Source organism: Nostoc sp. ChiQUE01b (genome assembly GCF_034531255.1).
In the GTDB taxonomy this organism is placed as follows: domain Bacteria; phylum Cyanobacteriota; class Cyanobacteriia; order Cyanobacteriales; family Nostocaceae; genus Nostoc.
The window spans coordinates 57,672-115,342 of the sequence record NZ_JAVRBM010000021.1; the positions used below are offsets into that span (position 1 = coordinate 57,672).

The window sequence follows — 57,671 nt, forward strand, 5'->3', positions numbered from 1 at the left end:
TTCTGGCCCCAATCCAATGGAATTAACCAATGTCTTGGCACTTAATTACAGTCTGACTCAAAAACTCTCAATAACTGATGAGATTTTTCAAACTGTGCTCAGAAGGGTATATCGAAAAGGATACATTAGGGAAACTCTCAAAAGTGCCATTCAAAATGGCAATCTCTTTGTTGCCGATTATGCGTTACTTGATAGTGATACTGTTACCCCAAAACAGAATCGATTTCTCACCGCCCCAATCGCACTCTATTATGCTGATGGCAACCGTAGGGATTCGCGTTTAATGCCTATCGCTATCCAGCTAGGACAAGTGCCTGGAATAAGTCTGCTTTTGACACCGATGGATGGAGTGGACTGGACTTTAGCTAAACTGATTACTCAGATGGCTGATTTTTATACCCATGAGTTAGTACGTCACTTAGGTCAGACCCATCTTGTTTTAGAACCAATTGCTTTAGCTACTGTTCGTGAACTAGCCGCTCGGCATCCTGTGAATGTGCTTCTAAAACCCCATTTTGAGTTCACAATGGCAATCAATGCTTTGGGAGATCAAGTACTGATCAATCCTGGGGGATTTGTGGATATCATTCTGGGAGGTACGCTGGAAAGCTCACTCAAACTAGCCAATCAAGGTGTAAGCCAAGTTTTTCACAACTTTAGTGACTTTGCACTACCAACGAATCTACGCCAGCGTGGTGTGAATGAGCGTTCTGTATTACGAGATTTTCCCTATCGTGATGATGGATTGCTAGTTTGGAAAGCTTTAGAAGAATATGTTAGTCAATATGTGGGAATTTATTATAAATCTAACCGAGATGTCCGGGAAGATTTTGAACTGCAAAATTGGATACAAGCTTTACAAAGACCCATTAGTGAGCAAGGTTTTGGTGTTGTTTCTCTGCCACGCTATTTGACCAAGCGCGATCAGTTGATTGATTTATTAACACAAATCATTTTTACTGCTGGCCCACAGCACTCAGCTATTGGTTGGATTCAATACCAATATATGGCTTTTATTCCTAATATGCCTGGAGCAATTTATCAGCCTATTCCCACAAGTAAAGGAATCATAGGGGAAGAGAACTTAACTAGTTTCCTCCCTGGTGTTCAGGCAACTTTTGCTCAGACCAACCTCATGGCATCAATTGGTACTAAGCAAGATCCCAAAGCATTTACAGATTTTGGCGTGAATAGTTTTCAAGATTGGCGAGCTATTAATGTTCTTAAAGGCTTGCAAGACCGTCTCCAAGGTTTAGAAACAGTTATCGAACAACGCAATAAACGTCGAATTGAATGTTACCCTGCTTTTCTACCCTCCCGGATGGCTAACAGCACAAGTGGTTAACGTTCTACCTGGCTACTTTTGGGGATAATCTGCTGCGCTAATAAGGAATCTCTGATTAAGAGCGATCTATCGCCATTACACGAATGGCACGCTTGATAACGGCAAACCCTCCAGGGCAAACGCACGGGATTTCTAAAACCCCTGCTGGATAAGGATATTGACCAAAAAATCGGCTCAATTAAAAAACGCCGAAACCCTTGCTATTAAAAGATTCTTATACTTTAGATGCGCATGATTATCTAAAAAGATTATTTGAGCTAATGAAATTAACAAAGCGATTAATCATTAGAACCTCTGGAGCTAAATTGATATTTATCTTAGACTACATACGGCACAATCTGTTTTCCAGAAATACACTGGAAGTAGAGCAACTTGCTAGTGCCCAATCTGTCCTTTATTAGCTCACCATCAGCCACGCCGACAGCTTTACCGACCAGAGACAGATTAGCTCTTGGTCGAACGGCAGTAATGTTTTTCAGTTGTTGCGGCAACTGATGAAGCGCAATCACCCCGCTTTGGTAACGAACGCCCCCTTACAACCCGAACAGCGTCGCCAACTAATAGACCTCTTGCAGAATTATTTTATGGTAAACAATACCTCTGCCAATTTACGAGGTTACAGCGTGGGTAGAAGAAGGATGAATACGTCCTAAAGAAGTAAGCTTGGCAAAAATTTTGGCTAATAAAATAGGCTCAGGGATTTCTGGAAGCATTTTTAACATTTCACTGACATATCGAAAGCCGCGATAATAGGCTTTAACGTCAATAATGCCGGAGCCGGGATTGAGTTGACGAAAATCAGCGAGAAGATGGTGGGATAAATTGACCATAAAGAATGCTAAATTAGCAGCATTAGTTACCGCAGTTTGATTAAGGTTCATAAAGTCTTCCAATCCCCAAAATTGCTTGGCATCACGGAAGTTAAACTCGATTTGAAAACGGAGTTTGTAGTAATCAATTATTTTGTCGAATGATAATTCTAAGTCGCTAGAAAACAGAATTACATGGCTGCAAGCATTAGTTTTAAGATCGGTTTTGACCAAAAGCACTACATTGAGAGCCTGGGCAAATTCTTTGTGGAGAAGAGTGGCTTGATAAATATTAGTTTGAATCTCATCCTCAATAGCACTTTTACATAAGTATTGGTCAGGTATATTAAGATAGTCTAGTTTGTCACCGTATTTACGACGGGAGCGTTTATTGGAGTCTGGTTGTTCATAAGGGACGTATAATGCTGAATCATGGCGCAACTTGGAAATTATGTGCAAGTTAACTTGCCGCGTCATTTGCAAAGCATTATTGTTACCAAAATGACCATCTACTACCAAGTAGGTTAGGGGGATAAAGTTAGCTAATAACTTGAATAGTGAACTAATCATTTTCTGAATTAATATTAATTCAGATGTTAATATGACTTCCTTTTTGTTTTTATTTTTACTTCCTTTCGGTCGCCCACGCCCACGTTTTTCTTTTTTGTTTGGTTTCTCGACTGCTGGGGTACTATTTGTTTGACTATCTTTTTTTATTACCTGTTCTATCTGAATCGGAAATGAGTGCCTCTGTTCAACACTTACTAATGATAATACAAAGAAAGATAATCCTGATATCGGTTTACTGACTAGGCTGGAAAAGAACCTATCTAATCCATAAGTCTGTTTACCTGATTTGCTGACTACAACTTCATCTCCTGCCAGCAAATATACTTCATTCTTTCGCCACAAATGTTTACGAAAAAACAGCCAAAACAATGTTGCCCAAGGTATTACTGTTCCAAAGAATCTCAACATTGTTCGATAACTACCACCAATCCCTGCAAGGGCGAGACATTCCCAACATGGTGACTCGGCCGCTCATTGCTAACATTGCCAGAATTATCTGGTTCATTCGGCGCATCGTCGTAGCGTTGATCTGCGGTAGCAAGCATTGTAACAGTGATAAAATGTCGAGCATGGGCTGTTTGTGGGTTTTGAGTTGTCGTTGTGAGAGACAATAACTCTACTACGGCAGCCCTCTCTCTTCAAAGTTTGCGATCGCACCCAAGCTTGGAAATTTATGCGAAGACAATAACTCTATTACATCATCCTTCTCTTTTCATCCTCTTATTTTGGCTAAGGTATTGGGTAAAGTAGAGGGTTTTGAGATGAATTGGCTTCACCAATGCGATACGAACAAACAAAGCGACTGTCCAATCGAGAATTTAAACGTCTGGTTGGGGTACAAAGACGGACATTTGATGAGATAGTCAAAAGACCTCTTGCAAAAGTCCTAAATGCGTGGGACAAGTAGGTTAGAGTTGGGTAGCATCAATGACTTACGAACAGGTAAAGAGTCTAAAGTCAGAAGACTTTAAACGCTTGTGTGGTGTGAGGCCAGATACTTTTAACCAGATACTGGAGGTACTGCGATCGCACAGTCAGCCAAAACAGAAAACAGGAAGACCAGGTAAATTAAGCTTAGAAGACCAATTGTTGATGACATTGGAATATTGGAGAGAGTACCGTACCTACTTTCATATAGGTCAATCCTGGGGAATAAATGAGTCTACAGCTTACCGAATTATCCGAAAAATAGAAGATACGCTCATGAAATCTCGGATATTTACTCTTCCAGGCAAGAAAAAACTCACTACTTCTAATTATCAGTTAGAAGTAGTAGTAGTTGATGTAACAGAAAGTCCGATTGAACGCCCTAAAAAAACAAAAAAAGTTCTATAGTGGGAAAAAGAAACAGCATACATTGAAGTCACAGGTAGTGGTAGACCAAGCGAATGGTCAAATCATCTGTACCGCTCATGGTAAGGGTAGAGAGCATGATTTTCGTATATTTAAAAACAGTAAAGTTAGGTTGAGAGAAAACATAGAATACTTGGGAGATAAGGGTTATCAAGGGATTCAAAAACTACATGCAAATAGTCGGATTTCCAAGAAAAAACCTAGAGGAGGTACGTTAACTTGTGAAGATAAAAAGAGTAATCAAGAATTAGCTAGTATCAGAGTTTTAGGTGAGCATGTCAATCGCAAGCTGAAGATATTTAAAATTTTATCCCTGACTTACAGAAATCGCCGAAAAAGATTTAGTTTGAGGTTTAATCTGATTGCTGCTCTTTACAACTACGAGCTTCACCTCCCCCAAAACGAATTTGTCTGAGCGACTTTTGCAAGAGGTCTAATGAGCCACATCAGTTCGTTCTAAATCTTTAGCTATACTAGCGAGGCAATGGTTGTGAGTCTACAGCGATTTGATTTTTTCCCCGATGAAATATCCCTTTTGTCGCCAGTCGCTTCCCCTACATCGGTGGTACAGCGAATCGCAGCCCGGCCATCGCGTCAGCGCGGTATTGTGTTGACCGAACACGGCTGGAAGAAGCTCGTGGGGATGAAAGTGCTGCAAAACCAGCACGGAGAATGGCATACTTATGAGCTACTCGGCGATCGCACGCTGCTGAGTCCGCGCACTGTTTCCAAGATTGTTGGGCGTGAGGTCGGTGTCGATCGTCACACGCTCAAGCAATTCTTTGATGCCTTTGACTTATTCTTGGAAAGCGATGACTACTGCTTGAAGAGTTGTGGTGCAAAAAAGTCCTCAAATCCTGGCTACAAAGCTGTAGCATTTGTATTTCATTTCCAACTATAGATTGAGATTGGCGATTCCCCGTTGGAAGGCTGTAACGACTGCTTGAGTGCGATCGCTCACGCCGAGTTTTTGTAAAATGTTAGTGATGTGAAACTTAACGGTTCCCTCGGTAACGCTTAACGTTAAACTGATCGCTTGAGTGTTTTTGCCTTTGGCTAACAGCTTAAGCACATCATTTTCATGATCGCTCAGTTGCGGTCTACTCATGCGATCAACCAATTTTGCACCTACAATCACCGGAATATACTTTTGTCCAGCGTGTACGGCCCGAATTGCCGCTAATAACTCACTGCGATCGGCATCTTTGAGGAGATAGCCTTTGGCTCCAGTTTGCAGTCCGCGATAGATGTCTTCGTCGCCATCGTAGGTTGTGAGAATGATGATGCGAGCGTCGGGGTAGTCTTTGAGAATCGCGGTAATGGCTTCAACTCCGGTCAATTCTGGCATCCGTAAATCCATCAGGGTAACATCAGGACGTAGCGCCCGGAATTGCGCGATCGCTTCGACACCCGTTTTGGCTTCGCCGATGGGTTCTAGACCTGGTTCAGAATGCAGCATGGTGGTTAAGCCAGTTTGCACAACCGGATGGTCATCGACTACTAAAACGCGGATGTTGTCAGATAAAGTCATAACAATGAGCAAGTGAGTGGAATCTGAATAAGAATGCAAGTCCCTTGTCCGGGTTGACTGTGGAGGGTGAACTTTCCACCCAGACGATCACAGCGTTGTTGCATTCCCAGCAATCCAAAGCCCCCGCGATCATGAGCCGACGGTAGATGGAATCCTATCCCATTATCTCGAATACAAAGCGCGATCGCATCTACTCCAAAGGTGAGTTCGATCTGTAACGTTTGCGCTTGAGCGTGACGCAGAGTGTTGGTGGTGGCTTCTTGTCCAATTCGTAACAGATTCATGCCGATATCGGGTGGCACAAGCACAGGTGTTCCCACGATCGCCACATCGATTTCCACAGAAGTATGCAGCGTCAGTTGAATCAGCGATCGCTGTAACGACCCCGCTAAATCCCGGTATTCTTCAGCGTCGGGGTGCAGTGACCAAACTAAACGCCGGGATTCGCCCAGTCCAGCCCGTGCCAGGGTTTTGACTTGCTCAATGATATCCCAGGCGATCGCAGCATCAAGATTTGCGTAATACTGAGCGTTGTTGAGTTGCAGCGTAATTCCGGTAAAGGTTTGAGCCAGTGTATCGTGAATTTCCCGTGCTAACCGATTTTGTTCTTCAACGATCGCAACTTGTTTCGCCTCTTGAGCCAACCGCGTCAGTTGCAGGGCTAACACGACTTGCTGCGCCAGGGCAGTAACTAGACGTAAGGCTTCAGGGGAATAAGAATGACTTTGCATGTGACAGATCACAAACACACCCAGAAAGTCTTTCCCAAACATCAGAGGAACCACCAGCATGGTTTGCACACCGTCGCGCACAGTTGACAAGCCTCGAAAGATTTCCGCGTCTGGATGGTTGAGGAAATCTAAGTAGACAAACGGTTGGTTGTGATCCTCTATCTCCCGAGCCATGATAGTCAGGGCAGACAAAGGAATGGGATCTGGGTTAAAAGGAACGAGCGGCTCAGGCGCAAGCTGAAGGTTCCAGTGGCTTAAGTGCAGCGTTGTCGTAGTGTGATCGGCATCTTCTAACCAGATATCTGCAACAGATGCCTGAAGCTGCTCGACGATCGTGGCAAGGACTTGTCCCAAAAATTTGTCGAGTTCTGGCTCGGTGGAGAGAAGAGCGAGGGTGCGCTGGAGTGCCATCTGCTGCCCTTGGGCGATTAATTCGGCTTCTTTACGCTGGCCGATGTCTTGTATAACGGAAATCAGGTAAGCTGGGTTTCCCTTGGCATCGCGGACGAGTGAAGTGGTTAGGCTTGCCCAGAGCCAGGAGCCATCTTTGCGAAGGTAGGGCTTCTCGGTTTGGTAGGCAGACAGTTCGCCGATGACTAAGCGTTGCACCGAAGCGTAGATCGTCCGCCAGTGTGTCGGGGTGGGTGAGGTCGGCACAGGTGAGCGATCGCAGTTCAGAGTTTGTATAGCCCAGCATATCGCAAGAACACTGGTTGATTTGCACCCAGCGACCCTCTAAATCAGTAATCGTCATGCCGATGGCGGCTTGCTCAAAGGCACGACGGAAGCAATGATCACTCTCGATCAGGGCGTTTTTAGTCTGTTGCAGGAGCAGGATTTTGGCTCGCAGCGCTGCGTTGAGGGTTGTTAATTCTGCGGCACGGTCTTGCGCGCCTGTTACTTGGTCTTGCAGAGCCAATTCTCGTTGCCGTAAAGCAGCCACTTCCGCCTGAAAAGCGGCGTTCTCCTGCTCTAGTTGAGCGATGCACTCTTGTAATTGCTGCAACTCATTCGGCTGCATTTGCATATTGACCTCTTATCCTCGTCTGCAACAAACCCCCTCGATATTGTTTTTCCCTGTATTAAAACTGCTTGTATGGTGTTTTAAATAGTATATTTTTTTACATATAAAAAATATTTAAAATCAATTTTAGCATAGCTTATGCTGCAATTGATACTTAAAAATTTGCTTGCTCCCACAAGGGTAAAATTAACAGTTATTAGCTGGTCGCTCATTCTTGTAGTAAGCTTTGGTATATTTTTGCCAGCAAATAATCAAGGATAGATTTATTGTTTTATTAGTATATTTACGGTGATTAATTAGCAAATATTTATGCATATCGAGAGTGAGTGAATCGCAGCATCCGCTTGTGGATGGAGTTTTTCATTGAGGTGTATAATCCGGCGAAAGGAAATTCTGAGGAGGTGAAACAACAATGTTTTCCCACTGCTTAGCCCTGTTCTGTCACTCTCCGAAAACATTTGCCATTTCTGAATTCTAGAGCTTTTATCTACCAAAGGTTCACACAATTTTTTTCTAATAATAAATACAACACCCATTTTTTTTCTAATAGGATAGCTTGTATTAATTGCCTGATGAGGCTTCTAGCGATTACCCTCCCGGAGAGTGACAAAAGCGTCTGAGGAAGCGATCGCATTCCCAATGGATGTAAAGAAACATTTCTGTTTCTTGAAAGCGCCCCACCGGCAGCGATCGCCACCCGTTACTGATGTAGAGAAACTTTTATAATGAAAAGTACCCTGACAGCTAAAACCGAATCCTCAGTAGTGCTTTTAAGCCTGCTTGAAAGCGTGGTTCTGGGCTTTTATGGTTACTATATTGGTGAAGTGGCCAAAGCCACTATCCCGTTCAGAAGATTATCTAATAAAACCAGCCCAGGTCAGGGATCTCATTATGATTTAACCCTAGAGTTCAGATTAATTCTAGGCAATTTTGATGTGTGAAAATTTATGCAATATAGAAATTTTCACCATTTTTAGCGTTTCTAACCTGTAAGTGTGGAGCAAAGAGTTTCTCAGAAGAGGGTTAGGTGATTTCTGACAAAGAATATACCCTCCTTTGACGAGTTTCGACACAACGACCGACTCAGTGCATCGCTTCGCTCAACTCTCGAACCCGAAAGTTGGTTAAGCGAAGTCGAAACCAACGGCGGCGGTAGATTTATTAACGGAAATTGCCTTAACTTGCGCTTTAACTGTGCAAACGTGACTACTTAGCAAGATTGGTAGTGAGATCGTAGAAATAGATTTCAAACATCAATTCAATCGGGAGAATCAACATGAGACTGACTGATCCTGAAACGAGCGAACAAACCATTAGACATCTGGTGAAATTAAATATGCGTAATCTGAAACCCTTGTAGAGACGTAGCACTGCTACGTCTCTACATTCATTGTCGAAGATGTCTATTAACTCTGGATGGCTAACTGCGATCGCGGTTCTCATAATTGTGTTGGGAATAATTGACGATTCGCGTTTCCTTTCTTTGCTATTGTTGCCTCAACAGTAGCGTTTGGCTGGGTGTTGATCATTGCTGGAATCAGTTTAGTCAGAGGGTAAATTGATGGACGAAAAAAGATTCAACAGCATTCTCTTCCCGAAGTTGAGCGATGCCCAAATTGCCCAGATTGAAAAGTTTGCTCAACTGAAATTATACAGAGACGGGGAAGTTATCTGTGAAGTCGGCGATCGCGACTTCTGTTTCTCTGTGATCAAGTCGGGCAAAATGGCGATCGTCGATCGCTCTGGTGGCGAAGAAAAGATAATGGCTGTTGCCCAGGAAAAACAGTTTACGGGTGACGTTTCCCTGTTGACAGGCGATCTTGCCGTTTTGAGCGCGATCGCCCAGGGAGATTGCGAAGTCTACGAAGTTGCCGCCGCCGATCTCAGACAAATCCTGCAGGAAAGCTCTAGCTTGAGCGACATCATTCTGCAAGCGTTTATTGCCCCAATACCTGGAAGAGTTGGAAGACTTTACAGGTCTTAGAGTAATTGGGTCTAGATTTTCGCGTGACACCTTTCGCATTCGGGATTTTCTGGCTAAAAACCGTGTCATGTTCACCTGGCTCGATCTGGAGAATCATCAGCAGGTTGATATGTTGCTCAGGCAGCTTCAGATTAGCGAAGCCGATACGCCTGTTGTCGCTTACAGAACCCAGTGGATCTTAAAAAACCCAACCACAACCGAATTAGTCGAACGGCTGGGCATCAAAAAACCAATTCAGGAGACGCTTTACGACTTAGCTGTTGTGGGTGCGGATCAATGGCAGTACAGTTTATTCATCAGTATTTAGTGAAAATTTGACTTCTATTCCTTTTGACTTGTATTCGTTAAGTTGCGGCTTAACAAGTCAAACATGTCAGTAGAACTGACAGCAATCAGTAAAAATGAGGGCAGAAATTTATCATTTTACTGAACGGAAGACCGAAATGACACAAATAGAAGCAACACCAAAGATTGCCCTCGTTGGTGGCGGTCCTGCCGCACTGACTGCCGCGATCGCCCTCGCCCGTCGCGGCATTCGGACGACGTTTTTCGAGCGTGATGCTCATCCAGAGGTTGCACCCCGCTTCAACCCGGATCGCTCCTACGCCATAGACATCACTGGGCACGGACTCAACGCACTGCGCCACATTGATGCTTGTACTTACTTTGATGAAAAGATGATTCGATTTCAGGGAATCAAGCTGGGGAGAGAGGCGGGGGAGTGGAACTTACCGGGTTGGATTGGATCGCGTGGCGATATTGTGCGATCGCTGATAAGCTAATCGGCACTTAAGTTGCATAATAATAAGATGAAGCAATTGAAAAGCAACTATGCCGCCACCAGCCAATAACTTTTGAACGCTAAAACAAGTTAGCAGGTTACAGCAAGCTCTAAAAGAGAGCGAGCAACCCCACGTCAGAGAAAGAATTCTAATTATTCTGCTACAGAATGATGGGAAACCACAACACGAGATTGCTAAATTTTTAGGTTGTTCACCCAGAACAGTAGCATACTGGTGTATGCATGGGGAGCCAGATGATTTAGAAACTTTACGTAATAAAAGAGAATACGAACATTATCGAAAAGCTACTCCAGAATATGTTGAACTTTTATTAAAAACTGTTGATATAGAACCATCGACTTTAGGATATGAATTTGGCAAATGGACAGCAGAGCGACTAGCTACATATTTAACCGAGAAAACAGGTATTGACTTAAGTAGTTCTCAGGTGAGGAGGATATTAAAGCGAAAAAAGTATAGTTATATTTGGGCTAAATATGATCTAGAAGATAAACAAGACGCGATAGAAAGAGCAAAGTTTAAAGAGAAACTGACGCAATATTTATCAATAGCACGAGAACAGCCAGAACGATTACAGGTATGGTTTTGGGACGAAAGCGGTTTTAGTTTACGTGTGATTCGACGTAAGAATTGGGGTAAAAAAGGAAAGCGTAAAAATGTTCCAGGGCAACGGCGTTGTGGTCGTGTTAATGTGATGGGAGCAATCAGAGAATTTGACCGAAAACGCGTATGCTTTTTTGTGAAAAAAGGTAATGCAGAGATTTTTTATAAGCAATTACAACAATTAAATGAATTAATCAAACAAGAATCGGTAAATCAAGGAAATCATTCAGAAGAATTTGCCAAGTATGGGCCGAAGATTATTTTAATTTTAGATAATGCTAGTTTTCATAAACGCAAAGATATTCTCGCTAAAATATCTCAAGAGTTTCCGAATTTTGTTTTAGAGTTTTTGCCTGCTTACAGCCCTGATTACAACATTATCGAGTTAGTTTGGCACTCATGTAAAGAATATATTGCTCATCGCTTATTTAAATCAGTAGATGAATTACAATCACTACTAGATAAGCTGTTGAATCAAGGCGAGTTAGTGATTAAGTGGTATCGGCACATCAAATATAAAGGTAATTTTAGCTATATTGCAGCTTAAATGCTGATTAGCTTATTGAAGTTGTAATTATAATTCGGTTGGGATTGGCTTGAATTTCTATAAAACTTCGCCCAGTATTTGATTCATCAAGAGCATCAATCGCATTGGCTAGAATATTCATAAATACCTGATTTAACTGCCCAGCCTTAACTTGCCAAGTATTATCTTGGGGAAGAATTAGAATAGATATATGAGTTAAGGCGATCGCGTGATTCATATTTCTATTCTGCAATGCCCTTTCGCTTTTCCAATTTTTTGATTAAATCTGTTTTAAGTTGCGGCTTAACAGGACAAACATAGCAGTAGAACTGACAGCAATTAGTAAAAATAAATGCAGGAATTTATCACTGCACTGCTACGGAGGATCGAAATTACAAAAATACAGGAGTTCGTTCGACACGGAGAAATTCAAGGTGATCACGCCGATCGCCTCAGCTCCGGTACCGCCTCTGGGATGAACTTCAAAGGCAACTGGTCAAAAGCTGGTATCGAGGTCGATATCACTGCCCAGCAAACCGGACCCTTGTTGCCCAATCTCGGTAACGGTCTGTTCGCGGCTCTCGGTGGCATGACCTACCACTATGCGCTCCCGACGATGAGCGCCACTGGAACGGTGTCCATCGGCGGCGAGCGGTACAAAGTTACCGGGGATGCCTGGCTCGATCGCCAGTGGGGTGTAGTGCCGCGCTTCTTCAGCACCGAATTGAAAAAGTGGGTCTGGTTTGGCATCATCCTCGACAATGGCGATCACATCAGCGTGTGGGAGTTCATCGAGGCTGGTCGCCCCGTACACTCTTGGGCAACGGTAGTGCGACCTAATGGCGCTGTTGAAGTTGTCTCCTGTGAACCATTGACGGCGAATGCATCGAAGCCGTGGAAAAGTCTGGAGACTGAACACGTCTATCCCATCGACTGGGACATTCGGATTCCTCAGTTGGATGGGCATCTGATCATTAGACCAGACGTTGTTGAGCAGGAGTTCGTCTCCCCGGCTGGAATGCACAAGTACGAAGGGTTTAGTGCCATCACCGGGACGCTTCGTGGAAAAACGGTCACTGGTCGAGTCGTCATTGAGATGGTTGCTGACTGGTTATGAGGAGTCGGTCTGCATCTACCCAATAGGCTGGAGCGTCTCGATTCCGGCACTGAAGGCGCATCTCGAATAGCGCGTGTATAGTCAGCATTTACCCAAATTTGAAATCTTAGATTGTTTACTAATAGTGGAGTTTGATGTTAATTGAATGCCATTTTGTATAAAACCGAATGCCCTTTGCTTTCCAGACTCAGAGGATGAAGTGAGTGATTCAAATCAGCTAACTGTAATTTTGGGTGGTGGTTTCACAGGATTGTTCACTGCTCTTTACCTCAGCCAGCACCGATATTCTGGTCGAGTCCTCCTCATTGATAAATCGGAGCGATTTATCTTTAAGCCGTTGCTGTATGAGTTTCTCAACGGACAGATGGATGGTAATCAGGTCTGGCCCAGATACCAAAAACTGCTGCAAGGCACTGACGTTACTTTTTTGCAAGACACGCTGTGTCAAATCGACTTGACAGAGCGAAAGGTGGAATTAGTCTCTGGATTGCATTACACCTACACCCATTTGGTGTTGGCAGTGGGAGGCGCAGTTGGCTACTTTGGCACACCGGGAGCGGCTGAATATGCTTTGACATTTTGCACAGGAGAGGATGCATTAGCGCTACGGCAGCGCATTGTCCAGTGCTTTCAACGCGCCAGCCAAACTAAAGACCCCCAACTGCGTCGAAAATTGCTGACGATCGCCGTAATTGGGGCAGGCCCAGCAGGTGTTGAACTCGTAGCCACTTTGGCGGATAGCTTACCTGTTTTCTATACCCAATTTGGCGGCGATCCTCAAGAAATTCGGATTGTGCTGATGAATCGCAGTGCAGATATTCTCGCGGGTGATATCAATGTTCGCCTACGCGAAACAGCCCGATCTGCCCTGCAAGAGCGGGTGATTCCGGTTGAGTTGCTGATGGGGGCTACGGTAACAATGCTGCATCCAGGTCAGATTGAGTATACCCATGACGGTCAGCTTGCTGTTTTAGAAGCTGAAACGATAGTTTGGACGGCAGGAACAGCACTACATCCGCTGATTAAAAATCTTCCCATTCCGGAAACAGACCGCGATCGCCACGGTCGTCCTTTTGTTACCCCGACTCTCCAGTTAATCAATTATCCAGAGGTTTTTGCCGGCGGTGATTATATGACGCAACATCTGCCACAACCCGCCTTAGCGCAAGTGGCTTATCAGCAGGGAAAGGCGATCGCTCAGAACTTGATTGCTCTCTCCAAGGGTGAAGCCCTGAAAGACAGTCAAGTGTCTTTGCGAGGCACCTTAATGAAGCTAGGCATGGAAGAGGGGGCAGCGGAGATTTTCGATCGGTATGAAGTCAAGGGCAGACCGGGATACGCCATCCGGCAACTGGCATATCTGGAGATGCTGCCATTGCCTTCCCATAATCTGAAAGTGACGGCTGAATGGCTGAGTGATGGAATTCTCCATCATGCTAGGTACAAGCTCTGACCGTACAGATGAAGCGGTAACTATGCGGGTGCGATCGCGTTACATAAATTTGGGAATGGATGATCTCAGGAGGTTCCATGTCCGATGCTATTTTCGACGTACATACCCATCCCCTGCTCCCTGCTTATGTCCAGGCGCTTACTGAGGAGTCGGGGAGTGCCGATGGCGTGACGCTCTCACCTTGGTCTGGCGAGCAGCATATCGAGGTGATGGATCAACATGGCATTGATGTCGGTATCCTGTCCCAGCCAGCTTTGGCAGAGCATCTCGTCGGGAGCGAGGGTCAGGCGATCGCACCCGCGATCAAGGCGTTCTTTGCCTATTCCGGTTTTAACGAAGACGAAAAACACAAGATTGCGCGGGGAAATGCAGCTTGCCTCTTTCCTCGCCTGGGGTAATCTTCAGCAGTATTTAACCTGAGTTTGGGTTAAACCAGAAGCTAAAAAGCTTATTCTGTAAGAATTGAGCAAAACTCTAAGTGATGAAAGAAGCGATTAAAGTGGAATCATTTTGTCAATAAGATTCACAAATGAGACTAATCTTAACAATATGTCTTATTGAGAATAAATTAAAACAGAGCTTTAAACCGAACAATGAGAAATCAAGGGTTTTGAGGATTTATTATCCCGAACTCAGGTTATTTAAGTTTTTCAAAATTTTGCCCAAAGTTAGCGTGTTCGCTCAACAAGTTCGGATCAAAGATGAAAAGAAAATCTGATATGGACAGAAAGATTATCAACAAGATCATCAACGCTAACTGGAATCGTCACATGCTAAAGGGGCGTCTGCTGCCGAAGCTGGTGGGGATATTGGTAGCCGTTATGGTCATGCTGCTCGCACCGATGCCCGCGAGCCCAGGCTGGGGGCAAGCCGATGCCCTCGCCAGCGGCTCAGAGCGTAGCAGCGTTGGGTGTCGGCACTGGTGTCCCATTCGCCAGTCGATGGATTGAGCAGCACTGGTGGTTTGGAGCTTTACATTCAAAATCGAGCCGCCCTGCCGATGGCATCCCTGATAACTAGCGCTCAACAATTCATGGGGGCGGCTCGCCAGCGCCCAGAAGTGGCAGGTGTGTTTACCCAATTCACAACCGCCGCCCCAATTATGCAAGTGTCGATCGATCGCAACCAAGCTAAAGCCCAAAATATTAATATTGATGACATTTTCGGAACCATGCAGACATATCTGGGTGGGAATTATGTCAACCAGTATGTGTTGGGAGGACGACTTTACCGAGTCTATGCTCAAGCCGAAGGCAGCTTCCGCTCCAACCCAGGGGATATTAGTCGGCTGTACGTGCGTAGGCGCAGCCCGCCGCAGGCATCGCAAAATGGCAATCTTGTGCAAATGAGTACGTTAGTTCGCACCGAACAGATATCTTATCCGCCGATTGTCACCGACTACAATGTTTACCCGGCGATCAAGATTAATGTTGTACCTGCACCAGGTTATAGTACAGGACAGGCGATCGCGGCGATGGAGGAGGTTGCTGAACAAGCATTGCAGCCTGGATTTGAGTACGAGTGGACGGGAACGGCGTTTCAGGAAAAATCCTCCGGGGGTGCAGCACCGATTATCTTCGGTTTAGCGTTTGTCATTGTGTTCCTGGTGTTAGCCGCGCAATACGAAAGCTATATCGATCCCCTGATCATTTTGATGACAGTACCCCTAGCGATTTTGGGTGCCCTCGGTGCGATCGTTTTTCGGGCTAATGTCTTTCAAGCAGGGGGTGTATGGCCAGTAATTAATAACAATATTTACGCCCAGGTAGCGCTGGTCATGCTGATTGGTCTTGCCAGTAAAAACGCGATTTTGATTGTAGAATTCGCCAATCAATCTCGTGAAATTGGCATGAGCATCACCCAAGCTGCTATTCGGGCGGCTGAAGAGCGGTTACGCCCCATTTTGATGACGGCACTGGCAGGGATACTGGGGTTCTATCCTCTGGTGGTGGCTTCAGGTGCAGGAGCCATGAGCCGTTGGTCACTCGGTACAGCGCTTTTAGGCCCAAACCAATCACTGAACCGATCAGTGCCGTTATCACTCCAGAGAAGCAAATCAGTCGAATATTCATAATTTTCCTCTAAATATAACATTCGATGAATCCGTAGCCAATTAGTCCTCCGAACACTCTGCGTACCTTTGCGCTAACCTTTGCGTACCTACCCTACGGGAAGGCGTTCGCGTAGCGTCTCGTAGAGAAGCGCCTATGCGTTTAAAAAAGTTACAAAGTTATGCAAAACAATACTTACTTGAAACTTTGCCTTACTATACACAAAAACGATTCAAGATGTTTATATTCAAGCACAATTTACTGCTTCTGTTAATACTTATCCCTCCCGTATTGATCACAATAGACAAGACAATGGGAGCGATAGGAATGATCGCCTTTGTATTGATTTATTTCTCGAAAGGTATCAGACACCATTAGTTCAATCAATTGAGGCGTTAGGCGATCACACTAGCTCAACCTCTTGTTTAACGTCTCCGTAAGCATCGGACACCATAAATCAAATTACTCATGCACACGATACTATGAAACTTAAAATTCCTGCTTGGGTTGGTACTATTATCGGAATGTTGAGCATGGGAATGATGCCCGCTCTCGGTGCTGAACAAATAAAATTTTCTTACAGTATTTTAGAATTTTCTCTTTCTGTTACTGATTTAAAAACTTATGCTCAAGAAGGTAAAATTAGCAGCCAATTAGCACTCACAAACTACTATGATAGCGCTTATATCGAAGGGAGTTGAGCTTCAATGTTTTGAGAAAGAATTAAAAGCTGCTTTGAAGCAAGCGAAATAACTAAATCATTTATATTTTTATTCATGTAACGAGAGAGATGGAATTGATTTGAGGCTGTCTAGATTCCATACGTAGTTTTTCATATCGCTTGGCCATGATATTTCATCGGGTGTGGCAACTTCTAGAGTGTTGGAATTGAGTTTGTTATATAAGCTGATAAAATCACCAACTTCAATTTGATTTTTCTTAAAAGTTTGGCGAAGAAGTTCGATTGTAAACATCATGTTATGGGCTTCAAAGTTGCCTTCAGTAAACAAACGCTGAAATACCAAAAATTTTATATCGTCTCGTTTTTGTTCAATAGCTCTTTGGGGTGTTATTCCAAATTTTTGTGGTAATACATCGCCTTCAATGAAAACCATAATATAATTTGGGCCTGATACCCATTTTCGATAGCCGTTTCCGAAGGTGAAAACATTGATGAGTTGACTAGTGTGCTGCTGCCACTTTTGTTCTTGAATTTGTCGTTCTCTAAAGTCAAACACCCTAGCGTGTTCATTGACAAAGATTGTTTTAGCAAGCTTAATAGCTCTAGCCAAGTAGATTGTTCCAAGACTATCACCCGATAAATTAAGAGGTATCGAGTTCTTTACAGCATAATTAATCAAAATCGCTGCATTTTTAATGACTGGACTACCAGATAAATTTAGATAGTCAAGGGCTCCATTTATCCAATCAAGGTATCGATTAATGAAAGCAATAATTGGACGTTGTTTCAGAAAAGAAGAGTTGTTCATATTGACGATGCCAGTTAAAAGAGTATTAGCATACCTACGGCTCCTTTTTGAAGACTCAGACTCACGTTGTCCCAGCCCAGAAACAAATATTGTAAAAAGTTCGCGCTTATCGTTTTCTGGATAATAGGCAATATCAGATGCAATCAGAGTGATGGGATCAACAGATGATATCATCGAGTCAAAATCAAAAACCTCTTCGCTACCTGGATTTTGGAATTGTCCATCAAATTTTTTATCTGGGAATAGAGCTTCAAGAGGCCAACGCCACCAGGGAGATACAATTTGTGTTGTCTTGTCTAATTTATTCATAAAAAGCTTTCCTAAAATATTGTCCCTGTCGTTTCTTTCTTGAATACGAGCTTGGGGAGAATGGTGATAATGAATACATTATCATTGGTCGTTATCTGCACCGCAATGTTGATGACAAAGGCAAAAATAAGTCAGGGTAAGCGCATCTAATTTTGTAGTGAAGAATACAGATTATTTTGCACAATTATAGGTTGTTAGAGACGATTTAAGTATTAAAGAAGTTAAGTAGTACGCTAATAAGCAAAGTGTCTATATTACCTGACGGGGCAGTTTCATGGCATCTGGTTTCAAATCTCTAAATCTGACTACTAAAACCTCAAAGACTTTAAGTATAGCGAATGTGACTGCACTTACAGAAAAAATGGAATTAGTTTTTAGCGATATAAAAGACCCCCGTGTAGAAAGAACTCGTGTCCATTTGTTAACATTTAAAGGTATTACTAATAGTAAAGTAGAATCGCCCCCATCAGCGAGTGATGCCAGTGATAACTCGATAGAAGTGTATTCGGTCTACTAAATATAGGAGAGAGTACAAAAATTTTTACCCCCTCCAGGATGCCCCTGCGATGGGTTTTTGGTATGTGGGGGTGAACTGTACCTTGTCCACAAATTAACAAAGTGGGCGTTTTCTTTGATAAATTGCATTTTCTTCCCTAGTTATTCTCGATCGCTCTCTAAGGTTAAAAACATCGGATACCTGGAGACGAAAATCGAGATGTATACGAACCAAGTAAAAACACAGGGAGAAGCAAAATGCACCTAAGACGTACCCATACCCCACTGTTCCGTCAAGAAGCACTCGATCGCCTGTCATCTCCAGAACAGCTGGATCAACTCATGCAAGCGATCAAACCCAAAGCTTGGATATCCTTAACTACTATGGGTTTTTTGGTTGCTACGGCTGGAGTCTGGAGTGTGTACGGACGCATTCCTTTAACTGTCACAGGTCAGGGTGTATTGATTCGACCTAGCCATGTAGTACAGTTGCAATCCCCAAGTTCTGGAGCATTATTAACCCTGAATATCAAACCAGGAGATATTGTCAAGAAAGGCGATGTACTGGGGATTATTGAGCAATCTACCCTGAAGCAGCAACTTCAGCAAGAGCAAACGAAGCTACTTCAACTACAAACGCAGAATCAAGATACTGAGAGATTGTCAAAGCAAGTCATAGATCAACAAATTAGGATGCTTGAGCAGCAACGCATAGATATGGAAAGCAGCCTGAAGCGAGAGCAAATATCACCACAACTGCGAGATCAAGATTTAGCAGCGATCGCTCAAAAACGCCAAACCTTGCAATTACGCCAGCAACAAATCAAAGGTTTAGAGCAAATTTTCCTACAACGGGTAAAGCAGCGACAACAACTATTTCAGGAGCATGTAATCAGCCAGGATTTGCTAGTACAAGCCAAGCAAGAATATATCAACACTCAAACGCAATTATCAGAAATTGATTTACAAATCAAGGATTTACAAATCCAAGCAACTAATACTCAACGACAATCTCTTGATCATCTTAACAAAATAGACGAGATTAAAACTAAAATTAAAGACCTTGATACTCAACAGACAAAATTACACGAACAAGACCTGAAACAGGCTATCAATAAAATCAATCAAATTCAAGAAGTAAAACTGCGGATTGCTCAATTGCAATTGCAACTGGCTAAAGACAGCAAAATCATCAGTAAATACAATGCTCAAATTCTCCAAGTCAGTGTTGTACCTGGTCAGATGATCAATTCTGGTGTGCGTCTGGGGTCGCTCGAAGTTGCAGATCCCAAAGCCAAACTTGTGAGTGTTATTTACTTTGATAACAAAGATGGCAAACAAATTAAACCGGGGATGAGTGTACAAGTTACACCCAGTTTTGCCAAACGTGAACGCTACGGCGGAATGGTGGGAGTTTTAACAAATATTTCTCCTTTTCCGGTCACTACCCAAGATATCACTGCGATCGTTGGCAATGAAGATATCGCCACCAGCCTAGCAAAAAATGGCGAAGTTCGTGTACAGGCTTTTGCCCAGCTACAAGAAGCGCCGACTAGTATCAGTGGCTACAAATGGTCATCTGGAGATGAACCACCGCTGAAAATATCACCCGGTACTACTACTTCTGTGCAAGTCAAAATCGGAGAAAAAGCACCTATTTCTTATATTATTCCTATCCTCCGTTCCTGGACTGGCATTTATTAAATTCAAAATTCCACCTTCAAAATGGTTTTTTATCATGTTTTTGCCCTTCAGTTTAAATTTTTTAGCCTTATTTAAAAATCGTCGCGTTCACACTCCCACAGTTTTACAAATGGAAGCGGTGGAATGTGGTGCTGCTGCTCTGGGAATTATTTTAAGTTATTACGGTCGGATTGTACCCTTGGCTCGACTGAGAGAAGAATGTGGTGTTTCACGAGATGGCAGCAAAGCTTTTAATATTCTGAAAGCTGCGAAAAATTTTGGCTTAGATGCCAAAGGTTTAAAGCAGTCACTTGAACAATTAAAAACCCTCCGTCCACCCTATATTATCTTTTGGAATTTTAACCACTTTCTTGTAGTAGAAGGATTTCGCAAAGGGGTTGTCTATCTTAACGACCCAAGCACAGGTCGTAGAACTATTTCTCTAGAAGAATTTAATCCCGGATACACAGGTATAGTCTTGGTTATGGAACCAGGGCAAAACTTTCAGAAGGGAGGCAAAAAAATTAACATTGTCTCCGCCTTATCTAAACGCTTAAAAAATTCTCGCGCTACTATTTTATTTTGCTTATTAGCAGGGTTGTTATTGACAATACCGCGATTAGCAGTGCCAGCATTTTCACAAGTATTTGTTGATGAAATTTTAGTCCAAGACCGCCAACAATGGCTGCGCCCTTTGCTAATTGGGATGGCTTTGACTGGAGGATGTCGGATATTACTAGCTACATTACGGTTTACATATCTACGACGACTGATGGTTAAACTTTCTGTGAGTATGTCAGGACAGTTTCTTTGGCATATCTTGCGCTTACCAATTAACTTTTATGCCCAGCGCTATGCAGGAGAAATCAGCAGTCGGGTTGCACTGAATGACAAAGTTGCCGAAGCACTTTCAGGACGTTTGGCAACAACAATCATTGATGCATTGATGATGGTTTTTTACTTTCTGATTATGATGCAGTATAACCATTTGTTGAGTGCGATCGCTTGTGGTTTTGCTGTCATCAATATACTCGCTCTGCAATTTTTATCGCAAACTCGCATCAATACAAATCTGCGGTTGGCGCAGGAACATGGTAAAGTCTCTGGAGTTACAATCGGCGGTCTGCAAACTATAGAAACTGTGAAAGCTTCTGGACTGGAGTCCGATTTATTTTCTCGCTTTGCTGGACATTATGCTAAAGCCCTCAACGCCCAACAGCAATTAAACTTACAAACTCAAATTTTAACGACATTACCCACAATTTTGACAGCCTTAACAACAGCTTCTATTTTGGTTGTCGGTGGTTTAGAAGTGATGAATGGCAAACTCAGTATTGGGATGCTAGTAGCTTACCAAAGTTTAACCCAAAGCTTTTTAGAGCCAGTTAATAATCTGGTAAATTTTGGCAGTACGCTGCAAGATTTAGAGTCTGATTTAAACCGCCTTGATGATGTTTTGCAAAACCCAGTTGATCTGGGGACTGGGGACTGGGGACTGGGGGCTGGGGACTGGGGACAAGGGGACAAGGGGACAAGGGGACAAGGGGACAAGGGGACAAGGGAAAGAACTTCTTTTGATCTCTCTATCTCCCCATCCTCCGATCTCTTTCAATTACAGGGTTACGTTGAGTTACGCAATCTCACTTTTGGCTACAGTCGCGTCGATCCTGCTTTTATTGAGAACCTAAACCTGACTATCAAACCAGGACAACGGATAGCAATTGTGGGGGGAAGTGGTTCTGGTAAATCTACAGTTGCTAAATTAATCTGCGGTCTTTATCAGCCTTGGGATGGGGAAATCTGCTTTGATGGTATACCTCGGACGCAAATTGATCGCTATGTTCTGGCTAACTCTTTAGCAATGGTGGAACAAGATATTTTCTTATTTGCTGGAACGGTGCGCGAAAACATTACTCTTTGGGATTCAACTGTCACAGATATAGATTTGCTCCGGGCTTGTGAAGATGCAGCTATTCAGGATCTAATTTTATCTCTGCCAGGAAAATATGATGCCGAGCTGATTGAGGGGGGTATGAATCTGAGTGGTGGACAACGCCAGCGCTTAGAAATTGCTCGTGCTTTGGTAAAAAACCCAGCAGTATTAGTCTTGGATGAAGCAACTAGCGCCCTTGATGCCGAAACAGAAATGATCATTGACCGTAACCTCCGACAACGTGGTTGCTCTTGTATTGCGATCGCTCACCGCCTCAGCACAATTCGGGATGCTGATGAAATTATTGTACTGGAAGCAGGTAAGGTCGTACAGCGCGGTACCCATGAAGAATTATGGCAGCAAGGAGGCACTTATACACATTTACTCCGCTCAGAAGAGGTATAAAAATGACTTACACTCAGATGAATTATTCTCCAGAACTGTACAACGTTAAAGCAAATGAATTAATATTACTTGATGACCCAAACACAGGCTGGGTAGTGCAATCTGGAACACTGGCGGTATTTGCAACTAGGATTAAGGATGGTTCACCAGTAGCTCGTCGCCATTATTTATTTAATGTTAGTGCCAATGCAGCGTTGTTTGGTGCAGCTTTGTCAAAATGGGGATTTGTCGCGGTAGCAATTGAAGCCACAATTTTATCTCCGCTACCAATGGCTGATTTTGCCCTGGAAATCAAATCAATTGACAATCAAGCAATTGCTCTTGTAGAAGGTTGGATACACAATTTAAGTCAGACAATTATTGCTCAGGAAATAGTTTTAACAACACCTCTAAATGTTGTACAGCCTGATGCAGAGGGCAACTTATCATTATGTGACAGTGAAACATTACAACTATTAGAAAAAGCAGTTTTCTGGGTGAAGTTCCAGCAAGGTAATGCGCTCTGGATGGGAATTAACAATCTTAAGCTGGATTCGGAATCACCTGCTTTTCCTGTTACCAATGCTTTCTGGTTGGAGGCAGAAAATTTAGTTACTGGGCAACTTTTATCAACAGCAGAGTTAGCAAATATTGAGAATTTACCTGTAAGTTTGGCGAACTTGCATACTTATTTTTTATCCTATCTAAGTTTTGTGTTCGCTCAGGAAGCAGAGGCAAATCGTCGGCGGTTTGAGGAACGAAAACAACTGAATCGCCAAGTTGCTAAAGGGGCATTATCTCAATTAGCCACAGTATTAGAACCAGAAACAGAAACCGGATTTTTTCAGTCAGGTACACCCCTGCTGGTGGCGTTGGGAGCAGTGGCGAGGGTACAGGGAATACAACTTCGCTCTCCCATAAGTGAGGATATCACTCATATCAAAGATCCAGTAGAAGCGATCGCCCGCTCATCGCAAATTCGTACCCGTCGCGTGCAGTTAACTAAGGGCTGGTGGCGCAAGGATCAAGGGCCGTTGTTGGGTTATATTGATTCAGAACAGCATCCGGTGGCTTTATTACCAACTGAAGGCAAGGGTTATATCGTCTTTGACCCCTTTACCCAAATTCGCACACCTGTAAATCAAGTAGTAGCTCAAACACTATTAACCTCAGCCTATATTCTGTATAAACCCTTACCCAAGATTGCTCACCATGCCATTGGATTGCTGCGGTTTGCCACTAATGGTTATCAGAAAGACATTGCCAGTATTTTTGGCCTGGGGATACTGGGAACTTTATTAGGAATGATTGCACCACAGGCGACAGCTATTGTCGTAAATCATGCAATTCCTGATCGCGATCGCGTGTTACTTTGGCAGATAGGCTTGATTTTAGTGGCAGTTGCTTTTGGACAGTTAGCCTTTCAAATTGTCCAAAGTTTTATGACTCTGCGAGTTGAAAGTGTTACAGATAGTGCATTGCAACCTGCATTGTGGGATCGGTTACTCAGATTGAGTCCCAAGTTTTTCCGTCAATATACTACCGGAGATTTGGTCAACCGCGTTATGTCGGTGCGGCACATCCATCAAAAACTCAGCGATACTACCCAAAGAGCGTTATTGAGTGGTGTATTTGCTTTACTTAACTTGGGGCTGATGTTTGCTTATAGTCCACAACTGGCTCTGGTGGCAGCTAGTTTAGCAATATTGGCTGCGATCGTTACAGCTGTTTCTAGCGTTTTTTTGGTGAAGAAATCCCAAAAACAGCAACAACTCGATGGCGAACTTCAGGGATTGATAGTACAGCTAATTAATGGTGTTGCCAAACTCAGAGTTGCAATGGCAGAAGAACGGGCCTTTGCAGCTTGGGCGAAAAAGTACAGCCAGCAAGTCAGACTTAAAACAAGTGTGCAGGTAATTAACGATCGCATCGCTGTGTTTAACGAAACACTGCCAATGGTCAGTTCTATCTTGATTTTTGCAACTTCTAGCTTGTTGCTGAAGACACATCTATCAACTGGAGTATTTTTAGCTTTTAACTCAGCTTTAGTGATTTTTATCAAAGGGGTAATTGACCTGAGCAATACCACAACTGACATTTGGGGCATTATACCAATGTGGCAACGAATGCAGCCGATTTTGCGATCGCAACCAGAATTTGACTCGATCAAACAAAACCCCGGTCAGTTAACTGGTCGCATCGCCCTAGAAAATGTCAACTTTCGCTATACGGAAAATGGCCCTTTAATTCTCAATGATGTTAGCCTTCATGTAGAACCTGGAGAATTTGTAGCGATCGTGGGCCCTTCCGGCAGTGGAAAATCAACAGTATTCCGTTTGCTGTTAGGCTTTGAGAGTCCATTGAGTGGAAATATTTCCTACGATGGTCAAGACTTGGCAGGGTTGGATCTCCAAACCCTACGCCGAAAATTGGGGGTTGTACTGCAAAACGGCAGAATTGGCTCAGGCTCCATTTTTGAAAATATCACTGCTGGAGCCATAGTTTCACGAGATGAAGCTTGGGAAGCTGCACAGATGGCAGGTTTTGCTGATGACATCCGACAAATGCCGATGCAAATGCATACAGTGATTAGTGAAGGTGGTAGCAACCTTTCTGGCGGACAACGCCAGCGATTATTGATTGCCCGCGCCCTAATTTCAAAACCGAAAATTATCCTCATGGATGAAGCAACCAGTGCTTTGGATAATAATACTCAAGCGATCGTTACTGAAAGTCTAGATAGGTTAAATGCTACCAGAGTAGTAATTGCCCATCGCCTCAGCACTATTCGCAACGCCGATCGGATCTATGTAATGGACGCTGGGTATGTCGTGCAGGTAGGTAGTTTTTCAGAATTGATCGAGCAAGAGGGTCTGTTTGCCCGTCTGGTGGCTCGACAGATGGAGTAAAATGCCAGTTTAGGGGGTTTTAATACTTTTGACTTTTGACTTTTAACTTTTGACTTCCCCCTCGTGGGGCGCTCCTAACTTTTTTTGTATGCCAGAACAACAGCAGTGGACTATAACAGCAACTGAACAACCACCAGAGTGGTTTATCCAAGCAGTGAAACAGTACACACCTGTATCAAGTGGACTGTATGCAGCGCAGTTGTTGTGGCAACGGGGTATTAAAGATCGTCAACAATTAACAGCTTTTATCAACTATAAAGCTTATCAACCAGCAAGTCCCTTTGAGTTTGGGCAAGAAATGCATCTAGCGATCGCACGCCTGCAACAAGCATATAATACTAAAGAAAAAATCGCCATTTGGGGAGACTTCGATGCCGATGGGATTACAGCCACATCGGTACTTTGGGATGGATTGGGGCAGTTTTTCGCTCAAAATACTCAGTTAATTTACTATATTCCCAATCGCCTGAAAGAATCCCACGGACTTAATAATCAAGGCATTGATAACTTAGCAAAACAAGATTGCAAATTAATAGTTACTTGCGATACAGGTAGCACAAACATTGAGGAAATTATCTATGCTAAACAGCTAGGTATAGATGTAATAGTTACAGACCATCACACTTTACCAGCCGAACGCCCACCCGTTGCAGCGATTATCAATCCCCGTTATTTACCAAAGGAACATCAGTTATTTAATCTTTCTGGGGTGGCGGTAGCTTATAAGTTGGTGGAAGCACTATATCAAAGCCTGCCCAATGTTGCCAAATATCCCTTAGAAGATTTATTAGATTTAGTTGCAGTCGGATTAATTGCCGACTTAGTGCAGTTAAGTGGAGATTGTCGCTACTTGGCACAGATGGGAATTCAACGACTGCAAGAAGATTTTAAACAGCCAGCAGCAGCGCGACGGCGGCCAGGGGTAGGGCGATTATTAGAATTATGTCAGAAAAGTGGCGATCGCCCCACAGATATTTCCTTTGGTTTGGGGCCAAGAATTAATGCCGTTAGTCGCATCCAAGGTGATGCCAGTTTCTGCGTGGAATTATTAACTAGTCGGGATGTCAAACGTTGTAACGAACTCGCCGAAATTACAGAACTCGCCAACGCCCGCCGCAAATCTTTACAAAAAGATGTGCAGGCACAAGTAGCGCAAAAGCTCACCCAATTAGACTTATCAACCACCAGCGTCATTGTCCTAGAAGATGCCCAATGGCCTGCGGGTGTATTGGGCTTAGTCGCCGGACAGGTAGCACAAGAAACTGGACGCCCGACTATTTTGTTGAGTACAGAGGGGAGTGGGGAATCGGGAGTGGGGAGTGGGAAAGATTCCGCTCCTACTCCCTACTCCCTACTCCCTACTCCCTTAGCAAGGGGTTCTGCTCGTTCGGTGAATTCTGTCGATTTATACCAACTGGTGAAAGAGCAAGCACATTTGTTACACCGCTTTGGGGGACATCCTTTTGCAGCAGGTTTGAGTTTGTTGGTAGAGAACATTCCTTTATTTACAGCTGCAATTAATCAACAGTTGCGGCAATCTTTAGGTAGTACAACTCTAACGCCAACCGTACAAGCAGACTTGACGGTAACAGTTGCAGACTTGGGGAAAGAGTTATTTTTGGAACTGAAACTGCTAGAACCTTGTGGAATGGGTAATCCTGTTCCGAAATTGCTAATTCAAAACTGCTGGTTTGAAAATTCTTGGCATCGCAATCAGCAGGATTGGCAAGGGAAAAAGGTACAGTACATTAAAACTGAGTTTGATATTCGGGATGATTCCACCAGAAGTGCTTTTCCTGGCTTATGGTGGGGACACTATAAAGATGAATTGCCTATAGGAAGATGTGATTGCATAGCAGAACTAGACTACAACACCTTCAAAAAACGTTATGAAATCAGATTAATTGCCGTGCGTTCTTCTGTTAACTCAGCACTCAACACTCAGCAGAGGCTCAACGCCCCGCTATCGCTAACACCCTTCATCCTAGACTTACGGAATCAGGAACACTCACCACTCACCACTCAGCATTCAGCACTAATTATTGAAGATTGTCCCACGAATTGGGATGATTTACGCACTTGGTTGCGGCGATGTTTGGCAACAAGCCGCTCTACGTCTGGGCTTGACAATCAGCAACAATTAGCGATCGCTTGGTCTAAACCTAAGCACCAACCACCCAATCAAATTTGGCTGACTCTTGTCGGAATTGCCAAATATCTCAGTCGCACAAATCAACTAGTTACCCGCAGACAACTTTTAGAGAAAATCGGCATCAGCGACCAAACCTTACTTGTCGGCATCAAAGCTTTAAAATATTTAGGGTTCACAGTTCAACGACAAGACCGTTCTTTACAAATTACCTGGCATCCAAGCGATAGTGCCGAAAACCTTGCTGATGAAGCAGTTGCAAGATTTTTAGCTGCTGTCCGCGAAGAACAATTTCAGCAACAGTATTTTGCCCAAGTGCCTTTATCTACGATTGTAGCGATCGCCAGCTACGACAGTAAATAATGTGACGTACCTACATCTCCCTATCGGGTGCAATCCCTGAGTTACAGAGGTGATCCAGAAGGCTGTTGCACTCTATTGTTAACAGTTTTTGTTTCTACAAAACTTTCTCGACCTGTAATCAATCTAGAGCGACGATTACGAGTGATATAATTCCATCCCCACTGAATTGCTACTACTATTTTAGTGTCAAACTCGATTAAGAAGTAGATGTGAATTACTAGCCAAAAGAGCCAAGCAATGAAACCTTTGAGTTTGATTAAACCTAAATCTACAACAGCTAAATTTTGCCCAATCATCGCCAAAGTACCCACATCATTGTAACGAAATTGTGGCAAAGTATCACCTTGAAGCCTGCGTTGAATGAGTCTAGCTACATACTCTCCTTGTTGTTTGGCTACAGGTGCAACACCAGGTAAGGGTTTACCATTTTGATGAGAAAAATTGCCTAAATCTCCCACTACAAAAATGTTTTTATAACCCTTGATAGACAAGTCTGGTTCTACAATCACCCGTCCAGAGCGATCGCACTCTACACCTGTAGTTTTTGCTAGGGCTTTCCCCATAGGCGAACCTTGAACACCTGCTGCCCACAATATAGTTTTTGAGGTAATTTCTATCAATTCATCGCCTTGCTTGAAAGTAACGATGTTATTCTCAATATTTGTGACTCTGGTGTTAGTGTAGACAGCCACACCCAACTTTTGCAAAGATTCTGCTGCTACTTTCGATAATTCTGGCGCAATGTGTGGGAGGATGCGATCGCCCCCTTGCAATAGTAAAATTCTCGCTTCTGAGGTGTCGATGCTGCGGAAATCTTCTGTAAGAGTTTGGTATGCCAATTCCGCGATCGCTCCCGATAATTCTACACCGGTGGGCCCACCCCCCACAATCACAAAAGTCAACAAAGCACGGCGAATTTCTGGATCGGCTTCTTTTTCTGCTGCTTCAAATGCTGAAAATATCTGGCGACGCATTTCTATAGCATCTTCAACAGTTTTCAACCCAGGAGCAAATTCTTTCCAGTTATCTTTACCAAAATAGGAATGGTTAGCACCTGTGGCAACAATTAATGTGTCATAAGGTACTACTTCATCACCCAAAATAACTTGTTGCGCTTTTGGATCGATATCATTTACTTCTCCCAACAACACTTTTGTATTTTTGCTTTTGCTGAATACAGATCGCAATGGTGCAGAAATATCAGCAGGTGATAGCGTACCTGTGGCAACTTGATATAAAAGCGGCTGAAATAGGTGAAAGTTACGTTTATCAATGAGAGTAACATTTACATTTGCTGTCTTCAAAGCTTTTGCTGTATACAGTCCACCAAAGCCACCACCAACAATTACAACCCGATGCGGTGCATTCTTTTCAAGTGAGACTACCATAATAAATATTTCCTTGTGTTAAGAAGCTGTAACTATTCTTAACAAAGATGTAACAGCATTATGATATCGGTTGCTGTTTATTTAGAACAATTGAAAAAATGATGAAAGTAATCAAAGTTAGTCTATATCAAGTCGGCTCTATGCCAATTACGTTCTCGTCAGGTCGCTGGGTGTACAAAAGTATGTGAATCCCTGCACCACCAGCTTTTGCAAGCAACTTCATCAGCGCAGTCTCAATGCGATCGCAATTCCTGCACCACTCACAACTATCCCAGTTAGTAGCAACAGAGGATGCAGGGCACAGCGCGCCGCCGTGGATGTCGATATAGGCGCGCTTGCCGGCATCGGTGGGTAGCGTGGCGGGGGTGCCGATATGGACGGTCACACCGGCGATCTCGACTGTCTCCACGCCTGCGGTGACGTGGGCAAGGCGATCGCCCCCGACCATCCTCTTCAAAAGGCTTGTAGTATGATCTAGGCTGCAAGTTCTACTTTTGTTCGCGCTTTAGCAGACTTAAGGACTCGGCTAACTGGGAAGGAACATCCTTGGGAGCCAGCATCACCTCAATCAACACACATCTTCCCTCAGTCTGAGCCTGAGCCGCCTGCGTCAGGGCTGTCTCTAACTCTGACTCAGTTGTTACCTTTAGACCCAATAGCTTCTGTGTCTGTCCGAAGACCATCGCCAGCTGATGATAGTTCCAGGATTGAACTTCGTTATAGTACATCTGCTTCCCATCTACCCGCATCGCGTTCTCAATCAGATAGTTGTTATTGTGGAGCAAGAAGATGATGGGGTTGAGTTCATGGCGTAAGATAGTCGAGAGTTCCTGTGCAGTAAGTTGGAAGGCACCATCTCCAACTACAAGCAGGTGGCGGCGGCTCTGATCTGCCACGTTCGCCCCAAAGACAGCCGGCAGTGTATAGCCAATCGCCTCCCACGTGTGTTGAGTTATGATCCTGGCGCGGGCTGGCATCGTCACCCCCGTAGCCCCAACAGTACACGTACCCAGCTCGACGACGACGACATCATCTTCTTGAAGGAAATCACCGAAGCGCTGCCATAAGCGATCTTGCTTGATGGGGGTATCGTGTTGTGGCTCAAAGGGCACAGAGGTGGTGCGAGCCTGTTGGGAACTAAAGGTGAACTCACGGTGGGGAACCTGCTCGCTTAACTTGATCAGCACGTCACGCAGAGTCACATTCGGATAGTCAGATCCTGCGATCGCCACGCTTTTTATTTGGAGATCCACTACGTCAGGCGATCGCAAATCGAAGGCGGCACATCCATGATTCGTTTCGTCGTGCTGAATACCCAGGCGCAGCAATAGATCGGCTGCTTCGATCAGTTGATTGACAGGATTACCTTCCATCCCTGCCTGGTACGTCCCAATATACTGCGGGTGGGTTTGGTCTAGGAAAGCCGACTTGGCTGTAAAGGTTGCTGCGAAGGGAATGCCACTCTTGTTGGCGAAAGACTCAACCAGCTCTGTCAAATGAAAAGAACCCACCGGAGAATCAATGAGCATCGCGGGGCACTGTGCAGCACTCAGCAATGGCAGCAAGCTCTCCAGCAAGGACGCGAGTTGTGTTGGATCGCTTACAGGCTCAGACAATGCCAGCTTTTTTGTAGGCGGTTGAGCCGGCAGACCTCCCACATCGTTAGGAAGCTGAATATAAACTGGCAGCTTCTCTAACCAACATGCCTCAAGGACGCGATCAATTTCTTGACAAGCATTCTCCGGTGTGAGAAGCGCCTGAGCTACCGTGAATTCTTTGTAGATCCTGGGAAAGACACTAAAATCCCCGTGCAGGCTGTGGTGTGTAGCCTGTCCGGTCTTCAATGCCTGTGTGGTAGGTGTACCCGCGATCGCGACCACCGGAACCCATTCGGCATAAGCCCCTCCGACACCGCAAGACGCACTCAATTCTCCGACTCCACAAGTCACCACAAACGCACCAATACCTCGAATCCGGGCGTAACCATCGGTAGCGTAGGATGCGTTGAGTTCATTACAAGTACCGACCCACGAAATATCCTGATTATTCTCAATGCAATCAAGCATTGGAAAAGCATAATCTCCCGGCACACCGAAGATGTGACCAAGACCCAATTCCTTGAGACGATCCAACAAATACGAGTTTACTGTGTATTGTGTAGACATATTCATGTTCCTTTTTTTCTTTCAAAGTTATGTGGTCGATGCGACCGCTCGATCGCCATTCTCAAAGCGTCATTTTGATAAGGCACGACCCGCGCCTCGACCTTGACCCCTGTTGGTTTGTCGATGCTTATGTCCGTCATTGTCATACTCCTGTGTTTCAATTGATTCAGCTAAACGCTAACAGCGCAGCGATCGCCCCCGACCATCCCCTTAAAAACGCTTGTAGTATGGTGTAAGCTACTTCGAGTTTCGTTGGCGCTCCAGACCTATATTAAAGCTGTCGGCGACATAGGAAGGAACATCATTCGGAGCCAGGATCACCTCAATCAGCACACATCTTCCCTCAGTCTGAGCCTGAGCCGCCTTGGTGAAGGCCGTCTCTAACTCTGACTCAGTGGTGACCTTTAGACCCAATGGCTCTTGCGTCTGTGCGAAGTCCATCAGCAACTGATGATAGTTCCAGGACTGAAGTTCGTTATAGTGCATCTCCTTGTAACCATCTAACCGATAAACGTTTTCAATCTCGTAGCGATTATTATGAAGCAAGATGATGATGGGGTTCAGTTCATGGCGTAAGATGGTCGAGAGTTCCTGTGCCGTCATCTGGAAAGCTCCATCTCCAAGCACAAGCAGGTGACGGCGGCTGTTGTCTGCCAGGTGCGCCCCAAGGACAGCCGGGAGTGCATAGCCAATCGCACCCCACGACCCCAGAGTCACGATCCTGGCGCCTGCTGGTATGGTCACCATCGTCGCCCCAAAACACATGCCCTGATCGATGACAAGGACATCATCTGACTGAAGGAAATGACCGAAGCGCTGCCACAATCGCTCTTGCGTGATTGGGGTATCATGTTGTGGCTCAAACGCCACAGAGGTGGTGCGAGCCTGTTTGGAAAAGGCGAACTCGCGGTGGTCAACTTTCTCGTTTAGCTGCATCAGCACGTCACGCAGGCGAAGATTCGGGTAATCAGACTCTCCGATCGCTGCGCTGTTGATCTGGAGATTCACAACCTCAGGCGATCGCAAATTGAAGGCGGCACGTCCAGTATTCGTTTCGTCGTAATGAATAGCCAGGCGCAGCAGCAGATCAGCTTCTTTGATCTGTTGACTGACAGCATTACCTTCTATCTCTCCTGGGTACGTCCCAAGATACTGCGGGTGGGTTTCGTCCAGGAAAGCTGACTTAGCCGCAGGGGTTGCCGCAAAAGGGATGCCACTCTTGCTGGCGAAGGACTCAACCAGCTCTGTCAAATGAAATGAACCCACCCAGACATCAACGAGCATCGCCGGGCGCTGTGCTGCACTCAGCAATGGCAGCAAGCTCTCCAGGAAGACTGTGAGTTGCTTGGGATCGCTCACAGGCTCAGACAATGCCAGCTTTGCTGTGGGGGGTTGTGCGGGCAGATCTCCCACATCTCTGGGAAGCTGAACATAAACTGGTAGCTTCTCTGACCAACAGGCCTCAAAGACGCGATCGATTTCTTGACAAGCATTCTCCGGTGTGAGGAGCGCCTGAGCCACTGTGAATTCTTTGTAGATCCTGGCAAAGCCACTAAAATCGCCTCTTAGGCCGTGGTGTGTAGTCAGTCCGGTCTTCACTCCCTCTTTGGGAGGATGACCCACGATCGCAATCAGCGGAACCTGATCGTTGTATGCACCCGCGACACCGCAAGCCGCACTCAATTCTCCGACTCCACAAGTCACCACAAACGCACCAATCCCATGAATGCGGGCGTAACCATCGGCAGCGTAGGCTCCGTTGAGTTCGTTACAGTTACCGATCCACGAGATATCCTCAGTCGTCTCCATGCGATCCATCAAAGGGAAAGCATAATCTCCTGGCACACCGAAGATGTGACGAATGCCCAATTCCTTGAGACGATCCAACAGATACGAGTTTACCGTGTACTGTGTAGACATGTTGATGTTCCTTTTTTCTTTCAAAGTTATGTGGTCGATGTCAAAAGAAGCAGGGGAGCAGGGAGCGGGGGGAGAAGACCCCATCCATTACAGGAGACAACAATTTTCAAGATTTTTCTTTCCCCTTGCCCCCTGCCCCCTTCCAGAGCGGGGCTGAAAAGTTTTCTATAACAAAACACTCAAGCTTTCCAGTCCATGTACTAGCAGGTTGGGAGCTGGTTTGAGAGGCACAGTAGAGTCAACGCACAGGTTAGGAAATTCCTCCAATAAAGCTTTGAGCGCAATCTTGGCTTCTAGTCGAGATAAAGGTGCGCCCAAACAGAAATGAATTCCATTGCTAAAGGCAAAATGTTCATTCGGTTCTCGATCGATGATGAAGCGATCAGCATTCTCAAACTGATGTTCATCTCGATTGGCAGAAGCTAGCCACACCCACACAAATTGCCCAGCAGGAATTGTCTGGTCTCCAATTTGGGTTTCTACTTGGGTGTATCGCTTAGTAAAAACTAGTGGGGAATAATAACGCAGTGCTTCCTCAATTGCACTCGGTAATAGAGACAAGTCATTGCGTAGGCGTTGGTTTGCATCGGGATACTCATGCAGACACCAAATGGTATTGGTAATTAAGTTAGTTGTCGTCTCATTACCAGCTGACAACAGTAGGATGCAAAAATCCACAACTTCCTGTCCGGTCAACTTTTCGCCGTCTTCATAAGCCGCAATTAAATCGCTGATCAGGTCATTGCCGGGATGCTCCCGCCGCTCCTTGAGTAATTCGCGGAAATAGTCACCCATCTCTTTGATAGCTGTTTGATTAAACCCTGCTACCCCGTCAGACCAGCGCTTGAAGTCTGACTGACGTTCAAGAGGTACACCAAGCATTTCTGCAATCACAGTGATCGGCAGAGGTATGGAGAAAGCTTGCAATAAATCTACCTGTTTGTGTTGCTTCATTTGCGCCAACAACTCGTGAGTCACTTGGGTAATCCTCGGTGCTAGAGCTTCGACTCGATTGGGAGTAAACACCTTTTGTACGAGGGCGCGTAGTGACTGATGTTTCGGCGGATCGATGTTAACTATACTCTGAGTAAAATCTTTTTGTTCGGGGGGTTTGGGGATTTTAGATGAAAAGGTTTTCCATTCGCTTAATACTCGTTTCACATCTTCATAGCGAAACACCATCCAACATTGCTGCTCTTTGTCATAAAAAACCGGCGCTTCCCGACGCATTTTAGCCAGCCAGGGATAAGGATTGAGCAGGAATTGTGGATCGGTCGGTAGAAATTGTAAATCGCTAGTCATGATAAATCTCCTTTTGTCAAAAATTGTCGGTCAATAAGCTAGGGGTGGTAATGATTAGGCGATCGCTGTGAAAGCAAACCCAAAAAACTTGCATTTTCTATAACAAAACACTCAAGCTTTCGAGTCCATGCACCCTGATGTTGGGAATTGGTTTGAGAGGCTCAGTAGAGTCAACGCACAGGTTAGGAAATTCCTCCAGCAAAGCTTTGATCCCAATCTTGGCTTCTAGTCGAGTTAAAGGTGCGCCCAAACAGAAATGAATTCCATTACCAAAGGCAAAATGTTTATTCGGTTCTCGATCAATGATGAAGCGATCGGCATTTTCAAACTTATGTTCATCTCGATTGGCAGAAGCTAGCCACGGATGCACAAGTTGCCCTTGAGGAATTGTCTGGTCTCCAATTTGGGTTTCTACTTGCGTGAATCGATTCAAAAAAGTAATCGGGGAATAATAACGCAGTACTTCCTCAATTGCACTCGGTAATAGAGACAAGTCATTGCGTAAGCGTTGGTTTTCATCGGGATGCTCATGCAGACACCAAATGGTATTGGTAATTAAGTTAGTTGTCGTCTCATTCCCGGCTGTCAACAGTAGGATGCAAAAATCCACAACTTCCTGTCCGGTCAACTTTTCTCCCTCTTCATAAGCCGCAATTAAATCGCTGATCAAATCTTGGCCTGGATGCGATTGCCGCTCCTTGAGTAATTTGCGGAAATAGTCAGCCATATTTTTTATTGCTGTTGGATCGGTAGCTAATACCCCCTCTGACCAGCGCTTGAAGTCTTCCCGCTCATCAAGGGGTACACCGAGGATTTCTCCAATCACGATGATCGGCAGAGGTGAGGAGAAAGCTTGGATTAAATCGACCTGTTTGTGTTGCTTCATTTGATCCAGCAACTCGTGAGTCAGTTCGGTAATCCGAGATTCCATAGCTTCGACTCGATGCGGAGTAAACACCTTTTGTACAAGGGTGCGTAGTGACTGATGTTTCGGCGGATCGGTCTGGGGTAAACTCTGAGTAAAATCTTCTCGGCCAAGGGGTTTCGGCGATTTAGATGAAAAGGTTTTCCATTCGCTTGCTACTCGTTCCACATCGTCATAGCGAAACACTATCCAAGCTTGCTGCTCTTTGTCATAGAAAACTGGCGCTTCTTGACGCATTTTAGCAAGCCTTGGATAAGGATTGAGCAGGAATTGTGGATCGGTTGGTTGGAACTGTAAATCGCTAGTCATGACAAATCTCCTTAAAAAATTGCAAGTTGAACTGAGTCAGATGCTGGCACTATCTGACGTATCATCTATGAGAGAGAAATCTGTTGTGGAATTACGGAGTCAGCCCTAGAGCGATGTCTGCCACAAGACGTTCGCGTAGCGTCTCCGACAGGAGAAGCGTCTACGGGCTGAATCCAGATTTCATCAACATGGCTATAACAAAAATCTCTTGACGCAGACATCAAATTAGGAAAGCGTCCAAATCAAGCCTTTTTAAGACCGTCTCAATTATGAATTACTCTTGTGCTAGTTTCAGCAGAGTTTCAATTACCTGCTTGTGCAAAGATTCTTGCGGGACTCCTAAACCAAAGAGGTGAGCGAAGGATAGACCATTGAGCGCTAGACGAATCAAAGTTGCGATCGCCGGATCGAGTCCACTTGCTTCAATTAGCCGTTGCCAATCAGCAAATTTTTCTTGCCAGGGCTTAAGTAATTCTGGATTTTCCGCAACCGCTGCTAGTAAAGCGGATTGCATTGCACCAGAGTGAGTATTATGATTTTCAAATGATCGGATATAGGCTCTAAGCCAATGTCCCGGTGTATTCGGTGGATCATCTTGCTCTAATTCATGCTTGAGTGATGCTGTCTTTTCGTCAATTAGCTGTTGCAACATCCCAGCAATCAAGGCTTCTTTGTTGGGAAAGTGGTAAAGTAATCCACCTTTACTGATACCTGCTTCGCGGGCAACTGCCTCCAACGTCAATGCCTTTGAACCATGAGCTACCATCACTCGCGCCGCTGCTTCTAGCAATGCATTACGGGTGGCGGACGTAGATTTTGTTTTTTTGCTAGTAATCATAGAGCTTGAATGATGGAACTAGATAAATTGTCCGGTGAACACAGTTTATCTGGCAACGAGATTGTCAATATCTTCTCTCATTGCTTCGTCTGTGGGGCAGCAAGGCTAGGATTAGATTTATTGGGTAAACTTGCTCTCTTTGAAAATCGGTGGGATGTAATCATACAGTGTAAAGTTTCATCCAACAAATCCGTAGCAGGTCGAACTCGCCGATTTTGAGACAGCAGCGAATTGCTACGGGAACCCAAAGCAGTTTGATGAATAAAGGGATTTGCAATGGTAAACATAACATTCTCAATCCAAGTATCTACTATTGGTTTACCGTCTAGACGGTTTATGAATTTATAATACCGTCCAGACGGTATAGTGTCAACTAGGTAGTTTAAGATTTTGGATAATTGATTCTTAGGGCAGAGGTCGAGTATTCCTAAAGGCTAGGTTAGACCTGCCTTGAAAATCCTTGGTTATTGTATTTGTTATCAGGAAAAAATCTTGCAATGCCTGTGGTAAATGCTCGCCTACGCTTCCTATATAAAAGCTCTAGAATTTAGAACACTTTATTTGCTGTATAACTACTGTATAGATACGTAATTTCCATGAATATCCCATTTTGGCAGTAACATAGTGAAACAGCATTGTTGATTTGTACTGTTTTACTTAATCAAGTTTTGTTTCACACGTTTTGGGAACATGAGTAAACTAATTCCAGCTATCAGAGTCAAAAACTTCAGCTTCTCTTACGACACTCAAAAGATAGTTGAAGGCGTGTCAATGGATATTTACCAAAACCAAGTCACGGCAATTATTGGTTCTAGTGGTTGTGGGAAGTCTACTTTTCTTAAATCGTTAAATCGCATGAGTGAATTAGAAGTAGAAGTAAAGGTTGAAGGAAAAGTAGAATTTTTTGGGCAGAGTATTTATGAGCGTCGTGTCAACATCAATCGCTTACGTCGCCAAGTTAGTATGGTTTTTCCCAAACCAAATCTTTTTCCAATGAGCGTTTACGATAATGTTGCTTATGGGGTGAAGTTAGTTGGATGGCATCCGAAAGTAGAATTAGATGGAATTGTTGAATCTGCCATCAAAGCTGCCGAACTTTGGGATGAAGTAAAGAATAAGCTGCATAAATCTGCTTTAGAGCTTTCTGGTGGTCAACAGCAAAGATTATGTATTGCCCGTGCTTTAGCGGTCAAGCCGAATGTTCTTTTGATGGATGAGCCTTGTTCAGGTCTCGATCCTATGGGTAGTATGAAAATCGAGAATTTGATCCATAACTTGCGTTCTGAGTTGACAATTGTGATTGTTACTCACAATATGCAGCAAGTTACTCGCCTATCTGATTTTACTGCTTTCTTTTATAGTAATGAAAATCGTATTACTCAAATGGTTGAATTTGGTACTACAAATAAAATCTTTACTAACCCTGTGGATTCTCGCACGCGCGACTATGTTTTTGCTCGCGTCTGTTGAAGTATTTCTTAAATTCTCGCTATTTAGAGGGTTACTACATAATGCAAGCAAAAATGAGCGGTTAAATTGAATTTCCGCTTGCTTTAAGTTTTTCTGGTGTTGGGCAATGCGATCTGATATTGACAGTATTTTTTTATACTATATATTTAAAGACAAGTATTTGCTTTAGACCACCTGAATCATAAAATGAAATGTCCCCGGTGCGAATCTACTTCATATCGTAAAAATGGTCGTCGGAATGACAAGCAGAATTACCTCTGCAAGAGTTGTGGTAAACAATTCCTTGAGCCTGTATTCTCTGATTCCCTAGAAACTGACTTGCTTCCTAACAACAACGGACATACTAAAGTATCTACGGCTGAAACAACGGAACTTTCTTTAGTAAAAAACCTGCCAGAAGAAAAAATCACAGAGAAAAGTCTTGGCTCTTTTAGTTTGATATTAGCTGAACAACTGCTGCAAACGATATTATCGCCTGGTTGGTTAGAATCTGCTGCTTTCAGCCGATTTATCGAAAAAATTCCCCAAAAAACTGAAATAAAACATCGATTAGAAACAGGAATATCACTTTTACTTTTGGATGCAGAAAATTTAAAACTAGATATGAATTCAGAATTATTTTTAGCTAGTGTCTGCAAGTATCCTCTCCAATTTAAAATTGCATTTGCTAACTGGAAAAATCCAAGTATTGGAAAGCAAGACATTGAACTATATAACCGTGGCTATCAACTTGTTCATGTGCCAGAGGGTAAGGATAGTGCTGATGCAAAAATGATCGCTTTTGGTGCTTGTGTTTTACGCTCTTATCCAACAGTTAAAGAAATATTAGTCTGTTCTAGCGATGGAATTTTAATTCACCTTTGTAACGAACTCCAAAACCAAGGATTAATTGTCTATTGGGTACGTAGACAAGGGCAAACTTTGCATATAGAAAATCGGAATACTGGCAAATTAACTCATTATTCTTTAGCAATGGCAACAGAAGTTCCATCTTTGGAAAAAGTGGTTGAGCAAATTCAAGATTTAATTAAAAATGAACAAGATTCAATCAATACTCGATTACACAGGTTAACAACTATTGCAAGTTTATTTCAAGAAAGATCCAATATCAATAATAAATCTCATCTTAACAAACCAGAAATTGAGGAAATTATCCCGATTATAGATAATTCATCTGTACAATCTATTCAAGAAGAAAATTCTGTGGAAATATCTAATAAGAAAACATTAGACAAATTACTATTAAAAATTATTCAAGATATACAAACAAAGTCTCCCCAAACTAAATTATCTGTGTCTAAACTAGGTTCAGAGTTACGTAAAATAACCGGAGAATCTCCTAATTCAATTATTAAAAAATTAAAGTTAGGTTCCAATTTTACCAAATATTTAAAATCATCTCCCATATTTACATTAAAAATGAATGGCAAAGAATATGAGGTGATGCCGCAACTCTTTGAATAGATACTTTCTGGATGTTTAGGTACAACCTGAGCCTGTAATTCTGTATTATGTAAAAAGATGTAAATAAATGTAAATAATACGATGCAGGATAAAGTTGTTATTATTGTCGGTGCTACTGGTGGTATTGGTTCAGCTTTAACACAAAAACTTGCGCCTACCGGAGTCCGGTTGGCACTGGCTGCAAGAGATGCGGTGCGTTTAACAACACTGGCTGCTGATTTACCAGGGCAAGTTTTGACTGTTCCCACCGATATTACTGACCCGCAACAAGTAGATACTTTGATAGAAAAGACCATCGCTGAGTTTGGTCAAATTGATATTTTAGTGAATGCAGCTGGTGCTGGTATACTCAAGCCCTATAACAGCCTGGAACCCGCTGATTTAGACAAGATGTTAGATGTCAACTTAAAAGGTAGCTTTTACACCACTCAAGCGGCTGCTGAAGAAATGCAAAAGCGCAAGTCTGGTCACATCTGTAATGTGGTAGGAATTTTGGGCAAGCATTCGATGGGGATGGCAGCGGCTTATTCGGCTTCTAAGTTTGGTGTTGTCGGTTTTAGCAAGTGCATGGCAGAGGAACTCAAGCGTTTTGGTATCAAGTTCACGCTATTCTACTTTGGTGGGGTAGATTCTCCTTTTTGGGATAACGTCAACCTAAAAGTAGACCGAAAAAAAATGCTCAGTCCTGAAACTGCTGCCAATGCGATTTTCTTTGCTCTTTCTGCCGAACCGCAAGCTGTGCCAATGGAAATTAACATTCAACCTGATAGTCATTTATTCTTTTAAAGTGGGAGTACGCTTACATAATTCTTGCTTAGGAAAGAAGTGAAAATCTAGCAAAAAAAGCAAAATTTACAGATATATAAACTGTTATGCTGGATTTTCAATATCTATGAAAATTGATCACGTTCATTTTTATGTAGAAGACGCCAAAGTGTGGCGGGATTGGTTTGTACGCCATCTTGGTTTTCAAGCAATAGCCGATCGCATCAGTTCATTTCACACTTGTACAGAAGTGGTGAAAAACGGTGATGTCTGCTTTTTTCTGTCTTCACCACTGTTACCCACAAGTCCAGTAGCTGAGTTTCTACGTCAATACCCGCCTGGTGTGGCAGATGTCGCTTTTGCTGTCGAAGATGTCGAAGGCGCGATCGCCCTAGCTCAAAAACACGGTGCTACAATCCTACAACCCATCCAGGAACGCCAAGAGGGTACGGCATTCATCAAATGTGGCAAAATTGCCGCCTGGGGTGGATTGACTCATACTTTGATAGAAAGGTCATTGGTCAGTGGTCATTTGTCATTGGTTTTTGACAAAGGACAAATGACTAATGACAAAGAACAAATCACAAATGACAACACTTTTACCGCCATAGATCACGTAGTACTAAACGTGGCGGTTGGTGAATTGGATCGTGCTGTGGCTTGGTACGAAAAAATTCTCGATTTTCAACCCCAGCAGGCATTTAAAATTAAAACCAATCGCTCTGCTTTACACAGCCAGGTGATGGTTTCACATAACGGTAGCGTCCAATTGCCAATTAATGAACCGGCTTCCAGCAATTCTCAAATTCAGGAATTTCTAGATGTCAATCGCGGGCCAGGAATTCAACATATTGCCTTGCGGACGACTAATCTTGTGAGTGCGATCGCTAAATTTCGTGCCAGTGGTTTATCCTTACTCTCGGTTCCCCAAACCTACTACTCGCAACTAAAACAGCGACCAGGAATCACGCTATCACCCTTAGAATTAGAAGCGATCGCTCAACAAGAAATTCTGGTGGACTGGCAAGAATATACTCCCGCAGGGACAAAACAAACCGCGCCCCTACTACTACAAATTTTCACCCAGCCCATTTTTGAACAGCCGACATTTTTCTTTGAATTTATTGAACGCCGTTTTCAAGCTCAAGGTTTTGGCGAAGGTAACTTTCGCGCCTTATTTGAAGCCATTGAAAGCGAACAAATCAAACGCGGTACTTTGCAATGATCCCTGAGTACAAAATATCAATTGAAATTCAGCCAGACTCCAAACAAGTTGATTTTGTAGATAAGCAACTTCATAAATTTAATGTAAGTAAGATTGGAGATTACCAATATACGCCACTGTTTCTATTGCTTCGTGATTCAGAAGAAAATGTAGTGGGTGGCTTGGAAGGTTTTATCGGCTTGGGATGGCTTCATATCGCTACTCTCTGGATTGCACAGGATTTAAGAGGTGATGGATATGGAAAAGCACTTCTTTTGGCAGCAGAGCAAGAGGCTGTTAATCGTGGCTGCTTAAACGTATATGTTTTTACTTACAGCTTCCAAGCTCCTGAATTTTATCAGCACTTGGGGTATGAAGTTTTTGGAGAGTTAGCGGATTTTCCTCCAGGTCATCGTCGATACTTTCTTAAAAAGAATTTACAAAAAACCCTTAGCTAAACTTGATGAAAAAATTAAGGGTTGAAAACCTCGCCTCTTGTAGGCGAAAAAATCCTTATCTCTCAAGGTAGATAGAAACCCCACCCCTTGTGGGTGGCTTAGTTTAATTTGCGAATTGCGAATTGATTTCATATGTCTCCAAAAATAGCCATACATCTGAGATAATTGTAATAAAAATTAACATTTTCCGCCGATGCTAAGACTGATTACTGACTTCGACGGCCCAATTATTGATGTTTCCGAACGGTACTACCGCGTTTATCAATTCTGCTTAGATAAAACCCGTCGCCCAGATCAAGTAGTGCAAGAACTTCCGAAAGCAGAATTTTGGCAGTTAAAGCGATCGCGTGTTCCTGAAAAACAAATCGCCTTAAATTCCGGGTTAGACGAAGCCCAAGCCCAAGAATTCGCCCAGTTGCGGCGGCAAACTGTGCATACAGAACCTTACTTTCACTATGACACTCTCGCGTCTGGTGCTGTGGACGCACTGTTAAAAATTCAACAAGCTGGAATTGATTTAGCAGTTATGACCATGCGCCGAGTTCGAGAGCTAGATTATGCCTTCCAAAAACACGATTTAGGGAGATTTTTCCCGGAAAATCGTTGTTATTGTCTGAATAACGACTACGTTAAAACTCGTGATATTGAAGATAAACCCTTGTTGATGGCTAGGGCATTAAAAGAACTGCCCCCGTCTGCTGATACCTGGATGGTGGGCGATACGGAAGCTGATATTACCGCTGCAAAAAATTATGGGATTAAGGTGATGGCTGTGGAATCTGGAATTCGCGATCGCACCCAACTAGAAATTTACCACCCCGACTTAATCGTTAAGGATTTTAGCGCTGCTGTAGATTTAGTTCTAAGAGCTAAACACCTTGTTTAAAAAGGCTCTGTAGCTGCAACAGATTCAATTAATCAGCATTCGGGTTGCAAATTAAAATAGGAGTCAGAATACCTATTCTGACTCCTGACTTTTTTATCTCAGAAGAACATACATAAACCATGTCTTCTTTGTGGTTTAACGTAGAAAACTACTAACCAACCACAACAATATAAACGTCACTACAGTAGAGAACTGATTCGTTTCCAGACTGATAAATGATATTTGTGGTAAGAGCCAGCTAGCAACTAGTCCCCCAAAGATTAGGCCAATTATTAAACTGACCAGGGTGAACAGAACGGCTCGGCCAAATTTGCTTTCCTTGCGATTAAGAAAGTAAATACTAGTGCCTACGCCAACCACCAATGCTAACTGCAAAACCTGATCGCCTCCCTCTGGATAGAACAGGCTAATAGAACTCAAACCGAGAAACCAAGCTCCTGGTAAGAATATATCCGCAGGCGTTGGCTGATCCAGCATTCTTTGCAGCCATGCAGGTGACTGCTCGCGAGGGGTTGGACTTTCTTTCGGAGGCGATTGCACTCGCAACTCTGGAAACCGTATCCGCTCAGGGACTTTGATTTTACCTTCCTGGCGCATCCGTAAGCGATCCATTAAAATCGCATCGTAAGCCGCCTCAATCACTTCTAAATGCTTGGCATCGCCATTATGTTGCTCGAATAGGCGATTTCGAGCATCCTGAATTTCATCGAAGCTAGCCTCTTCTGATACCCCAAGTTTTTCGTAGGGATTTTGATCGCTCATGGGAGTTTGTTACTTCAGCCTCAGTCAGCGGCAGTCTTTTATCGAATAAAAAACAGCTTTAGGTTTTATTTTGATCGAAACTAAAGTCTCGACCTATTTATATGCCCTACCAGGATAGTAGCACGGGTTAGTTTGATCGACTTTGTAATTTCAACTATAGTCACTTTAACATATCGATATAACTCCGTGTATACCCTCATGTCGTTGTCTAATTCTGGCTCTAATCTAGAATTTGAACGGAGAGTACCTAAAATTCATGGTTTTTTTAAAAAAATCAACTTTACTGTTTCAAATTTGGCAATTTACTGTGCCCTAAAAGAGTTTTTTTTAATTATACTGAATAATCGCTTGTGGTATATATCCACATATCGATTTAAAATTGAAACGTTTTAAGTTACCACCTAACTGGGATCAAAAAGGTGTCTTGCTATCAAAAACGGTTGCAGTTAAAGTCAGAGCGCTTATATACTGTTGGCTAACAGAAGTTTCGCCTTCTCATTGCCCACAATCCTGATTAGAGTATTTATTTTTGAATGATCGGGATTCTTATACCGTAGCCATGTAGATTCTTAGTTAGTCCCCAAGTGGCAACTGCGTTTTTACGCAACTCTCTTGTTAATCTTACGAATTTTTGTGCAAAGTAATGGTCATGGCTCCTGCCAAGATTCTTGTAGTTGACGACGACCCTGCGGTTCGGAATTTAATCCAACGCTTTTTGATTAAGCAGAACTATCAGGTGGAGGCTGCCGAAGATGGAAAGACAGCCTTAACTCTATTTGAGCAATTTAACCCTGATTTGGTGATTCTAGATGTGAATTTACCAGATGTCACAGGGTTTAACCTCTGCCAAGAGATGCAAAGTCGTAATGGTGTTTTTGTTTTGATGTTGACTAGCCGTGCTGACGAAGCTGACAAAATTCGTGGCTTTGCTAAAGGTGCTGACGACTATCTCACCAAGCCTTTTGGGCTGGGAGAACTAGAAGTCAGAGTCGGAGCTATTTTGAGGCGTCAGCGAGTGATAACTACGGCCGAGCAGAAACGCTTGGTATTTGAAAAACTTATGATCGATCCAGTGCGACGGGAGGTAGCACTTAACAACCAACCAGTACCCTTAACTGCTCTGGAATTTGACTTGTTGCATTTTTTAGCTAGTCATCCAGGCCGAGTTTGGCGGCGGGCAGAATTGATCCATGAGGTGTGGGATTATGAATATGTCGGCGACCAACGGGTTGTAGATGTTCATATTGGCCAAATTCGCAAGAAGATTGAAATTGATGCTAGTCAGCCAGCATTAATTCAAACTGTACGTGGCGTAGGCTATAAGTTTGAATCTGCTGCTCACCCCCAGCAGTTGGAAGGCAAGTCCTGAGTTTATAGTCTAGAGTTTTTTAACTCTTGACTGTTAACTCTTGGGAGAGCCATTAGTGAATTTCTTTGGGTTTAGTAACAGACAAATTTAGATAATTAAAATAGGTAGATATTCCTCAAATACAGACCAGACAGTTATTTGAGATATTTATTTATTTATCTATTTAAGATAGTAGACAGGGGAGAAAGTCCACTGGAAAATATTTCTTGGTAGTTACCGTTTTGGTAGATATAACGGTGCTTAGATTGGAGTTTGTAGGGCACATAGCTGTGCATTGGTAGTCAACTTCAGCTAAAGTCCCCTTAAAACCCCGTTTCTAGCCTCTGTCTGGAAATGCTACTCATTGACCTGCTGCTGTAAGTCAGGGAAGCGGCAGCCTCAAAATAGGTATTCCCAGTCGGGGACTGAGAAAAAGCTAAATTCCGCCCTATTACCAACTACTTTTGGCAATAAGAAAAACTATTAGAACTTTTTTATGGATCGGAATCTACCGATCTTTTTTATTGTAATATTGCCGATCGCTATTATCTTAAAATGCCGTTAATGGGTCACGGTATATCGTGCCCCATTAATCGGGGAATAACGCCTTTCATACCAGTACCTATGGGGTGTCTAGTAAATTAGCTGTTGCTGGTGAGTCGGTACAGGGCATTTCTACTGTGGAGTGGTGAAACAAAGTTTCCAGATAAACTCGCGCAGCCCGGCGATCGCTATCTCCATTTTGGAGTAAAAACAATGATAGCGCCGCCGTCAATACTCTGTTTTCATCCCAATCAGGATGGGTTTCTAAGTAGTTTTTTAAGGATTCGTGGAGTGTTTCAGGAATTTCTGTAAAGATGCTAACCGTTGCTTTCATGAGATTTTCCTCCTATGAGGATAATCAAGAGGGACAAGTTGCTTGCGGTAAAGCGGTTTAGGGCTTCACACGCTCTTTCGCTATCCCGACAATCTGCACTTACATCTGATAGTAATATATTTTACATACTTGATGTCAACAGTTGAACAGGATTATAAAAGCAAGCCGCATCATTGTGCGCCAAGAGGGGGTGGGTTTGTCAATGCTGCGAAATGTTAAAAACGATTGTATAAAAAATAAATCCGAACGAAATAATCGGACTTTAAGCCAATTTTTTGTTACTTTACTTCATAAAAACTCAGTCCTTAAACTTCTTTGCTACTTATAATCAACAATCCCCAGTAAGACAGTAAGAAGCCTATTAGCTCGTATAGCACCTGTGGAAAACTGCTAAAATGCCTGTGGAAACCCTGTGGAATAAGTGAGGAAAATAGTAACCAATGATAAGAATTACAAAAATGTCATCAAATTATGACATTTAAGCTGATGAAATTAGCTTCTCAATCTCAGTTATCATCGTGGTTGCCCTCGATACATCCCCAGGTCTGGATTTTCGCAACTGGTAGATTTATCTCGGAAGTTGGTACCGGCTTTACCCTGTTTTATGCCCCCATCTTTTTTGTTAATCAACTTGGTTTATCTGCAACCAGTGTTGGGGTAGCCTTGGGTAGCGCCTCGATTTCCGGCATTGTAGGGCGGATTGTAGGTGGTTCTTTGGCTGATTCTGAATACTGGGGACGCCGCCGCACTTTGTTGCTAGCGACGGCGATTTTAGCAATTGCTTCTCTAGTTTTAGCTGCAACCAATAATTTCACTTCTTTGGTAATCGGTAGCTTGATTAGCGGTTTAGGGATAGGTTTCTATTGGCCTGCGGCTGAAGCTGTGGTTGCTGACGCTAGCCAAATTGACAATCGCCGCGAAACTTTTGCGATCGCCCGACTAGCTGATAATCTTGGGTTAGCGATCGGAATTCTGCTGGCTGGGTTTTTGATCGCGATCATTGGGAATTATCGATGGCTATTTATAATTGATGCCATCTCTTTTATGCTATTTTTTGGAGTTGTCTATGTAGGGATTAGTGAAACTGAACAACAGCAGATAGAGGAATCTGACAAGACAGAACTTTTTGCTGCTTGGATGGCAGTATTAAAAGATGGGCGTTTCCTAGTCTACATAGCAGTTAATATATTCTTTACAATCTATATTTCTCAAATCCACAGCACCCTGCCGCTTTACTTCAAAAACTTTGTCCTTGTAGAAAGTACCGCCAAGGGATTTGCTGAAACTACCATTAGTGGACTATTTGCTTGGCATCTAGTGTTTGCAATTATTTGTCAGTTGCCTGTCACCAGCATTTTAAAACGCTGCTCTCATACACTTGCGCTTACTATTTCCGCCATTTTCTGGGCAATTGGTTTCGGCCTGATTTGGGTTAGCGGTACAGCCCCATCTCATCATCTGTTTTGGGTAATATTGGCATTGGGAGTATTTGCTGTGGCGATTGTTTCCTATACCCCATCTGCTGCCTCTTTAGTGACTGAGTTAGCCCCGGAAAATCAACGCGGCGTGTATTTCTCTATCAACGCTTTGTGCTGGGCTGTTGGCTCTTTTATTGGTCATCCCTTGGGTGGATGGGCATTAGATCAACCACAAATTATTACTAATACTTACTGGCTAGGCTTCATCTTCAGTGTAGCGATCGCTGTGGTAATTTTACAGTACCTGAATCGAATTTTGGCTGAGTAGGGGCGCACAGGTGTGGGCTTATTTTCCCTTTATTGACGACGTTCTTGCAGCTTGCGATATACAGATTTTAAATCAACTTGATGGTGAGCTAAGGCAACCAAAGTATGATATAGCAAATCAGCCACTTCACCTGCGATCGCATCTGCTTGATCATCTTTAAAAGCCATTACCACCTCAGCAGTTTCCTCACCAATCTTTTTCAAAATTTTGTTATCGCCACCTGCAAATAGTTTACAGGTATAAGAACTTTCAGTAGGATTATCGCGGCGATCGCATATTATTTGAAACAATTGCGACAATGTATCTCCTGGTGGTGCAGCAATTTTTCCTTCTATTTGGTGAAAACAACTACGCTCTCCAGTATGGCAGGCAACATCTCCTAATTGTTCTACCCCGATGAGCAGCGCATCACTATCACAGTCATAACGGATACTTTGCACTTTTTGGATATGCCCAGAAGTCGCCCCCTTGTGCCACAATTCTTGCCGAGAACGACTCCAAAACCAAGTTTCTTCAGTTTCTAAAGTCTTTTGTAACGACTCCTGATTCATCCACGCCATCATCAGGACAGTACCATCTAGATAGTCTTGGACAATTGCAGGCACTAGACCCCGTTCATCGTAGCGAATTTTATCAATCGGGATAGTGTAATGCAGCGATCGCGAATCGTTAGAAGACATACCAGCTAGTTTGCTCTCATGAGAATAATTTATGGATTCACGATACCATTCAGAATAGGCTAGCTGGTATATTTTTTGGAATTAAATATCTGAAATCAAGTATTCATTGGACTTGCATAACATATTATTATTTTTTTGGTTCAGCTAATTTTATAGGATAGAAATTCTAAGCAGTGTTTGACCCTATCCTAAGATAGAGCGTTTTATTGCCCACTGTTAGGAGAGAACTTTGGTAAATACCACAATTAAAACAACAAAATCACAAGAAGTCTTCGCCGCTGCTCAAAATCTCATGCCCGGAGGAGTCAGTTCTCCAGTTCGTGCCTTTAAATCTGTGGGCGGACAACCCATCGTTTTTGATCGTGTCAAAGGCGCGTATATTTGGGATGTAGATGGCAATAAATACATAGACTATGTAGGCACTTGGGGCCCAGCTATTTGTGGTCATGCTCATCCAGAAGTAATTGCAGCGTTGCATGAAGCTTTAGAAAAAGGCACCAGTTTCGGTGCTCCCTCAGTCCTAGAAAATGTTTTGGCAGAAATGGTCATTGATGCCGTTCCTAGCATCGAAATGGTCAGATTTGTCAACTCTGGAACTGAAGCCTGTATGGGAGTTTTGCGGCTGATGCGGGCTTTCACCAACCGAGACAAAATCATTAAATTTGAAGGTTGCTACCACGGACACGCTGATACGTTTTTAGTAAAGGCGGGTTCTGGTGTTGCCACACTTGGCTTGCCAGACTCACCGGGAGTTCCTAAAGCAGCAACTAGCACCACTCTAACTGCACCTTTCAATGACCTAGAAGCAGTCAAAGCTTTATTTGAAGAAAACCGCGACGAGATTGCCGGTGTCATTCTTGAACCTGTGGTCGGCAATGCTGGATTTATCGCGCCTGATGCTGGCTTCCTAGAAGGGTTACGGGAATTGACTCACGAGTATGGAGCGTTGTTGGTATTTGACGAAGTGATGACAGGCTTCCGCATTGCTTACGGTGGCGCTCAAGAAAAATTTGGCGTCACTCCCGATTTAACAACCTTGGGTAAGGTGATTGGTGGTGGTTTGCCAGTGGGGGCTTATGGTGGTCGCCGAGATATTATGTCAATGGTTGCGCCCGCTGGCCCCGTATATCAAGCTGGGACTCTTTCTGGTAATCCTTTAGCGATGACTGCTGGGATTAAAACTTTAGAATTGCTGCAAAAGCCAGGTACTTACGAGTCTCTTGAGCGGATTACTAAAAAGCTAGCAGATGGTTTGCTGCAAATTGCCAAAGAAACTGGTCATGCAGCTTGCGGCGGTCAAATCAGCGCCATGTTCGGCTTATTCTTTTCGGCTGGCCCAGTTCATAACTACGAAGATGCGAAAAAGTCTGATACAGCCAAATTCGGACGCTTCCATCGCGGGATGTTAGAGCACGGTGTTTACTTAGCACCCTCTCAATTTGAAGCCGGGTTTACGTCTTTTGCTCACACTGAAGAAGATATTGAGCAGACTTTAACAGTTGCACGGGATGTAATGTCGAGCCTGTAAGCTATTAAGGGTAAGGGATTTCCAAATAAAAAGTATCTGTTACCTCTTGTGGGGTAAGATGCTCACCCCACAAAATGGATGATTTATAGGAAGTCCCTTTTTTGAGAGAGAAACAAGCGTGCGGAATTTTCGGACTCACTCTAAAGCATTATTTGCAGAATTTTCAGCAGTTAATGGTGCTCAATCGTCTTGCGCAGTTGGGGATGAAAGAAATTTTTTAACAAAGTTTTTTTGGGGTTTAATTCCCCTACCTAACGACGGCAGGACGTTTTGTGTCAAGGTAAAATCCTCGTCACAAAACGTAATTGCGAATTGCGAGTTGCGAATTGCGAATTGGTTTAACAGGTTTGCTCTCTACCGTCATTCCTCAAGGAAGGTCACATCTTCGTCATAATTTCGCAATGGCTTCGTCAATAGGATATGCAATATTTAGCCTATATTAAGATTCATAGTTAATCAGGCAGGATTAATAAATTATAAAGGGTTAAGTCCTTCGCAATTAAGAAGTGGCAAGTTTTGTAGCTCTTGTTTCAATCTCCATTGCAAAACTTAACTTAATTACAAATTATTTTACTTGCCTTTTACAGTTCTCGAAACTCCCCTTATACCCCATAGGTTACAAAAATTAATGCATAAGAAGGTGAGAACCTTCATGGTGAGAGTTTTGCTTATAGATATTAGATTATCCATCGGGTAAGGTATTTTTTCAGAGTCAGGGTTGGAGCTAACTTTAAAAAATATACCAATCATAACTGTAGCTTGTATGGTAAGGCTTACAGAGTATAAAAAGCTGCCATAAGTATTGTGAAAAAAAAGATGGTTTGACCTTGAAGGAGCTATGAAGTGGACGAGAATAAGTCATTTTTTGGTCTGCAAAAAATATTAGTTACGTTGCTTGTCTTGAGTGGCAGTATGAGTGCCAGCACAATGATGCTTATGAAGTCAAATTCCTCTAATGCTCAAAGTACAGAGAATACAAATGTAAACAATCTACCAAGCAAAGTTGGAATTGAGCAGCAGATTGAAGAACTAAAAGCGACAATGCTTAGAAGTTGGCAGCAACAAGTACAAACAAAAGGTTTTTCATATACTTTGCCACAGCGTTTTCAGGGAGCAATAGTTAATGCCGCAAAACTTACTCCCGAACAGAAAGTAATTGCGCTCACCTTTGATGATGGGCCATGGCCTGAAAGTACCGCGCAAGTACTCGATATTCTTAAAAAAAATCAGATTAAAGGGACATTTTTTCTGATTGGGCAAAACGTGAAGAATTATCCAAGCTTAGTGAAACGGGAGATTGCTGAAGGTCACGTAATTGGTAATCACACTTGGCATCACTGGTATCAATTCTTGAATCCACAAGCAGCTGCCTATGAAATTGACCACACAGCAGACTTGATTTATCAAGTAGCAGGGATTAAAACAAATTTATTTCGACCACCAGGGGGAATCATGCACAATGGGGTGGCTAGTTACGCTAGAAATAGCAAATATGCTATCATTCTCTGGTCATCTGACTCTGTAGACTACTCACGTCCTGCTGTACCAAAATTAATTAATAATGTGTTTAGGAGGGTCAAGCCAGGTGGAATTGTGCTAATGCATGATGGTGGTGGTAATCGCTCGAAAACTGTGCAAGCTTTACCAGAAATTATTGCCAACTTTCGGAAACAGGGCTATAGGTTTGTTACTATTCCTGAACTTTTAGAAATGCAAGATAAAGATCAAAAGCTGATTGCAAACAAAAAAACCGTCCAAAATTAACATCTGAACGGAATTTTAACGTATGGTTGTCATTAGTCATTAGTCATTAGTCATTAGTCATTAGTCATTAGTCATTAGTCATTAGTCATTAGTCATTAGTCATTAGTTATTTGCAATTACAAAGCGCAAAGTCAAGCCAGTCGCACAGGAAGGGTTTCCCGACTTGGGCGAAAGCGTTGCGGTAGCGACGCAGGAGCGTCACTGGCGTTGAGCGGAGGTTTCCTCCGCTCAGAATTTTGTAAGAGAGGACAAATAACCAAGGACGACTAGAACAAAAATTTTCACAATCTCATTTAGGATTGCTATGGTTATGTTGCCAGCTGTGTTGATACCTTACAACTACAAGTCAGGAGGTAAAATCACCTGGTCGATTGCGTGGATTACGCCGTTACTACCTGTGATATCTGCCTGTGTAACTTTAGCATCATTGACAGTTACACCGGTAGCAGGATCAACTTTAACGTTGATTGTGCCACCTTCAAGGCTTTTAACTTCGCCAGACTTCAAATCAGTAGACAATAACTTACCAGTCACCACATGGTAAGTTAAAATCTTCAGCAATACTTCTTTGTTATCTGGCTTTAACAATTCTTGCAAAGCATCTGCTGGTAACTTAGCAAAAGCTGCATCTGTGGGTGCAAAAATAGTTAAGTTATCTTTGCCTTGCAAAGTTCCGGTTAATCCTGCTGCTTTCAAAGCCTTGGTCAACGTGGTAAAGGAAGCGTTTGACTCTGCCAAGGCTAATAAGTTTTTGCCTTGATTGCCACTTGCCCCTGGCCCTGGTGGAGTTGTGGTCGGTGTCTCAGTGGGTTGAGTACCTGGGGTGACGGGTGTAGGTTCAATAGGTGTAGCACTACCACCACCACGGTTATAGGGAGGCTCGTTGAAAATACTTGGTTTGGGATTTAGCGTTGCACCACTTTTCTGTGCTACTGGTTTGCGTTTGGTATTGCCCTTTTCTATTTGGGAAACGGCTTCAACAGGTGTGTATTGAGTGTTTGCTTGAAGGCGTTGACCTTGGTTATAGGGAGCTTCATTGAAAATACTAGGGTTAGGATTTAGTATCTCTTTCGCATCAGATGGTAAAGTAATGAGAACGCTGAAACTAGTAAATCCTGCTATGCCTGCCAACGTGGTCAGCAATTTGCTGTAATTTGTCTTCATAAATTTTGTTTTTCTTTTTGTCCACACATTACATAAAGATTTATAACATTTTGCTATGCACAAAATCTAACTTAAGAGGGAAGTAAGATTTTTCTCTAGAAGAGTTTGTGCTAGTAAAGTAAAATGTTTAACCTCGATTCACGCTGATAAGTATGAAATATATCTACCATATATTTCATATAATTTGAGCAAATTTTCTCTATCATCCGAAAATTTAAAAATCCCGCTCGTGTAACGTAAATTCTCAGAAAGTGTGAAAATCTCACCTCTACAAGTTAGGAGTTACAATCAGCTTCAAAGAAAGATTATACTTAAAAGACAATTTATATACAAACTTGTACGTAAAATAATAGTTGATTCATAAATCTTGAATTATATAGAGAATAAGGCTATATTTCAGAATTAACCATTGATTATTCAGCAAAAGCACAGAAATTAATTAGCGAAATATTTTAACGTAGGCTAACGCTGACAAAAATTGAAGTAACTGTTGAAGACCCACGAATAAGGGGTGAGGTTTATTTATATATAATATGCTGAATTAAATTACTTAGTTATTTGATATTTTAATCAATCAGAAAACAATATTTTTTTAAATCGATAATTTTGCCAAAAATTAGGCATCAGTTAAATCCTAATGTCAATTCAATAGACAGCTAACTAACTAATACCATTAACAATTCAAAATTCACGCATTCCAAATTCAAACATTTTAGACATTTTCAGACGGGGATTTAATTCCGACTGAAACTGACCGGCGAAGTGGCTTTGACTTTGCGCTACGTGTTTTGGTTGGGGTCTTAAATCCCTTGATTTACGATAAAAATTACTTAAACTAAAGATACAATTGTAAAGTTAATAAGTTGACCAGTTACAAGAGATAGAACACATGCTGGAATTATACCAATGGGAACTCTCTCAATACTCAGAGAAAGTGCGCCTAATTCTAGATTTTAAAGGACTAGATTACCGCAAAATAGAGGTTACGCCTGGGATTGGACAAGTAGAACTGTTCCGGCTAACTGGTCAAAGACAAGTGCCTGTATTAAAGGATCGTAATAAATATATTGCGGATTCTACGGAAATAGCTAAATATTTAGACTTAGAGTATCCCGATCGCCCCATAATACCGCAAGATCCTAAACAACGGGGTTTAACTTTATTAATAGAAGAATGGGCGGATGAGTCCATAGGCATTAAAGGTCGCAAAGCACTATTTGCTGCTATAAGTCAAGATCAAAATTTCCGTAAGTCTTTATTACCCACCTCAACACCAGATATATTTAAAAGTCTGGTTCAAGGAGTACCCACTGACTTACTGACAGTGTTGGGTTTTGGCGTCGGTTACAGTCCAGATGTGATAAAGTCAGCGATCGCATCTTTAAAACAAGACTTGGAAGCCTTGACGTTATTATTGGCAGATAGTCCTTATTTAACAGGAGATGAGCCGACTTTAGCTGACTTAGCGGTGGCTGGCTTATCGATATTACTCAAGTTTCCTGCTGGCCCCTATCTGGATTTACCAGCTTCTATCAGAGGTAAAGGATTGCCAATCTTTGCCGAGAATATAGATTATGAACCATTCTTTACCTGGCGCGATCGCCTTTACGCCCAATTCCGCAAACCGTTAATTAGTACGACTCCAACAACAGGAAGTGCGCCAACCTCGATTCAGATTGATTAAATAACAGGGAATGGGGAATGGGGATTGGGGACTGGGAGAGAATAACTCAAGACAAATGACCAATGACAAATGACCAATGACAAATGACCAATGACAAATGACAAATGACTAATCAGATGAATTCGGCACAGCCATTAGGTTCGGTCATTCAAGGTTCTCTAACTGAAGGTTTAGAAGTACGATTGCATCCTGACATTTCTGTAGAAGATATGCGGGTGGGTAAGTTTCTTGTTGTGCAAGGGATGCGATCGCGTTTTTTTTGTATGCTGACAGATGTAGCATTGGGAGCTGCTAATGCCCGAATTATTGCTAATCCCCCCAGTTGGGAAGACACTTTTTTACGAGATGTTTTAGCCGGCAGTGGTACTTATGGTACTATCAACCTCGCCCCGATGTTGATGTTCACTCCCGAAACTGAAGAAGCTTTCTCCCCAACAAATGGCAAATCGGCAAATCCTTTCCTCCCATCGGTGACGGGTTTAGCTTCATTTGTGCCACAAACCAGCACGACAATGGAATTGTTGCCTGTTAAAACTATTCCTAGCCACTTTAGTCAAGTTTACGATGCCAGTGTTGATGATTTTCGCCGGGTATTTGGTTGGGAAGATGACCCCCAAAGGCGCAACTTTTCCATCGGCAAACCTTTGGATATGGATGTGCCCGTTTGTATCGATTTGAATCGCTTCGTGGAACGGAGTAATGGGGTTTTTGGGAAATCTGGTACTGGTAAATCCTTTTTAACAAGGCTACTTTTAGCTGGTGTTATCCGTAAAAATGCGGCAGTGAACTTGATTTTTGATATGCACTCTGAGTATGGCTGGGAAGCCGTCGCAGAAGGGAAGAACGTCAATACGGTTAAGGGACTAAAGCAACTTTTTCCTAGTAAAGTGGAAGTTTATACCCTCGACCCGGAATCAACAAAGCGTCGGGGTGTGCGTGATGCTCAAGAACTTTATCTCAGCTATGAGCAAATAGAAGTTGAAGATATTAAGTTATGTAGCCGAGATTTAGGACTCTCTGACGCAGCCTTAGATAACGCCAATATTCTGTATAGCGAATTTGGCAAGTCTTGGATTGTTCAGTTGCTGAATATGACTAACGAAGAAATCGAGATGTTCTGCGAGGAGAAGCGGGGACATAAAGGCTCGATTATGGCATTACAGCGCAAACTCTTGCGGATGGATAGCTTAAAGTACATGCGAGCAGTTTGCCCCCAGAATTATATTAGTAAAATTGTGCAATGCCTGGAATCTGGGAAGAATGTTGTGATAGAATTTGGTTCCCAGTCTAATATGCTCTCTTATATGTTGGTGACGAATATGATCACCCGACGTATTCACGAGCATTACGTCAAGAAAGCAGACAAATTTCTGCAAAGCAAAAATCCTAGCGATCGCCCAACGCCATTGATGATTACCATTGAAGAGGCGCACCGTTTCCTTGACCCGGCTATCGTCCAAAGTACTATCTTTGGGACTATTGCCCGCGAGCTGCGAAAGTATTTTGTCACACTTTTGGTAGTTGATCAACGTCCATCAGGCATAGATAATGAAGTTATGTCGCAAATTGGGACTCGCATTACCGCTTTGCTGAATGATGAAAAAGACATTGACGCGATTTTTACAGGTGTATCTGGTGGTAGCGGATTGCGATCGGTATTGGCAAAGCTAGACTCGAAACAACAAGCTTTAATATTGGGTCACGCCGTTCCGATGCCCGTAGTAGTCCGTACCCGTCCTTATGACGCAACTTTTTACGCAGAAATTGGTGAGCCAGCCTGGGAAGAAAAACCTGACGCAGAAGTATTCGCCGCTGCTGAACTAGCCAAAGCTGACCTTGGATTTTAGATTGTCAGTTGTCCCTTGTCCTTTGTGTAGAGTCAATCAATATTTACTAATGACTAATGACCAATGACTAATGACTAATGACTAATTCGTAACATCCCTCCATTGTTACAGCAAATTAAGTTCGGTTATCCCGCTAGTTTTTGGCAACAGAAGAGGGGTTTTTGGCGTCACTATAGATGTAGTCAGTAATTTCAAGGGACTTTAAAATTTTTTTACATAACGGCTGCTTTTAAATTATAATGATAGGTTTTATCTTAAAACAGTTTACTATTTGCCTGATTTATCGTATCATAAGTTAAGTAGAACTCATACCGACTTCGGTTTCCCCAATCGGTGTCAGTAACTATCCAAGAGAAGGATTCTCAAAAATAACCAGCGTGCTTATATAAAGATTGAAAATTTAGGGAAGGTAGGGGAACCTATCATTGGGGGCTTACCGTCTTAACAACGGCTGTATCAATTAATTGCTTTTGGTAGCTCCCGATATTTCGTGATAGATGTACTACTTTTTCCCATCCATTTTAGTAATAAAACATACATTATCTTTACGAAGTAGAGGACATCGCACCAATGCCTACTGTCAATACCCAAACAGAAAACCTTAACACCAAATTCACGGCTGATATGGTGCGAACCTATCTGCGAGAAATTGGTCGTGTACCACTGCTAACCCGCGAACAAGAAATTATCTTTGGGAAGCAAGTGCAACAAATGATGACACTCATTGATGCCAAGGAAGCTTTGGCCAAGAAGTTGCAACGCGAACCGGATATTTCAGAGTGGGCCGATCACGTTCAACAATCGGAAACCGATGTGCAACAAACGGTGGCGCAAGGTAAGCGGGCAAAACAAAAAATGATCGAAGCGAATTTGCGCTTGGTCGTTGCTATTGCCAAAAAATACCAAAAGCGAAATATGGAGTTTCTGGATTTAATTCAGGAAGGAACGCTAGGATTAGAGCGGGGTGTGGAGAAATTTGACCCAATGAGGGGTTACAAGTTCTCAACTTACGCTTACTGGTGGATTCGCCAAGCAATTACTCGTGCGATCGCTCAACAAGGTCGTACTATTCGCTTACCAATCCATATTACCGAGAAACTGAACAAAATCAAAAAAGTGCAGCGCGAGTTGGCTCAAACCTTGGGGCGATCGCCGAGTCCAGCCGAAATTGCCAAAGAACTGGAACTAGAACCGACTCAGATTCGTGAGTACCTGAATATGGCTCGTCAACCTGTGTCTTTGGATGTGCGAGTTGGTGAGAACCAGGATACTGAGTTGCAAGAAATGCTCGAAGATGATGGCCCATCACCAGAGTATTACACCAACCAGGAATTCTTACGCCAAGACTTGAACAACCTGCTAGCAGAACTAACCCCGCAACAGCGAGAAGTTGTAGCCCTACGCTTTGGTTTAGAAGATGGTAATGAAATGTCATTGGCGAAAGTCGGTGAGAGATTAAATCTCAGCCGCGAACGCGTCCGTCAGTTAGAGCATCAAGCTTTGGCTCATCTGCGTCGCCGTCGTGCCAATGTCAAAGAATACGTTGCTAGCTAAAACAAGAG

General features: G+C 43.2%; 48 protein-coding genes and 4 pseudogenes (1 of these 52 only partly in view). 34 read left to right on the forward strand and 18 right to left on the reverse strand.

Going from position 1 to position 57,671, the window contains the following annotated elements:
• Positions 1 to 1,345, forward strand: the 3' portion of a protein-coding gene (locus RMY63_RS16065; protein WP_322729655.1) for a lipoxygenase family protein. The gene continues 497 nt to the left of window position 1, outside the view; the window shows 1,345 of its 1,842 coding nt (coding positions 498-1,842); its start codon lies off the left edge, out of view; its stop codon occupies positions 1,343 to 1,345.
• 608 nt (positions 1,346 to 1,953) lie between these two features.
• On the opposite strand, the pseudogene RMY63_RS16070 reads toward RMY63_RS16065, so the two are convergent.
• Positions 1,954 to 3,295, reverse strand: a pseudogene (locus RMY63_RS16070) (transposase).
• A 356-nt stretch (positions 3,296 to 3,651) separates the two neighbouring features.
• Here RMY63_RS16070 and RMY63_RS16075 point away from each other — a divergent pair.
• A protein-coding gene (locus tag RMY63_RS16075) for an IS5 family transposase (protein ID WP_322729656.1) occupies positions 3,652 to 4,492 on the forward strand; the annotation gives its coding sequence in 2 pieces (ribosomal slippage) (positions 3,652 to 4,037 and positions 4,036 to 4,492; 843 coding nt in all).
• 75 nt (positions 4,493 to 4,567) lie between these two features.
• Positions 4,568 to 4,978, forward strand: coding sequence for a hypothetical protein (locus tag RMY63_RS16080; RefSeq protein ID WP_322729657.1), 411 nt, complete (start codon positions 4,568 to 4,570; stop codon positions 4,976 to 4,978).
• Here RMY63_RS16080 and RMY63_RS16085 read toward each other — a convergent pair.
• From RMY63_RS16085 to RMY63_RS16095, 3 genes and pseudogenes are all read right to left on the reverse strand, one after another.
• Positions 4,973 to 5,608, reverse strand: coding sequence for a response regulator transcription factor (locus RMY63_RS16085; RefSeq protein ID WP_322729658.1), 636 nt, complete (start codon positions 5,606 to 5,608; stop codon positions 4,973 to 4,975). The genes RMY63_RS16080 and RMY63_RS16085 overlap by 6 nt on opposite strands.
• Positions 5,605 to 6,948, reverse strand: a complete 1,344-nt coding sequence (locus RMY63_RS16090; protein WP_322729659.1) for a GAF domain-containing sensor histidine kinase — start codon at positions 6,946 to 6,948, stop codon at positions 5,605 to 5,607. The genes RMY63_RS16085 and RMY63_RS16090 overlap by 4 nt, the downstream gene beginning before the upstream one ends.
• A 46-nt stretch (positions 6,949 to 6,994) precedes the next feature.
• Positions 6,995 to 7,366, reverse strand: a pseudogene (locus tag RMY63_RS16095) (PAS domain S-box protein); the annotation flags it as partial.
• A 600-nt stretch (positions 7,367 to 7,966) separates the two neighbouring features.
• On the opposite strand from RMY63_RS16095, the gene RMY63_RS16100 reads away from it, so the two are divergent.
• From RMY63_RS16100 to RMY63_RS16125, 6 genes and pseudogenes are all read left to right on the forward strand, one after another.
• Positions 7,967 to 8,089, forward strand: a complete 123-nt coding sequence (locus RMY63_RS16100) for a hypothetical protein (protein WP_322729660.1) — start codon at positions 7,967 to 7,969, stop codon at positions 8,087 to 8,089.
• A complete protein-coding gene (locus tag RMY63_RS16105) occupies positions 8,089 to 8,304 on the forward strand; it encodes a hypothetical protein (protein WP_322726776.1) in 216 nt (71 codons plus the stop codon). Before RMY63_RS16100 ends, RMY63_RS16105 begins: the two co-directional genes overlap by 1 nt.
• A gap of 620 nt (positions 8,305 to 8,924) precedes the next feature.
• Complete coding sequence (locus tag RMY63_RS16110; RefSeq protein WP_322729661.1) at positions 8,925 to 9,347, forward strand: cyclic nucleotide-binding domain-containing protein; 423 nt, start codon at positions 8,925 to 8,927, stop codon at positions 9,345 to 9,347.
• Positions 9,304 to 9,654, forward strand: a complete 351-nt coding sequence (locus RMY63_RS16115; RefSeq protein WP_322729662.1) for a hypothetical protein — start codon at positions 9,304 to 9,306, stop codon at positions 9,652 to 9,654. Before RMY63_RS16110 ends, RMY63_RS16115 begins: the two co-directional genes overlap by 44 nt.
• A 136-nt stretch (positions 9,655 to 9,790) precedes the next feature.
• Positions 9,791 to 10,129 (forward strand): NAD(P)-binding protein, encoded by a 339-nt coding sequence (locus RMY63_RS16120; RefSeq protein ID WP_322729663.1) that lies wholly within the window; start codon positions 9,791 to 9,793, stop codon positions 10,127 to 10,129.
• Positions 10,130 to 10,178: 49 nt separating this feature from the next.
• Positions 10,179 to 11,300, forward strand: a pseudogene (locus RMY63_RS16125) (IS630 family transposase).
• Between the two features lie 7 nt (positions 11,301 to 11,307).
• Here the strand turns inward: RMY63_RS16125 and RMY63_RS16130 are convergent.
• On the reverse strand, positions 11,308 to 11,517 hold the full coding sequence (locus RMY63_RS16130) for a hypothetical protein (RefSeq protein WP_322729664.1): 210 nt from the start codon (positions 11,515 to 11,517) through the stop codon (positions 11,308 to 11,310).
• 114 nt (positions 11,518 to 11,631) lie between these two features.
• On the opposite strand from RMY63_RS16130, the gene RMY63_RS16135 reads away from it, so the two are divergent.
• The 6 genes from RMY63_RS16135 to RMY63_RS16160 all read left to right on the forward strand — a co-directional run bounded on the left by RMY63_RS16135 (position 11,632) and on the right by RMY63_RS16160 (position 16,601).
• Complete coding sequence (locus tag RMY63_RS16135) at positions 11,632 to 12,396, forward strand: lipocalin family protein (RefSeq protein WP_322729665.1); 765 nt, start codon at positions 11,632 to 11,634, stop codon at positions 12,394 to 12,396.
• A 199-nt stretch (positions 12,397 to 12,595) separates the two neighbouring features.
• A complete protein-coding gene (locus tag RMY63_RS16140; RefSeq protein ID WP_322729666.1) occupies positions 12,596 to 13,849 on the forward strand; it encodes an NAD(P)/FAD-dependent oxidoreductase in 1,254 nt (417 codons plus the stop codon).
• A 77-nt stretch (positions 13,850 to 13,926) separates the two neighbouring features.
• Positions 13,927 to 14,247 (forward strand): hypothetical protein, encoded by a 321-nt coding sequence (locus RMY63_RS16145; protein WP_322729667.1) that lies wholly within the window; start codon positions 13,927 to 13,929, stop codon positions 14,245 to 14,247.
• Positions 14,248 to 14,550: 303 nt separating this feature from the next.
• On the forward strand, positions 14,551 to 14,799 hold the full coding sequence (locus RMY63_RS16150; RefSeq protein WP_322729668.1) for a hypothetical protein: 249 nt from the start codon (positions 14,551 to 14,553) through the stop codon (positions 14,797 to 14,799).
• Entirely contained in the window at positions 14,772 to 15,923 is a 1,152-nt protein-coding gene (locus tag RMY63_RS16155) for an efflux RND transporter permease subunit (RefSeq protein WP_322729669.1), read from the forward strand. The genes RMY63_RS16150 and RMY63_RS16155 overlap by 28 nt, the downstream gene beginning before the upstream one ends.
• Positions 15,924 to 16,382: 459 nt before the next feature.
• Positions 16,383 to 16,601, forward strand: coding sequence for an alpha/beta hydrolase (locus RMY63_RS16160; RefSeq protein WP_322729670.1), 219 nt, complete (start codon positions 16,383 to 16,385; stop codon positions 16,599 to 16,601).
• Between the two features lie 69 nt (positions 16,602 to 16,670).
• On the opposite strand, the gene RMY63_RS16165 is transcribed toward RMY63_RS16160, so the two are convergent.
• Positions 16,671 to 17,699 carry a hypothetical protein gene (locus RMY63_RS16165; protein ID WP_322729671.1) on the reverse strand — a complete coding sequence of 343 codons (1,029 nt, stop codon included), beginning with the start codon at positions 17,697 to 17,699 and terminating at the stop codon, positions 16,671 to 16,673.
• 274 nt (positions 17,700 to 17,973) lie between these two features.
• On the opposite strand from RMY63_RS16165, the gene RMY63_RS16170 reads away from it, so the two are divergent.
• The 5 genes from RMY63_RS16170 to RMY63_RS16190 all read left to right on the forward strand — a co-directional run bounded on the left by RMY63_RS16170 (position 17,974) and on the right by RMY63_RS16190 (position 27,615).
• Positions 17,974 to 18,216 carry a hypothetical protein gene (locus RMY63_RS16170; protein WP_322729672.1) on the forward strand — a complete coding sequence of 81 codons (243 nt, stop codon included), beginning with the start codon at positions 17,974 to 17,976 and terminating at the stop codon, positions 18,214 to 18,216.
• 236 nt (positions 18,217 to 18,452) lie between these two features.
• Positions 18,453 to 19,898 carry an NHLP bacteriocin system secretion protein gene (locus tag RMY63_RS16175; RefSeq protein WP_322729673.1) on the forward strand — a complete coding sequence of 482 codons (1,446 nt, stop codon included), beginning with the start codon at positions 18,453 to 18,455 and terminating at the stop codon, positions 19,896 to 19,898.
• Positions 19,899 to 19,932: 34 nt separating this feature from the next.
• Positions 19,933 to 22,215 (forward strand): NHLP family bacteriocin export ABC transporter peptidase/permease/ATPase subunit, encoded by a 2,283-nt coding sequence (locus RMY63_RS16180; protein ID WP_322729674.1) that lies wholly within the window; start codon positions 19,933 to 19,935, stop codon positions 22,213 to 22,215.
• A 2-nt stretch (positions 22,216 to 22,217) separates the two neighbouring features.
• Positions 22,218 to 25,103 carry an NHLP bacteriocin export ABC transporter permease/ATPase subunit gene (locus RMY63_RS16185; protein ID WP_322729675.1) on the forward strand — a complete coding sequence of 962 codons (2,886 nt, stop codon included), beginning with the start codon at positions 22,218 to 22,220 and terminating at the stop codon, positions 25,101 to 25,103.
• Positions 25,104 to 25,191: 88 nt separating this feature from the next.
• The gene (locus RMY63_RS16190) at positions 25,192 to 27,615 is read left to right on the forward strand and encodes a single-stranded-DNA-specific exonuclease RecJ (protein WP_322729676.1); all 2,424 of its coding nucleotides are present in this window, start codon (positions 25,192 to 25,194) and stop codon (positions 27,613 to 27,615) included.
• 41 nt (positions 27,616 to 27,656) lie between these two features.
• Here RMY63_RS16190 and RMY63_RS16195 read toward each other — a convergent pair whose 3' ends face one another.
• The 3 genes from RMY63_RS16195 to RMY63_RS16205 form a co-directional block, all read right to left on the reverse strand.
• Complete coding sequence (locus RMY63_RS16195; RefSeq protein WP_322729677.1) at positions 27,657 to 29,003, reverse strand: NAD(P)/FAD-dependent oxidoreductase; 1,347 nt, start codon at positions 29,001 to 29,003, stop codon at positions 27,657 to 27,659.
• Positions 29,004 to 29,225: 222 nt separating this feature from the next.
• Entirely contained in the window at positions 29,226 to 29,348 is a 123-nt protein-coding gene (locus tag RMY63_RS16200) for a hypothetical protein (protein ID WP_322729678.1), read from the reverse strand.
• A gap of 143 nt (positions 29,349 to 29,491) precedes the next feature.
• On the reverse strand, positions 29,492 to 31,168 hold the full coding sequence (locus RMY63_RS16205; protein ID WP_322729679.1) for an alpha-keto acid decarboxylase family protein: 1,677 nt from the start codon (positions 31,166 to 31,168) through the stop codon (positions 29,492 to 29,494).
• A gap of 29 nt (positions 31,169 to 31,197) precedes the next feature.
• Between RMY63_RS16205 and RMY63_RS16210 the strand changes: the two genes are divergently transcribed.
• Positions 31,198 to 31,404: a hypothetical protein gene (locus RMY63_RS16210; protein WP_322729680.1), complete on the forward strand. Its 207-nt coding sequence runs from the start codon at positions 31,198 to 31,200 to the stop codon at positions 31,402 to 31,404.
• A 1-nt stretch (position 31,405) separates the two neighbouring features.
• Here RMY63_RS16210 and RMY63_RS16215 read toward each other — a convergent pair whose 3' ends face one another.
• The 5 genes from RMY63_RS16215 to RMY63_RS16235 form a co-directional block, all read right to left on the reverse strand.
• Positions 31,406 to 33,088 (reverse strand): alpha-keto acid decarboxylase family protein, encoded by a 1,683-nt coding sequence (locus RMY63_RS16215; protein WP_322729681.1) that lies wholly within the window; start codon positions 33,086 to 33,088, stop codon positions 31,406 to 31,408.
• Positions 33,089 to 33,253: 165 nt separating this feature from the next.
• Positions 33,254 to 34,390 (reverse strand): cytochrome P450, encoded by a 1,137-nt coding sequence (locus RMY63_RS16220; protein WP_322729682.1) that lies wholly within the window; start codon positions 34,388 to 34,390, stop codon positions 33,254 to 33,256.
• Positions 34,391 to 34,487: 97 nt separating this feature from the next.
• Positions 34,488 to 35,624 carry a cytochrome P450 gene (locus RMY63_RS16225; protein WP_322729683.1) on the reverse strand — a complete coding sequence of 379 codons (1,137 nt, stop codon included), beginning with the start codon at positions 35,622 to 35,624 and terminating at the stop codon, positions 34,488 to 34,490.
• 274 nt (positions 35,625 to 35,898) lie between these two features.
• Positions 35,899 to 36,462, reverse strand: a complete 564-nt coding sequence (locus RMY63_RS16230) for a TetR/AcrR family transcriptional regulator (RefSeq protein WP_322729684.1) — start codon at positions 36,460 to 36,462, stop codon at positions 35,899 to 35,901.
• Positions 36,463 to 36,539: 77 nt separating this feature from the next.
• Complete coding sequence (locus tag RMY63_RS16235; protein WP_322729685.1) at positions 36,540 to 36,749, reverse strand: hypothetical protein; 210 nt, start codon at positions 36,747 to 36,749, stop codon at positions 36,540 to 36,542.
• 403 nt (positions 36,750 to 37,152) lie between these two features.
• On the opposite strand from RMY63_RS16235, the gene RMY63_RS16240 reads away from it, so the two are divergent.
• From RMY63_RS16240 to RMY63_RS16270, 6 genes are all read left to right on the forward strand, one after another.
• Positions 37,153 to 37,932, forward strand: a complete 780-nt coding sequence (locus RMY63_RS16240) for a phosphate ABC transporter ATP-binding protein (protein ID WP_322729686.1) — start codon at positions 37,153 to 37,155, stop codon at positions 37,930 to 37,932.
• Positions 37,933 to 38,118: 186 nt separating this feature from the next.
• On the forward strand, positions 38,119 to 39,396 hold the full coding sequence (locus tag RMY63_RS16250; RefSeq protein WP_416212522.1) for a transposase-like zinc-binding domain-containing protein: 1,278 nt from the start codon (positions 38,119 to 38,121) through the stop codon (positions 39,394 to 39,396).
• Positions 39,397 to 39,477: 81 nt separating this feature from the next.
• Positions 39,478 to 40,182, forward strand: coding sequence for an SDR family oxidoreductase (locus RMY63_RS16255; RefSeq protein ID WP_322729687.1), 705 nt, complete (start codon positions 39,478 to 39,480; stop codon positions 40,180 to 40,182).
• A 106-nt stretch (positions 40,183 to 40,288) separates the two neighbouring features.
• On the forward strand, positions 40,289 to 41,386 hold the full coding sequence (gene hppD, locus RMY63_RS16260; RefSeq protein WP_322729688.1) for a 4-hydroxyphenylpyruvate dioxygenase: 1,098 nt from the start codon (positions 40,289 to 40,291) through the stop codon (positions 41,384 to 41,386).
• Complete coding sequence (locus RMY63_RS16265; protein ID WP_322729689.1) at positions 41,383 to 41,823, forward strand: GNAT family N-acetyltransferase; 441 nt, start codon at positions 41,383 to 41,385, stop codon at positions 41,821 to 41,823. The genes hppD and RMY63_RS16265 overlap by 4 nt, the downstream gene beginning before the upstream one ends.
• A 193-nt stretch (positions 41,824 to 42,016) precedes the next feature.
• Positions 42,017 to 42,709, forward strand: a complete 693-nt coding sequence (locus tag RMY63_RS16270) for an HAD family hydrolase (protein WP_322729690.1) — start codon at positions 42,017 to 42,019, stop codon at positions 42,707 to 42,709.
• A 135-nt stretch (positions 42,710 to 42,844) separates the two neighbouring features.
• Here the strand turns inward: RMY63_RS16270 and RMY63_RS16275 are convergent, their stop codons facing one another.
• Entirely contained in the window at positions 42,845 to 43,471 is a 627-nt protein-coding gene (locus RMY63_RS16275) for a CPP1-like family protein (protein WP_322729691.1), read from the reverse strand.
• 649 nt (positions 43,472 to 44,120) lie between these two features.
• On the opposite strand from RMY63_RS16275, the gene RMY63_RS16280 reads away from it, so the two are divergent.
• Positions 44,121 to 44,840, forward strand: a complete 720-nt coding sequence (locus tag RMY63_RS16280; RefSeq protein ID WP_322729692.1) for a response regulator transcription factor — start codon at positions 44,121 to 44,123, stop codon at positions 44,838 to 44,840.
• A 664-nt stretch (positions 44,841 to 45,504) separates the two neighbouring features.
• Here the strand turns inward: RMY63_RS16280 and RMY63_RS16285 are convergent.
• Positions 45,505 to 45,696, reverse strand: a pseudogene (locus tag RMY63_RS16285) (DUF2811 domain-containing protein); the annotation flags it as partial.
• Positions 45,697 to 46,167: 471 nt separating this feature from the next.
• Between RMY63_RS16285 and RMY63_RS16290 the strand changes: the two are divergent.
• Positions 46,168 to 47,442 carry an MFS transporter gene (locus RMY63_RS16290; protein WP_322729693.1) on the forward strand — a complete coding sequence of 425 codons (1,275 nt, stop codon included), beginning with the start codon at positions 46,168 to 46,170 and terminating at the stop codon, positions 47,440 to 47,442.
• A 29-nt stretch (positions 47,443 to 47,471) separates the two neighbouring features.
• Here RMY63_RS16290 and hisIE read toward each other — a convergent pair whose 3' ends face one another.
• Positions 47,472 to 48,122, reverse strand: a complete 651-nt coding sequence (gene hisIE / locus RMY63_RS16295; RefSeq protein ID WP_322729694.1) for a bifunctional phosphoribosyl-AMP cyclohydrolase/phosphoribosyl-ATP diphosphatase HisIE — start codon at positions 48,120 to 48,122, stop codon at positions 47,472 to 47,474.
• Positions 48,123 to 48,351: 229 nt separating this feature from the next.
• Between hisIE and hemL the strand changes: the two genes are divergently transcribed.
• Both hemL and RMY63_RS16305 read left to right on the forward strand, forming a co-directional pair.
• Positions 48,352 to 49,650 (forward strand): glutamate-1-semialdehyde 2,1-aminomutase, encoded by a 1,299-nt coding sequence (gene hemL, locus RMY63_RS16300; RefSeq protein ID WP_322729695.1) that lies wholly within the window; start codon positions 48,352 to 48,354, stop codon positions 49,648 to 49,650.
• Between the two features lie 843 nt (positions 49,651 to 50,493).
• Positions 50,494 to 51,414, forward strand: a complete 921-nt coding sequence (locus tag RMY63_RS16305; RefSeq protein WP_322729696.1) for a polysaccharide deacetylase family protein — start codon at positions 50,494 to 50,496, stop codon at positions 51,412 to 51,414.
• Positions 51,415 to 51,753: 339 nt separating this feature from the next.
• Here the strand turns inward: RMY63_RS16305 and RMY63_RS16310 are convergent, their stop codons facing one another.
• The gene (locus tag RMY63_RS16310; RefSeq protein WP_322729697.1) at positions 51,754 to 52,578 is read right to left on the reverse strand and encodes a fasciclin domain-containing protein; all 825 of its coding nucleotides are present in this window, start codon (positions 52,576 to 52,578) and stop codon (positions 51,754 to 51,756) included.
• Positions 52,579 to 53,467: 889 nt separating this feature from the next.
• Here RMY63_RS16310 and RMY63_RS16315 point away from each other — a divergent pair.
• The 3 genes from RMY63_RS16315 to RMY63_RS16325 all read left to right on the forward strand — a co-directional run bounded on the left by RMY63_RS16315 (position 53,468) and on the right by RMY63_RS16325 (position 57,663).
• Entirely contained in the window at positions 53,468 to 54,262 is a 795-nt protein-coding gene (locus tag RMY63_RS16315; RefSeq protein WP_322729698.1) for a glutathione S-transferase family protein, read from the forward strand.
• A gap of 116 nt (positions 54,263 to 54,378) precedes the next feature.
• On the forward strand, positions 54,379 to 56,109 hold the full coding sequence (locus tag RMY63_RS16320; protein WP_322729705.1) for an ATP-binding protein: 1,731 nt from the start codon (positions 54,379 to 54,381) through the stop codon (positions 56,107 to 56,109).
• Positions 56,110 to 56,679: 570 nt separating this feature from the next.
• Entirely contained in the window at positions 56,680 to 57,663 is a 984-nt protein-coding gene (locus RMY63_RS16325; RefSeq protein ID WP_322729699.1) for an RNA polymerase sigma factor, RpoD/SigA family, read from the forward strand.
• The last annotated feature ends 8 nt before the right edge of the window (positions 57,664 to 57,671 follow it).

Excerpts from the sequence above, each read along its gene's own strand:
- hisIE (WP_322729694.1), bottom strand. The coding sequence starts at position 48,122 with ATGTCTTCTAACGATTCGCGATCGCTGCATTACACTATCCCGATTGAT.
- RMY63_RS16265 (WP_322729689.1), top strand. The coding sequence starts at position 41,383 with ATGATCCCTGAGTACAAAATATCAATTGAAATTCAGCCAGACTCCAAA.
- RMY63_RS16190 (WP_322729676.1), top strand. The coding sequence starts at position 25,192 with ATGCCAGAACAACAGCAGTGGACTATAACAGCAACTGAACAACCACCA.
- RMY63_RS16165 (WP_322729671.1), bottom strand. The coding sequence starts at position 17,699 with ATGAATAAATTAGACAAGACAACACAAATTGTATCTCCCTGGTGGCGT.
- RMY63_RS16325 (WP_322729699.1), top strand. The coding sequence starts at position 56,680 with ATGCCTACTGTCAATACCCAAACAGAAAACCTTAACACCAAATTCACG.
- RMY63_RS16310 (WP_322729697.1), bottom strand. The coding sequence starts at position 52,578 with ATGAAGACAAATTACAGCAAATTGCTGACCACGTTGGCAGGCATAGCA.
- RMY63_RS16185 (WP_322729675.1), top strand. The coding sequence starts at position 22,218 with ATGACTTACACTCAGATGAATTATTCTCCAGAACTGTACAACGTTAAA.
- RMY63_RS16210 (WP_322729680.1), top strand. The coding sequence starts at position 31,198 with ATGTGGTCGATGCGACCGCTCGATCGCCATTCTCAAAGCGTCATTTTG.
- RMY63_RS16160 (WP_322729670.1), top strand. The coding sequence starts at position 16,383 with ATGAAACTTAAAATTCCTGCTTGGGTTGGTACTATTATCGGAATGTTG.
- RMY63_RS16170 (WP_322729672.1), top strand. The coding sequence starts at position 17,974 with ATGGCATCTGGTTTCAAATCTCTAAATCTGACTACTAAAACCTCAAAG.
- RMY63_RS16130 (WP_322729664.1), bottom strand. The coding sequence starts at position 11,517 with ATGAATCACGCGATCGCCTTAACTCATATATCTATTCTAATTCTTCCC.
- RMY63_RS16205 (WP_322729679.1), bottom strand. The coding sequence starts at position 31,168 with ATGTCTACACAATACACAGTAAACTCGTATTTGTTGGATCGTCTCAAG.
- RMY63_RS16275 (WP_322729691.1), bottom strand. The coding sequence starts at position 43,471 with ATGAGCGATCAAAATCCCTACGAAAAACTTGGGGTATCAGAAGAGGCT.
- RMY63_RS16250 (WP_416212522.1), top strand. The coding sequence starts at position 38,119 with ATGAAATGTCCCCGGTGCGAATCTACTTCATATCGTAAAAATGGTCGT.
- RMY63_RS16085 (WP_322729658.1), bottom strand. The coding sequence starts at position 5,608 with ATGACTTTATCTGACAACATCCGCGTTTTAGTAGTCGATGACCATCCG.
- RMY63_RS16220 (WP_322729682.1), bottom strand. The coding sequence starts at position 34,390 with ATGACTAGCGATTTACAATTTCTACCGACCGATCCACAATTCCTGCTC.
- RMY63_RS16320 (WP_322729705.1), top strand. The coding sequence starts at position 54,379 with ATGAATTCGGCACAGCCATTAGGTTCGGTCATTCAAGGTTCTCTAACT.
- RMY63_RS16255 (WP_322729687.1), top strand. The coding sequence starts at position 39,478 with ATGCAGGATAAAGTTGTTATTATTGTCGGTGCTACTGGTGGTATTGGT.
- RMY63_RS16120 (WP_322729663.1), top strand. The coding sequence starts at position 9,791 with ATGACACAAATAGAAGCAACACCAAAGATTGCCCTCGTTGGTGGCGGT.
- RMY63_RS16135 (WP_322729665.1), top strand. The coding sequence starts at position 11,632 with ATGCAGGAATTTATCACTGCACTGCTACGGAGGATCGAAATTACAAAA.
- RMY63_RS16150 (WP_322729668.1), top strand. The coding sequence starts at position 14,551 with ATGAAAAGAAAATCTGATATGGACAGAAAGATTATCAACAAGATCATC.
- RMY63_RS16315 (WP_322729698.1), top strand. The coding sequence starts at position 53,468 with ATGCTGGAATTATACCAATGGGAACTCTCTCAATACTCAGAGAAAGTG.
- RMY63_RS16230 (WP_322729684.1), bottom strand. The coding sequence starts at position 36,462 with ATGATTACTAGCAAAAAAACAAAATCTACGTCCGCCACCCGTAATGCA.
- RMY63_RS16225 (WP_322729683.1), bottom strand. The coding sequence starts at position 35,624 with ATGACTAGCGATTTACAGTTCCAACCAACCGATCCACAATTCCTGCTC.
- RMY63_RS16280 (WP_322729692.1), top strand. The coding sequence starts at position 44,121 with ATGGCTCCTGCCAAGATTCTTGTAGTTGACGACGACCCTGCGGTTCGG.
- RMY63_RS16215 (WP_322729681.1), bottom strand. The coding sequence starts at position 33,088 with ATGTCTACACAGTACACGGTAAACTCGTATCTGTTGGATCGTCTCAAG.
- RMY63_RS16235 (WP_322729685.1), bottom strand. The coding sequence starts at position 36,749 with ATGTTTACCATTGCAAATCCCTTTATTCATCAAACTGCTTTGGGTTCC.
- RMY63_RS16290 (WP_322729693.1), top strand. The coding sequence starts at position 46,168 with ATGACATTTAAGCTGATGAAATTAGCTTCTCAATCTCAGTTATCATCG.
- RMY63_RS16145 (WP_322729667.1), top strand. The coding sequence starts at position 13,927 with ATGTCCGATGCTATTTTCGACGTACATACCCATCCCCTGCTCCCTGCT.
- RMY63_RS16110 (WP_322729661.1), top strand. The coding sequence starts at position 8,925 with ATGGACGAAAAAAGATTCAACAGCATTCTCTTCCCGAAGTTGAGCGAT.
- RMY63_RS16175 (WP_322729673.1), top strand. The coding sequence starts at position 18,453 with ATGCACCTAAGACGTACCCATACCCCACTGTTCCGTCAAGAAGCACTC.
- RMY63_RS16270 (WP_322729690.1), top strand. The coding sequence starts at position 42,017 with ATGCTAAGACTGATTACTGACTTCGACGGCCCAATTATTGATGTTTCC.
- RMY63_RS16180 (WP_322729674.1), top strand. The coding sequence starts at position 19,933 with ATGTTTTTGCCCTTCAGTTTAAATTTTTTAGCCTTATTTAAAAATCGT.
- RMY63_RS16105 (WP_322726776.1), top strand. The coding sequence starts at position 8,089 with ATGAAAAGTACCCTGACAGCTAAAACCGAATCCTCAGTAGTGCTTTTA.
- hppD (WP_322729688.1), top strand. The coding sequence starts at position 40,289 with ATGAAAATTGATCACGTTCATTTTTATGTAGAAGACGCCAAAGTGTGG.
- RMY63_RS16195 (WP_322729677.1), bottom strand. The coding sequence starts at position 29,003 with ATGGTAGTCTCACTTGAAAAGAATGCACCGCATCGGGTTGTAATTGTT.
- RMY63_RS16200 (WP_322729678.1), bottom strand. The coding sequence starts at position 29,348 with ATGCCGGCAAGCGCGCCTATATCGACATCCACGGCGGCGCGCTGTGCC.
- RMY63_RS16240 (WP_322729686.1), top strand. The coding sequence starts at position 37,153 with ATGAGTAAACTAATTCCAGCTATCAGAGTCAAAAACTTCAGCTTCTCT.